This is a genomic window from Nocardia sp. NPDC127526, from assembly GCF_042672265.1.
Lineage (GTDB): Bacteria > Actinomycetota > Actinomycetes > Mycobacteriales > Mycobacteriaceae > Nocardia.
In genome coordinates, this window is sequence record NZ_JBHXVO010000042.1 from 1 (window position 1) to 49266 (window position 49266).

General features: G+C 65.0%; 45 protein-coding genes, 1 rRNA gene and 1 pseudogene. 26 read left to right on the forward strand and 21 right to left on the reverse strand.

Features of this window, described 5'->3' with window-relative positions; all coding sequences use genetic code 11:
• Positions 1–85 (forward strand): 5S ribosomal RNA (gene rrf / locus ACFVIV_RS36295); the annotation flags it as partial.
• Positions 86–130: 45 nt separating this feature from the next.
• Here rrf and ACFVIV_RS36300 read toward each other — a convergent pair.
• Positions 131–1315, reverse strand: coding sequence for an McrC family protein (locus ACFVIV_RS36300; protein WP_379204402.1), 1185 nt, complete (start codon positions 1313–1315; stop codon positions 131–133).
• Positions 1316–1317: 2 nt separating this feature from the next.
• Positions 1318–3378 (reverse strand): AAA family ATPase, encoded by a 2061-nt coding sequence (locus ACFVIV_RS36305; protein WP_379204404.1) that lies wholly within the window; start codon positions 3376–3378, stop codon positions 1318–1320.
• 444 nt (positions 3379–3822) lie between these two features.
• Between ACFVIV_RS36305 and ACFVIV_RS36310 the strand changes: the two genes are divergently transcribed.
• The gene (locus ACFVIV_RS36310; protein ID WP_379204406.1) at positions 3823–5712 is read left to right on the forward strand and encodes a DNA/RNA helicase domain-containing protein; all 1890 of its coding nucleotides are present in this window, start codon (positions 3823–3825) and stop codon (positions 5710–5712) included.
• A 25-nt stretch (positions 5713–5737) separates the two neighbouring features.
• On the opposite strand, the gene ACFVIV_RS36315 is transcribed toward ACFVIV_RS36310, so the two are convergent.
• Complete coding sequence (locus ACFVIV_RS36315) at positions 5738–6091, reverse strand: nucleotide pyrophosphohydrolase (protein ID WP_379204408.1); 354 nt, start codon at positions 6089–6091, stop codon at positions 5738–5740.
• A 291-nt stretch (positions 6092–6382) separates the two neighbouring features.
• On the reverse strand, positions 6383–6571 hold the full coding sequence (locus tag ACFVIV_RS36320) for a hypothetical protein (RefSeq protein ID WP_379204409.1): 189 nt from the start codon (positions 6569–6571) through the stop codon (positions 6383–6385).
• A gap of 410 nt (positions 6572–6981) precedes the next feature.
• Between ACFVIV_RS36320 and ACFVIV_RS36325 the strand changes: the two genes are divergently transcribed.
• Positions 6982–7884: a helix-turn-helix domain-containing protein gene (locus ACFVIV_RS36325; RefSeq protein ID WP_379204411.1), complete on the forward strand. Its 903-nt coding sequence runs from the start codon at positions 6982–6984 to the stop codon at positions 7882–7884.
• Entirely contained in the window at positions 7881–8087 is a 207-nt protein-coding gene (locus ACFVIV_RS36330) for a DUF397 domain-containing protein (RefSeq protein WP_379204413.1), read from the forward strand. Before ACFVIV_RS36325 ends, ACFVIV_RS36330 begins: the two co-directional genes overlap by 4 nt.
• 12 nt (positions 8088–8099) lie before the next feature.
• On the opposite strand, the gene ACFVIV_RS36335 is transcribed toward ACFVIV_RS36330, so the two are convergent.
• Positions 8100–9017 (reverse strand): phosphotransferase family protein, encoded by a 918-nt coding sequence (locus ACFVIV_RS36335; RefSeq protein ID WP_379204415.1) that lies wholly within the window; start codon positions 9015–9017, stop codon positions 8100–8102.
• Entirely contained in the window at positions 8969–11551 is a 2583-nt protein-coding gene (locus tag ACFVIV_RS36340; protein ID WP_379204416.1) for an AAA family ATPase, read from the reverse strand. The genes ACFVIV_RS36335 and ACFVIV_RS36340 overlap by 49 nt, the downstream gene beginning before the upstream one ends.
• Positions 11552–11755: 204 nt before the next feature.
• Here ACFVIV_RS36340 and ACFVIV_RS36345 point away from each other — a divergent pair, with 204 nt between their 5' ends.
• From ACFVIV_RS36345 to ACFVIV_RS36360, 4 genes are all read left to right on the forward strand, one after another.
• Complete coding sequence (locus ACFVIV_RS36345; RefSeq protein WP_379204418.1) at positions 11756–13729, forward strand: UvrD-helicase domain-containing protein; 1974 nt, start codon at positions 11756–11758, stop codon at positions 13727–13729.
• A gap of 4 nt (positions 13730–13733) precedes the next feature.
• Positions 13734–15107: a hypothetical protein gene (locus ACFVIV_RS36350; protein WP_379204420.1), complete on the forward strand. Its 1374-nt coding sequence runs from the start codon at positions 13734–13736 to the stop codon at positions 15105–15107.
• Between the two features lie 224 nt (positions 15108–15331).
• On the forward strand, positions 15332–15880 hold the full coding sequence (locus ACFVIV_RS36355; protein ID WP_379204422.1) for a hypothetical protein: 549 nt from the start codon (positions 15332–15334) through the stop codon (positions 15878–15880).
• Positions 15881–15882: 2 nt separating this feature from the next.
• Positions 15883–16854 carry an exonuclease domain-containing protein gene (locus tag ACFVIV_RS36360; protein ID WP_379204423.1) on the forward strand — a complete coding sequence of 324 codons (972 nt, stop codon included), beginning with the start codon at positions 15883–15885 and terminating at the stop codon, positions 16852–16854.
• On the opposite strand, the gene ACFVIV_RS36365 is transcribed toward ACFVIV_RS36360, so the two are convergent.
• The 4 genes from ACFVIV_RS36365 to ACFVIV_RS36380 form a co-directional block, all read right to left on the reverse strand.
• Positions 16851–17153 carry a hypothetical protein gene (locus ACFVIV_RS36365; protein WP_379204425.1) on the reverse strand — a complete coding sequence of 101 codons (303 nt, stop codon included), beginning with the start codon at positions 17151–17153 and terminating at the stop codon, positions 16851–16853. The two genes, ACFVIV_RS36360 and ACFVIV_RS36365, sit on opposite strands and share 4 nt — an antisense overlap.
• Positions 17154–17540: 387 nt before the next feature.
• Entirely contained in the window at positions 17541–18200 is a 660-nt protein-coding gene (locus ACFVIV_RS36370; RefSeq protein ID WP_379204427.1) for a hypothetical protein, read from the reverse strand.
• On the reverse strand, positions 18197–19609 hold the full coding sequence (locus ACFVIV_RS36375) for a hypothetical protein (protein WP_379204429.1): 1413 nt from the start codon (positions 19607–19609) through the stop codon (positions 18197–18199). Before ACFVIV_RS36375 ends, ACFVIV_RS36370 begins: the two co-directional genes overlap by 4 nt.
• Before the next feature lie 194 nt (positions 19610–19803).
• Positions 19804–20091: a hypothetical protein gene (locus tag ACFVIV_RS36380; RefSeq protein WP_379204431.1), complete on the reverse strand. Its 288-nt coding sequence runs from the start codon at positions 20089–20091 to the stop codon at positions 19804–19806.
• A 188-nt stretch (positions 20092–20279) separates the two neighbouring features.
• Here ACFVIV_RS36380 and gcvT point away from each other — a divergent pair, with 188 nt between their 5' ends.
• Entirely contained in the window at positions 20280–21380 is a 1101-nt protein-coding gene (gene gcvT / locus ACFVIV_RS36385; RefSeq protein ID WP_379204433.1) for a glycine cleavage system aminomethyltransferase GcvT, read from the forward strand.
• Positions 21381–21483: 103 nt separating this feature from the next.
• Here the strand turns inward: gcvT and ACFVIV_RS36390 are convergent, their stop codons facing one another.
• The gene (locus ACFVIV_RS36390) at positions 21484–21933 is read right to left on the reverse strand and encodes a MarR family winged helix-turn-helix transcriptional regulator (RefSeq protein WP_379204434.1); all 450 of its coding nucleotides are present in this window, start codon (positions 21931–21933) and stop codon (positions 21484–21486) included.
• 29 nt (positions 21934–21962) lie between these two features.
• Here ACFVIV_RS36390 and ACFVIV_RS36395 point away from each other — a divergent pair, with 29 nt between their 5' ends.
• Positions 21963–22493 (forward strand): cupin domain-containing protein, encoded by a 531-nt coding sequence (locus ACFVIV_RS36395; RefSeq protein WP_379204436.1) that lies wholly within the window; start codon positions 21963–21965, stop codon positions 22491–22493.
• Between the two features lie 310 nt (positions 22494–22803).
• Positions 22804–23904, forward strand: a complete 1101-nt coding sequence (locus ACFVIV_RS36400; RefSeq protein ID WP_379204438.1) for a branched-chain amino acid aminotransferase — start codon at positions 22804–22806, stop codon at positions 23902–23904.
• A 256-nt stretch (positions 23905–24160) separates the two neighbouring features.
• On the opposite strand, the gene ACFVIV_RS36405 is transcribed toward ACFVIV_RS36400, so the two are convergent.
• The 4 genes from ACFVIV_RS36405 to erpA form a co-directional block, all read right to left on the reverse strand.
• Complete coding sequence (locus tag ACFVIV_RS36405) at positions 24161–24874, reverse strand: MBL fold metallo-hydrolase (RefSeq protein WP_379204440.1); 714 nt, start codon at positions 24872–24874, stop codon at positions 24161–24163.
• A 185-nt stretch (positions 24875–25059) separates the two neighbouring features.
• Positions 25060–26271 (reverse strand): homoserine O-succinyltransferase, encoded by a 1212-nt coding sequence (locus ACFVIV_RS36410; protein WP_379204441.1) that lies wholly within the window; start codon positions 26269–26271, stop codon positions 25060–25062.
• A 522-nt stretch (positions 26272–26793) separates the two neighbouring features.
• Positions 26794–27768: a carbohydrate kinase family protein gene (locus ACFVIV_RS36415; protein WP_379204443.1), complete on the reverse strand. Its 975-nt coding sequence runs from the start codon at positions 27766–27768 to the stop codon at positions 26794–26796.
• A 273-nt stretch (positions 27769–28041) separates the two neighbouring features.
• Positions 28042–28392, reverse strand: a complete 351-nt coding sequence (gene erpA, locus ACFVIV_RS36420) for an iron-sulfur cluster insertion protein ErpA (protein WP_379204445.1) — start codon at positions 28390–28392, stop codon at positions 28042–28044.
• 209 nt (positions 28393–28601) lie between these two features.
• Between erpA and ACFVIV_RS36425 the strand changes: the two genes are divergently transcribed.
• Positions 28602–29255, forward strand: a complete 654-nt coding sequence (locus ACFVIV_RS36425) for a DUF3043 domain-containing protein (protein ID WP_379204481.1) — start codon at positions 28602–28604, stop codon at positions 29253–29255.
• A 147-nt stretch (positions 29256–29402) separates the two neighbouring features.
• Here the strand turns inward: ACFVIV_RS36425 and ACFVIV_RS36430 are convergent, their stop codons facing one another.
• Both ACFVIV_RS36430 and ACFVIV_RS36435 read right to left on the reverse strand, forming a co-directional pair.
• Positions 29403–29849, reverse strand: a complete 447-nt coding sequence (locus ACFVIV_RS36430) for an SgcJ/EcaC family oxidoreductase (RefSeq protein ID WP_379204447.1) — start codon at positions 29847–29849, stop codon at positions 29403–29405.
• Between the two features lie 64 nt (positions 29850–29913).
• Positions 29914–30195: a hypothetical protein gene (locus ACFVIV_RS36435; RefSeq protein ID WP_379204449.1), complete on the reverse strand. Its 282-nt coding sequence runs from the start codon at positions 30193–30195 to the stop codon at positions 29914–29916.
• A 203-nt stretch (positions 30196–30398) separates the two neighbouring features.
• Between ACFVIV_RS36435 and ACFVIV_RS36440 the strand changes: the two genes are divergently transcribed.
• From ACFVIV_RS36440 to ACFVIV_RS36455, 4 genes are all read left to right on the forward strand, one after another.
• Entirely contained in the window at positions 30399–31376 is a 978-nt protein-coding gene (locus ACFVIV_RS36440; protein ID WP_379204451.1) for a helix-turn-helix domain-containing protein, read from the forward strand.
• Positions 31377–31608: 232 nt separating this feature from the next.
• Positions 31609–32226: a LysE family translocator gene (locus ACFVIV_RS36445; protein ID WP_379204453.1), complete on the forward strand. Its 618-nt coding sequence runs from the start codon at positions 31609–31611 to the stop codon at positions 32224–32226.
• A 54-nt stretch (positions 32227–32280) separates the two neighbouring features.
• Positions 32281–34158: a nicotinate-nucleotide--dimethylbenzimidazole phosphoribosyltransferase gene (gene cobT / locus ACFVIV_RS36450; protein ID WP_379204455.1), complete on the forward strand. Its 1878-nt coding sequence runs from the start codon at positions 32281–32283 to the stop codon at positions 34156–34158.
• A 99-nt stretch (positions 34159–34257) separates the two neighbouring features.
• A complete protein-coding gene (locus ACFVIV_RS36455) occupies positions 34258–35004 on the forward strand; it encodes an adenosylcobinamide-GDP ribazoletransferase (protein WP_379204457.1) in 747 nt (248 codons plus the stop codon).
• Positions 35005–35032: 28 nt separating this feature from the next.
• On the opposite strand, the gene ACFVIV_RS36460 is transcribed toward ACFVIV_RS36455, so the two are convergent.
• Entirely contained in the window at positions 35033–35236 is a 204-nt protein-coding gene (locus ACFVIV_RS36460; protein ID WP_379204459.1) for a hypothetical protein, read from the reverse strand.
• Positions 35237–35454: 218 nt separating this feature from the next.
• Between ACFVIV_RS36460 and erm the strand changes: the two genes are divergently transcribed.
• The 3 genes from erm (at position 35455) to ACFVIV_RS36475 (ending at position 38220) form a co-directional block, all read left to right on the forward strand.
• Positions 35455–36297 (forward strand): ErmE/ErmH/ErmO/ErmR family 23S rRNA (adenine(2058)-N(6))-methyltransferase, encoded by an 843-nt coding sequence (erm, locus tag ACFVIV_RS36465; RefSeq protein ID WP_379204460.1) that lies wholly within the window; start codon positions 35455–35457, stop codon positions 36295–36297.
• A 160-nt stretch (positions 36298–36457) separates the two neighbouring features.
• Entirely contained in the window at positions 36458–37252 is a 795-nt protein-coding gene (locus ACFVIV_RS36470; RefSeq protein ID WP_379204462.1) for a DUF4239 domain-containing protein, read from the forward strand.
• Positions 37253–37311: 59 nt separating this feature from the next.
• Complete coding sequence (locus ACFVIV_RS36475) at positions 37312–38220, forward strand: hypothetical protein (RefSeq protein WP_379204464.1); 909 nt, start codon at positions 37312–37314, stop codon at positions 38218–38220.
• A gap of 7 nt (positions 38221–38227) precedes the next feature.
• Here ACFVIV_RS36475 and ACFVIV_RS36480 read toward each other — a convergent pair whose 3' ends face one another.
• Positions 38228–39091: a MetQ/NlpA family ABC transporter substrate-binding protein gene (locus ACFVIV_RS36480; protein WP_379204466.1), complete on the reverse strand. Its 864-nt coding sequence runs from the start codon at positions 39089–39091 to the stop codon at positions 38228–38230.
• Positions 39092–39220: 129 nt separating this feature from the next.
• Between ACFVIV_RS36480 and ACFVIV_RS36485 the strand changes: the two genes are divergently transcribed.
• The 4 genes and pseudogenes from ACFVIV_RS36485 (at position 39221) to ACFVIV_RS36500 (ending at position 43320) form a co-directional block, all read left to right on the forward strand.
• A complete protein-coding gene (locus ACFVIV_RS36485) occupies positions 39221–40096 on the forward strand; it encodes a MetQ/NlpA family ABC transporter substrate-binding protein (RefSeq protein ID WP_379204468.1) in 876 nt (291 codons plus the stop codon).
• Positions 40093–41100 (forward strand): annotated as a pseudogene (locus ACFVIV_RS36490) (methionine ABC transporter ATP-binding protein); the annotation flags it as partial. The gene ACFVIV_RS36485 and the pseudogene ACFVIV_RS36490, both read left to right, overlap by 4 nt.
• 182 nt (positions 41101–41282) lie before the next feature.
• On the forward strand, positions 41283–41960 hold the full coding sequence (locus ACFVIV_RS36495; RefSeq protein WP_379204470.1) for a methionine ABC transporter permease: 678 nt from the start codon (positions 41283–41285) through the stop codon (positions 41958–41960).
• Positions 41961–42231: 271 nt separating this feature from the next.
• The gene (locus ACFVIV_RS36500) at positions 42232–43320 is read left to right on the forward strand and encodes a DMT family transporter (RefSeq protein ID WP_379204472.1); all 1089 of its coding nucleotides are present in this window, start codon (positions 42232–42234) and stop codon (positions 43318–43320) included.
• Here ACFVIV_RS36500 and ACFVIV_RS36505 read toward each other — a convergent pair.
• The gene (locus ACFVIV_RS36505) at positions 43295–44740 is read right to left on the reverse strand and encodes an amino acid permease (protein WP_379204473.1); all 1446 of its coding nucleotides are present in this window, start codon (positions 44738–44740) and stop codon (positions 43295–43297) included. The genes ACFVIV_RS36500 and ACFVIV_RS36505 overlap by 26 nt on opposite strands.
• Before the next feature lie 180 nt (positions 44741–44920).
• On the opposite strand from ACFVIV_RS36505, the gene ACFVIV_RS36510 reads away from it, so the two are divergent.
• Positions 44921–45310 carry an ankyrin repeat domain-containing protein gene (locus tag ACFVIV_RS36510; RefSeq protein ID WP_379204475.1) on the forward strand — a complete coding sequence of 130 codons (390 nt, stop codon included), beginning with the start codon at positions 44921–44923 and terminating at the stop codon, positions 45308–45310.
• 74 nt (positions 45311–45384) lie between these two features.
• Here ACFVIV_RS36510 and asnB read toward each other — a convergent pair whose 3' ends face one another.
• Complete coding sequence (asnB, locus tag ACFVIV_RS36515) at positions 45385–47352, reverse strand: asparagine synthase (glutamine-hydrolyzing) (protein ID WP_379204477.1); 1968 nt, start codon at positions 47350–47352, stop codon at positions 45385–45387.
• A gap of 437 nt (positions 47353–47789) precedes the next feature.
• On the opposite strand from asnB, the gene ACFVIV_RS36520 reads away from it, so the two are divergent.
• Together ACFVIV_RS36520 and ACFVIV_RS36525 are read left to right on the forward strand one after the other, a co-directional pair.
• Positions 47790–48788, forward strand: a complete 999-nt coding sequence (locus ACFVIV_RS36520; protein WP_379204479.1) for a cytochrome c oxidase subunit II — start codon at positions 47790–47792, stop codon at positions 48786–48788.
• Between the two features lie 13 nt (positions 48789–48801).
• On the forward strand, positions 48802–49218 hold the full coding sequence (locus ACFVIV_RS36525) for a cytochrome c oxidase subunit 4 (protein WP_379204480.1): 417 nt from the start codon (positions 48802–48804) through the stop codon (positions 49216–49218).
• Positions 49219–49266 lie beyond the last annotated feature (48 nt).

Genomic DNA, 49266 nt, shown 5'->3' on the forward strand with positions numbered 1-49266 from the left:
TCCCATTCCGAACCCGGAAGCTAAGGCCACCTGCGCCGATGGTACTGCACTCGACAGGGTGTGGGAGAGTAGGACACCGCCGGAACATCATTCGCGAAACCCCCGACCAAACAGTCGGGGGTTTTTGCGTCTAGGGAGCTGATTTCGCGATGCTCTCGGCAAGAGTCGCGCAGTCCTGCAACAGATCGTCGGGACTCTGGTCCAGATCCAGCGAATGGCAGATGATCTCTATCCCACTTCCTGAGATGAAGAACTGTCTCCCGATTGAATGGCCCTTTGCATAGACTAGGTGCCCCTGCGGAAGTCCGAGCCGGCTGCAATATGCCAATACCTGATAGAAGTGATCCGGCGTCCCGCCTCCGCGCTTCAACTCGGCTGAATACTTCGCATCGACGACGGCTTTGTAGGAATCGTTCGGAAATTGCCAAACTGCATCCGGCTCCAGCTTGAGGACTCCTCCACGGTCCAAAAACAGCTTCTTGGGTTTCGATACCCAGCCTCCGTAGTGCAACTGAAGGTGCCGGCCGATGGTTCTGCGAACGAAATTCTCAAAAACGTCCTCCATGTCGACAATGAAGCCATTGCACGCGACTGTGTGGTCCTTTGTGCTCTGGTCGACTGAAGTCTGTCGCAGAACCAGTTCCGCCAGCTCTAGTGCGGTTCGGTATCGCATATTCAGCCGAGTCATCTTAGGTAGCGGCACACATTTGGGTGTGACGCCTCTTAATCTAGCTTGCAAAGATCGGAGCTCTTTGCGGCACGAAGGGTCAATTCCCGGAACATGGAGCATGCGAATGAGTGCAGAAAGTAATATCTGGTTCTCGGGGATGTCCGGTGTGCGGTCTCCGTAGCGAATCTGCAACGGTGTCTGCATCCCGTGCCCGCGGTATAGTTGATCTGTTTCGCGCAGCCGTCCCCGTAATACGGTGGATTCCGCATCACGGTCCTTATACCCACGGAGAACCCCCGGTTTGAGTGCTTTATGGATATGTCGACACAGCGGGTGAGCAAATGCTGGGACAAGCCCAATATTCTCGGCAAGAAGAACGTCATCGTCGAGCCATCGTTCACCTAATCCATGGGTGTATCCGAGCATGAACAGCACCCGTCTGATCGGGTATTTGGGTGCGACATGCACATCGCGACCGTGTATATGGGCTGAACCGACCTTATTGTTTCCCTTGACGCGGTACAACCCATTGCGCTGAAAGCGGGCGGATGCCAGTTTAGATTGGTTCAGTGCATCGGCGAAGTCGGGTGACAGCCGGTAGTCGGCTCCGGGTCCCGTTTCCGCAATCATGATGGGCTCGGGCATTGTCACTGTGGCTCCTGTATCGCCCGTCGTAGTTCTGCAAGCCCGTATCTCCTGTCCACATCGATACTGGTATCGATGTGGAGTTCGCGCAGTAGCGGCAAAATGTCGGACCGCCAGACGATGTCCATACCGGATTCCTGATCCATGTACAGGTCCGGATGCATCAAATAGGAGGGCCCGATCACTTGATCCTCGCCCTCGGGTAGGTCCGACGCTAGTCGGCGGTTGAGTTCCTCCAGCACTCTTGGCATGTCCGAAGAAGTGCCGTGCTCCGTTAACCAGCGATCGAGCAGTCCGAGGGTGGGTTCCTTACTCGGGTGTAGCTCGACAAATGCAAATCGACGCCGCATAGCTTGGTCCGGCAGTGAAATCGAACGGTCTGTTGTATTCATTGTGCCGATTATGAATAGATTCTCCGGCAATCTGAAGGGTAGGTGGGGTGAATATTGGAGATTGATGGGCTGATCTCTGTACTCTAAGAGAAAATAGAGTTCACCGAATACTTTGTCGATTTGAGCCCGATTGATCTCGTCGATTATCAGAATATAAGGTGTCTCGGGGTCATCTTGCGCATACTCGACAAAGTTTCTAAGTGGTCCTGCGGTTAGCGTGAAAGATATCGTACCGTTCGATTGATCAGACTGCGGCCGAAATCCCTCTATGAAATCCTCATAGGAGAAGGACGGATGAAACTGGATCAGTTTCACTGCATGAAATTCTGTCAGGTGACGGGCGAGATTTAGTGCAAGATAGGTTTTGCCAGTACCGGGCGGTCCGTAGAATATGAGCTGCTTCCGTCGAGTTAGCAGTAACTCGATCTCGCGCAGCCACAATATGTTATCGCAGTGTATCGCCTTCGCAAAGGCTTCGTTGACGTGTGTAAATCGCGGGCTGTTCAGGACCGCGGGTTTCTGTGCATCAACACCCGGTGAAACTAGCTCGATGAGACGGTGGTAAACAGCTGTCATATCCCGTAGGTAATCCTGCGTATGAAGCAACACTGCGACTTCTGCTGGTAGTTCTGGAAGTTGCACCGGCCGGTCGATATTTGTCCAGGACACGGGACGCCGGATGGCGGTCGATCCGTACGCGTCACGCGTAAATACAGGTTTTCCAGTCACGAAGCCGAAGTAGACCTCGTTGCGTCTGATCGCTACGATCAGATCGTCTACGCGCATTTGCAGAAGAAACCGATCCAATTCCGCGAGACGCTGTTCCTTGAAGGCATATGACTTGTGTGCGTAGCTAGATCGTACAATGCCTTGCAACTGTTCCTTCGACACGCCGTCGACTATCGGCTGGGCGCTTGTGACTGAAATCCAGCCCTCGCGCAGCCATCCGTCGACGCCTGTGCCTCGTATCATCCACGCGTGCGGCGTATCGCGCGCATCTGCGTTTTCGTTGTGCGTTGTCGTCTCCGTGGCATCCTCCGGAGTCGAGGTCGCCGCGTCGAGTTGTTCTCTGGTGGGATCGAGTAGGAGGGTTGCCTGCCTTGCATCGGGGCCGATTGGTGGCCTGACCACGCTCGGCGCCAAAAGTGAAGGGAGGGGCTGATTGAGTTCTACTCCGCACAGTGTCGCAAGTTTGTGCGCGGCCTGATCTTCCGCGAGCGTGAAGCCTTGCACAACGGCTCGTTCGCCCCACCCCATGATCGGCTGGACCATCGATATAGGCACATCGATATCTTGGAAGTCGGCGACGGCATACATGAGCTCCCAAGTCTGTCCATCTTGCCGACCCCACAACCGCTCCGCGAGCTTCTCGTTGGAGAACAAGACCGCGATCCGGCCAGCGGCGTACAACCGATGTTGACCGTAGAAGGCGACGCCGTCGCCTTCCTGCAATCTCGCGTAGCGCGCCCTATTGACGGCGCCAGTTCCCGGTTTGACTCCCCACAGCTGAGCTCGGCCACCAGGGAACCGTCCGGTCAAGTTCTCGAGTGCCGCTTGGTCCAACACATCGTGGTGTTCGGCAAACGATACCGGGGTGACGATAGTGTCCCGGTAGTGCTGCGCCACGCTCTTCGTTGCAAGACTTGCTGGTTGCAAGGCAAAGACAGCCATCACCCCTCCGAACCATCGCGCATCCAGACGCGAAAGAAACAAGACGGTCTGCAGAGTATCGCCTGGCGAACCCGCGCGTCGACTCACTGTTGTTGTGTATGAACGAGTTTCGAGCACCAGATGGTCATCGCCCAGGTTGCGTTCTTGCGGCGTTCGGGTAGCACCTGCGTGTGGCGAGGACGGGGCGTTGCCTGTGTCCAAGTCCTGACAGGAGTACAGAATACCAACTAGTCGTTCTCTTGTGGATTGCTGGAGGAAACTCGTGATAGCCGCTGAATCCTCATTCGACGCGGACTAACTGCGAAGTTCGGTGGCGGTGGCCGCTTCCGCTCGCTGTCAGGTCACCAAGCTAATGTGATAACTGCGGCCCGCCGGGCACCGAAAACCACTTCGTTGCTGCCCCCAACCGCATGCCGATTTCGCATGCCTAGTGGGGAAGACTGAGTGGCTCTCATCCGTGGAAGTGCCCGTTATCTGCTGGTCGAGGCGCAGGCTGGTCGTCTGCACCAGCTGCTGAGCGAGCAGGCTCGGCATCAGTGGGAACATCAGGTAGGGGTCGGCGAGGTGCTTTCGTGGATGCGCAGCCTGCCGCCGCTCTTGACGGAGCTCGTAGATGCGGGACTCGGAGACGTCGAGGTGCTGCTCGAACACAAGCTGCAGCACAGCCCGAAGCGGGTGGACGTCATCCTGCGCGGTGAGCATCCACGCACCAGCGAACCCAGCTACGTCCTCGTCGAGTTGAAGCAGTGGTCGAAAGCGGAACTTCTTGCCGCTGATCTGGTTTCGGTGGCCGCCTATGCGGAGCCGGTGCTGCATCCGGTCGAGCAGGTGCGTGCCTACTGCCAGTACCTGGTGGACTCCACTCCATCTCTGGCTGAGTGGCCGCAGGCCGTGCACGGTCTCGCGTATCTGCACAACGCGAAGTCTGCAGACATTCCGTCGCTCATGCAGTATCGGCCTGACCGGTTTGGTCGCTTGTTCACAGAGGATTACAAGTCCGATTTGGTCGACCATCTCCGTGCCCTGCTCGATGTGAACGGCGGACGTGATCATGCGCGCGACTCCGCAGACGAGTTCCTGCGCCTCGAACACGGACCGAGCAAGCCGCTACTTCAGTTGGCTGCGGAGGAAATCCAGGACCGTGAGCAGTTCGTACTGCTCGACGAGCAGCGGGTTGCCTACAAGCTGGTCGAGCGAGCCGTCGCCACGGCACGTGCGGCGCGGACACAAACCGTCGTGGTGGTGCTTGGCGGACCGGGGTCTGGCAAGAGCGTGATCGCGCTGAGCTTGTTGGGTGAACTCTCCAGGCAGGGGCGAAAAGTCCACCATGCCACCGGGTCCAGTGCATTCACGAACACGATGCGCAAGGTCGCCGGTAGTCGGAACACTCGCGTTAAGACCATGTTCAAGTACTTCAACAACTACGTCGGTTCCGAGCCGCGTGAGCTTGATGTACTGATCTGCGATGAGGCGCACCGCGTCCGGGAAACCAGCGTGAACCACTGGACCGGGAAGGAAAAGCGTGCGCTGGCTCGCCGGCAGATCGACGAGCTGATCGACGTCGCGTGGGTGCCGGTATTCCTGCTCGACGAGAACCAGATCGTGCGTCCCGGCGAGATGGGGTCACTCGACGAGATCACGGCCGCGGCGAACGCGACAGGGTGCAAAGTCGAGGTGGTCCGGCTGGACGGTCAATTCCGTTGTGGCGGTTCGGATGCATTCGACGAATGGGTACGGCGCCTGCTCGGCCTCGATCCGCAGCCCCCGATCAGCTGGAGCCGGTTGACGGCCGGTACCGACGACGACTTCCGCGTCGCGGCCGCCGCGAGTCCGGCCGCTATGGAGGCATGGGTACTGTACCAGCGGGAACAGCACGGCGGGACAGCACGATTGGCTGCCGGCTACTGTTGGCCGTGGAGTGATCCCGTAGGGGCTGCTGGCTCCAAGCATCTCGTTGACGATGTGGTGATCGACAACTGGAAACGCCCCTGGAACGCCAAGCCCGAGAAACGGGTGCCTGACGCGCCAGAGTCTTACTACTGGGCGTCCGATGACCGCGGGTTCAGGCAAGTCGGTTGCATCTACACCGCTCAAGGCTTCGAATACGACTGGTCGGGAGTCATTTTTGGTCCCGACTTCGTGCGACGAGGGGACCGCTGGGTAGCGCGCCGCGAGTGCTCCCATGACCCCGCTGTCAAGAAAGCAGAGGAGGCGCACTTCGGTGCGCTCATTCGCAACACCTACAAGGTGTTGCTTACTCGCGGTATGGAAGGCACTTGCGTTTACTCGACCGACCCGGAAACCCAAGAGTTTCTGGAGAAGATGACTCGGTAGCAACCGTGGCACGGGTGGCGGGCAACTACCCGAGCTCGGAGTACTTCACCGCTCGGCCCCGAGCAAGGTCGGCCGGGTAACGCTGTTCGTTCAACTTCAGCTTCGCCTGCACCGCCGCGGCGAGATTGATGTCCAGCACGGAAGCGAGACGCATGAGATAGATCAGGACGTCGGCGACTTCCTCCTCGACCCGAACGCGGCCTTGCGTGTCGTCGCCGAGTTCCATGCTCTGTTCAGGCGTCAGCCATTGGAAGATCTCAGCCAACTCGCCCACCTCGCCCGTGAGAGCCATCACGAGGTTCTTCGGAGTGTGGAAGCGCTCCCAGTCCCGTCGTGCGGAGAACTCCGATACCAGGTTCTGCAGCTCTTCGATGGTCATGGGAACTGTCTACCAGCAGCCACGGGAACGATGGAGAGCCCAGGCTGTCAAGTGGCGAACGATCCTGCGGTTTCGGCGACTCGGCCGCGATCCTCCCGTTCGAGACGTGCTCGGATCTCGGCGACGCCGTACCCAGGGCCAAACTGCCGGGCGTGGCTGCCGTGACGGATTGTGGTCACCATCCAGCCGAGGAACGTGCCTATTCCCGTCCCGAGTATGAGGTATGTGAATTCTCCGATCATCTGTCCTGCCTTACCGTTGGGGGAGTGGTGCTCGAGAGCGTGCATTTCGCTACCGCTGGGGTGACCAGATATTCCAAGTTGTGCTGCCCCGTTTCAAATACGGCACCAGGTCGGTGAAGTAGCGCTTCGCCTCGCAATCGTCTGGGCAATTCTGGTGTGGTTCCAAAGCATGTTGTGCCACTTCGAGATTCAGGATTGGGTGGTCGGGGACGCGATGGAAGTAGGAGGCGTCGTTCATGATTCAGCTCCCCATGTGGGGAGCATCGGCGGGTACGAGCCTCCCGGCGGCGATCAGCATCCACTTGGCCTGTGCCTTCGCCGCGCAGATTGACGCCGGACATTGCCTGTGATCTTGCATGATTCGATGGGCGCGCGACGGTGTGAACGTCGCTTCGGGTACGGCGTCGTGGTTGGTCAACGGAAGATCGATCATCTTGGGCGCCTCCGATGAGTTCGATGTTTGCTAGGTGGATATGCCCTAGTAGACGTCGTGGATCGGCATCTTGGTCGAAGATTTGGCTCGTCCAAAGAGATTCGTCCGTTCTGCCACGAAGGCGTCCATTACGCGCGGACAATGGGACCCAGCTGATCGTGTAGCGCGATCCACCAGCGGACTCATGTGCCATCCAAAATTCGGGAGCAAAGCTAATGAGTGCGAAGAACCCGACGACCATTCCGCGAAGGCAGCTCGGTCGGCAGCTGCGGGAGATGAGGCAAGGGGCGGGGCTGTCCATTGCTGATGCGGCCAGGTTGATCGAGCGTGGGGCTGGAACGCTGCAGCGCTTGGAGAAGGGGGAGAATCCTCGAATCAGGCTGCTGGATATCGAAGCGCTGTGCAGGTTGTACGACGCGTCGGCGGAGAAGGTGGAGGCGCTGAAGGCTCTTGCGAGGGAGGGCGATGAGCGTGCGCGGCCGGTTGACGAGCGGGTGTGGTGGCATCGGTTCGACGATCTGATTCCGGACGACTTCGAGACTTACATGAGCTTGGAAGCCGCAGCGGCGCAAGTGATCATGTACCAGCCGGATGTTGTGCCTGGGATCATCCAGACGGCTGACTACGCTCGTGCTCTGGAGCGGGTGTTCTTCGATTCCGACTCGCCGATGGACCTGGAGCAGCGCATACAGGTGAGAATGCAGCGGCAGACCGCGATCACTCGGCGCTTGGCCCCTGTCGACGTGGATCTGCTCGTCGACGAGTCCGTGATTCGACGGGTGGCGGGCAACGGGAAGGTGATGGCTGCGCAACTCCGCAAGCTTGCGGATACCCCGCCCAATGTTCGAGTCCGCGTTCTACCTTTCAATGCAGGGTTTCCACTCGGTTGTGCGCCGGGTCCGTTCGTGATGCTGCGATTTCCAATCGATTCCAATACGAAGGAGCCGGTGGAGCCGACCACTGTATACGTGGAGTCGTACGGTTCGCGGCTCTACTATGACCGCACGGACATCGTGGATCGTTACGTCGCCGCGCACGAGCAGTTGGGGTGCGTAGCGTTGAGTGAAACAGATAGCAAGTACCTGCTCAGGCAGGTGGCGAAGGAGTTCGAGGCGTGAGCGATTTCGACGAGGCGCGCTGGTTCAAGAGCAGCAGGAGCCAAGGTGGTGAGGCGTGCGTGGAAGCCGCTCACCTCAACGGTGGCAGGGTAGGTGTGCGGGACTCGAAGCTGGGATCTTCGAGTCCCGTACTGGTTTTCGACGGCCCTGCTTGGGACCGGTTCACAAGTGCAGTGCAGGCCAGCCGGTTTGACCAGCCCTAGACGGTCACTTCGTCAGCGATAGGCACGCAGGGCCGCTTCGACAAACTCCGGCTCGAAGCTGCAATCTTGTCTCCAAACTTCATGAGCCCAGCGGAGTTTGGTGACAAGGTTCAGCACCAGCGCGTGTTCCTGCTCTCGGGTCGCGCTTCCTTCCGCGAGCACTTTGGCGTATCGGACCGAGTCGACGATGACGGACTTGATCCGTTCGTGGTTCAGGTAGGTCTGTAAGTCGGATTCCCAACGGCCGGTTGCGGCTTCGGGTTCGGCCGCCGCCCACAGCGTGAGGAAGGTGGCGCGCTCGTTCGGTAGGTAGCCCATTTTGTGTAGATGCGTGGCCACGTCATACACCGGGTCGCCGTACAGTGCCAGCTCCCAGTCGAGGAAGACGACCTGCTGGGAATCGCGGATGATCATGTTCTTGCGGTGAACGTCCGCGTGCACGAGGCGGAAGGAACGGGATTCGAGTGTGCGCCAGGCTGTTGTGACGGCAGCGAAGGGATCGTCGGGTACGCCGAGCCTTCGGTAGAGAGGGCCGAATTGCTCCCGGTTGTCGCGGAATACCCGCTGCGTCACAGCCGAGAGCTGACTGGCGAATAAGAAGGGATCGTCGGAGGGCGGTTGGGGTGTGGCGGGCAGCAATTCGATCGGAATCCGGCGCAGTTCGGCGAAAAGCTGTGCGACGTCTCGCGGTACGCATTGGGGTACCGCGTGTCCGCGTGGTGCGATGTGGTCCAGGAGGTCGCCCTGAACGTGGTCTTGGATCTGATACGCCGGATCGGTGGAGTCCCACCGCACGCGGGGTGCCGCGGAGACGAATGGTTCGATGGTTCGCAGGACTTTCACCTCGGGCCACAGGCGCAGGTCCATCATGTCGGCGCCGTTCACGGGGATCCGGACGTTGATCGGGCCGGAGGAAGTCTCGATTCGCACGTTGTGGTTGTAATACCCTGCCGCGGAGTCGGATCGGGAGATGGCCTCCCGGTAGTAGGAGTCGGGATCGAGGCCCAGGACGTTCGCCAGGATTCGCTGGGCCGAGTGGTCGAGGTCGTGGTCCGGCGTGGGCGGTTGGATTCGGTGAACGCCCGCGCTGCGGCCAGTGATACCGCGGGGTCCGACCAGCCGAAGAACGCCAGTACGGTGCGGGCGAGGAGGACGAGCGTCGGGTAGACGTTGGTGGCTTCGAGTTCCGTTACGGCCCAACGTGAGCCGGCGATTGCTTCGGTTCGGCGGCCTCGGCGGGCGTGGACACCGGCTCGGAACAGTTCGGCCCTGGCGCGGCCGGAGCGGTAGCCGGCTCGTTCCAAGGTTTCGCAGGCGTCGGCGAAGGCTCGTTCGGCGGCATCGAGATCGCCGAGGGCGAGTTGCGCGACGCCAAGTGCGGTGTGGGCTTTGCCGAGTTCGTGGAGGGCGCCGAGCTCGCGCTGGATGGCAATGGCTGTGGCAGCGGCGGCGATGGCTTGGGCCGGCTCGATGAGGGCGAGTAGTTCGGCGCGATTGGTTGCGATGTTCGCTTGTCCGACAACACTTCCCGCCGTCTCATAGTGGCTGTCGGCCTCTGCGAGATAGCGGGCGGCCGCATCGGTGTCGAAGGCCATGCGGTAGGTGAGATGCCGCAGTCTTGCGATGTCGCCGAGGAATTCGTGATCGTCGGGGTCTGCGAGGTCGACGAGCTGGTCACACAGGTCGATGGCCTGCGCGAATCGGCCTTGGCACATGTGCAGGTCGGCGGCCCACAAGCCGGCGTCGAGCCGGACTCGGCCGGCTCCCCGTGACCACAATGCGCTGTACATGGCCAGTGCTTCGTCGGTGCGGCCCAGGATGCGTCGTGCATTGGCGGCCGCGAGCGTCAGTCGTTCGGCGACGGGGCCTGTGCGGTCGGTTGCGATCGTCGTGGTGAGTTCATCGGCCTGCTTGGCATCGCCGAGCAGGATCGCGCCTTCGGCTTCCAAACACTGTGTCAGCTCGCGCAATTCGGGTGCGTCCGGCCGTGTCGAGCCTTCTTCCAGTAGATACTGGTTGAGGTCGATCAGGACGGCGTCGATGCCTTGCTTGCCTCCGGCTGCCGCGATGCGGTCCACATAGTCGAGTAGCGCGACAGCGGTCAGCGTCCCGGCGCGCAGGCCGTGGTAGCCGGCCTCGCGCAGCGCGGCTACCCGGTCCGAACCCGAGTTCGCTCGGTCCCGCCACAGACTGTGCAGCACATCATGAAGCGTAGCTGCCACCTCGGTGTCCAGGCGGCGGCGCAACGCGGCCACCATGAGCTGATGCAGCTGGAAGCGGCCGGACAAGCCATCCTCGTCCGCGGTGTAGACGAACGAATAGCTGATCAGGGACTTCCACGCGGGAATGTGTGCGGGTAGTCCGAAAGCGGTTGCTACGGAGGTGAATATCTCGTAGTCGAACACCCGTGGGAGTCCGAGAAGCTCCAGTGTTCGTATCTCGTCGGGTGCAACGTGCTGGAGAAATCTCTCCAGAATGGCCTCCGGCGAGACAGGATCGTGCGTGGGTATCGTGCTGGTTCGGCTGCGGGCGTCGATCGCAAGGTGCAGGTAGAAGGGCACCCCTGCGCTCGCCGCGGCGATGGCGTCGCGCTCATCGGGGTCATGTACGCCGGACGCATCGAGAAGCCGGTGCCGATCGGCCATCGACAGGTCGTCGATTCGAACCGTCTCGATCCGGTCTCCCCATTCAGGATCGTGTCGTTCCCAGCCGAGAGGCTCTCTGCTCGCGATCACCACCAGGCCCTTGTCGAGCTGGGCTACTACATCCCTGAGCCAGGCGTCGGACACCGCCGCGCGCCCCATTCGATCCACGCCGCCGGCCAAAGCCTCGTAGGCGTCGAGGAACGCAACATAGGGTGCTCGCCCGGCTGTGCCTTCGGCGAGGTCGGCTGCGAACAGGTAGGAGACCGCTGCTTCCAGCTGGGACAGCGTCAGTTTGTCGAGCTCTTGGAGCACTTGGTCCTGGCGAATACGGTACGACCGTGTGACCTTGCGGGCGCCCAGCTCGACCAGGCGGGCGGCTGTGCCGAACACTGGGATGCCGGTCGCCTCGTTGAGGATCTCGGAGAGCACCTCGCTGTTCTCCGCGAATGCCATCGATTCGAAGCTCACTCGCAGGTGGGGGTGCAGGCGCTGCCACAGGACGGCATAGGCGATGTCGAAGCGGTGGAACTTGATTTTCCGCGACCCGAACTGGGACCGCAGTACCGCTAATGCCTCGATTGGCTGGCGATGACTGGGGACTTGGAAGTCGACCAGCGCGGTGGGGTGCTTCGGGGCGGCCCTGGTACGCAACTCGGCAAGCAATCGAGATTTGCCGATGCCGCCGACTCCGATGAGAAGCATGACTTTTGGAGTATTTTGAGCATCGGTCAGCAACTCATCGAATCTGGCGAGCGCTGTTTCACGATTTACGAATGGGCGGCCGGTTGCACCCGGTTGATAGCGTGCGATCAGCGCCATAGAGCCTTCCCCCTCGCCACGAGCACATGGCCATTGTCTCCCATGATCAGGTCGAAAGGGAGAGGTTTCTATCGCCTCTCAGCAGGCATTTTGTGGCTAACAAACCGACCGACCGGAACTTGTTACTCGCAATGGGATTGCGTCACCCTATTTGTTACGCCGCTCGCTCGGGCGGTCGTCGTCGCAATGGATGGGGGTGGCGCGGTGGCACGTACAAAAGGTCATGACAGCGAGCTTCGTCGGGTTCGTGCGGAGGAAGCGCTTTCCGCGGTCGGAACCATGCCCGCACGGCAACGTAATGTGCTGTCCGGGCTGCTTGCCGAAGGGCGTCGTGGTTGGCACCTACTAGTCCGGAATCGGCGATCGGCGTTACGGCAATCAATCGATGCGTATCTGATTGGCTCGGGTGGTGTATTCGGCCTCGTCTTTGCCGACGAGCTGCCGGACGAGGCTGCGTCGCACGCACTTCGTGAGAGTGCTGAGCACATGTTCGCCGATCTTCCGGTCGGGAATCACCGCAATGTATTCGTGCCCGAGACGGTTGAGCTGGTAATGGTTGTCGCTCCGCACAGCCGGCTGCGAGGTGACGGCAGGTATCGGGTCGTGAGCGAGCTCGACTATCGGTCGCTCTTCTCGGTCGGAGCTCGGCTGGATCGGGGTGTCGCAACTCGAATAGCCGAAGTGATCGCGGGACGAACTCGCGACTACACGCTGCTATCGCTGGACCGTCGGCCTGCTCCGGTCCCGTCCAACGAGGCGGGCCTTGTCGGCGTCGACGACCTGCTGGCGGACGAGCGGCAACGGGCACTCGGCAAGCCGTTCCCCACCTGGATGGCTTTCCTCGATCCGACTCAAAGAGCGCTTGTAACAAAGAATTACAACGGATCGGCACGGATCGCTGGACCGGCCGGCACCGGTAAAACCGTAGTGGCGCTACACCGGATGGCCCATCGGGCGCGCCGCACCACCGGAAAGCTGCTCTTCACAACGTTCGTCCGGAATCTGCCGCCCTGCCAGGAGCAAGCCTTCGCGCAACTGGCACCGGGCACAGAAGACAGAGTCGAATTCAAGAACTTGCACATGTGGGTGGGGGAGCTGCTGGCCAAACGCGACCGTCCCGCCAAGATGGATCTCAAGCGTGCCGACAATGCCTTCAACCTCGCATGGTCCCGCGTAGGTAGCCGCGGCCTGCTAGCGGACATCGAGAGCGACAACCGGTATTGGCGCGAGGAGATCGACCGGTACATCAAAGGCCGTGGGATACACGACTTCTGGGAGTACGCGGAGCTGCGGAGGAGAGGGCGCAGCGGTGTCCTGCGGAAGCCTGGGCGCGAAGCGGTGTGGAAGCTCTTCTGCGAATACGAGACGATTCGCCTCGACTGGGGATTCCTCGACGCCAACGACCTCATTGCAGTCGCACTTGCCGATCTGGAGGAGGTGCCGCTCGACGAGAAGTACGACATGGTCGTCGTGGACGAGGTGCAGGACATGAGCGTGCTGGGCCTGCGCCTCGCACATGCGCTGGTCGGCGACGTGCCGAACGGCCTGCTCTTGGTGGGTGACAGCCAGCAACAGGTGTATGCGGGCGGCTGGACGCTGTCGGACGCGGGTATTCCGATCGTCGGTCGCGGTGAGATTCTCCGGGTCAACTACCGCAACTGTGAGGCGATTCTGGCGCTCGCGGCTTCCCTGGAAGGCAAGCGGATCGTCGATGATCTGGACGGTGAGGAGGGGGTCGCGCTCAGCCGCTCCGAGGTGGCGCTGCCCGGTGGGATCGCCGAAACATGGAGTGGCCGAGATGAAGAAGTCGAGGATCAGATCCGTATTCAGCTCGGAAAGGTTGCGAGCCTTGGTATCCCGTTGTCGGAGACTGCGTTGATCACCCGGACGAACCAGGAGGCCGATCGCTTCCGTGCGGCCCTGCGCCGGTGGGGGATCGAGTTCCGGAACCTCGAGGACTACATCGGTGTCGACGAGGACATGATCAAGATCGGAACGGTATACCGCGCCAAGGGTTTGGACTTCCGAGCAGTGCTGCTCCCGTGGTTCGCGAAGACCGCTGCGGAGGAGGGACTCTCGGATTCGGCCCGCGATCGCGAGGACCTTGCCGTCAATCAGCGATTCGTCGCTATCACCAGAGCTCGAGAGTACGTCTGGCTGGGGATCGTGGAGGGATGACGAGATGGCCGATCTCGAGATTCTCATCGGGCAGGTGTGGAGCCCGGATGTGCGGTCACTGGCCGAGGAAGCGTGGCGGTGCTACAACGCCGGCGCCATTCGAGCATGCATCGCGACCACCTGGACGGCTGTCACCGCGGACATAATCACCAAGATTGTGCAGCTCGCTGACGGCGGAGATCGACAGGCGGTTGTCTTCCGAACGAGTCTGGCCTCCGCCCAGGCCAAGGGCCTGACGCAGGAGGGCGTTCGGGCCATGCAGCAGATCGAGAACGGTTTACTCGGCAAGGCAACCGAATTCGAGCTCATCGATTCGATCGGACTGCGGGAGCTGCAACGCATACGGGAGGATCGCAACCTTTGCGTGCACCCGTCGTTGCGGACGTTGGATGATGTCTATGAGCCTCGCGCGGAGATCGCACGAGGCCATCTGGCAGTGGCTCTGACGACCCTGCTGACTCACCCGCCCGTCCAGGGGCGAAAGGTGCTGGACGAGTTCAGCACTTACGTCTGCGACCCCTTCTTCATCGCCAGCGCGCCACATATCCAGGCAATGTTCTACGACCGAGTCCGATCGGCGGCGCGACGAAACATCGTCACATTCGCCGCGAAGCATGCTCTGCTCGAACTCGACCCAACCGCGCAGATGCCGGCTGTCGAACACGCCGATCGTATGGCCGAGACACTCGAAGCTCTCGCTCAACGCGACCGTGAGTTGGTGCGCACAGAGGTCGAGAAGCTGGTGAACCGGTTTCAGACGCTGGACGGCGCGACGCAGTTGCGCGCAATGATCCGGCTCGGTGTGCACGATTACTTCTGGGACGCAATGGATCAGGCTTTGGTCCTCCGATTGGAGGGATTGCTGTATTCCCGGATCCCTGAGAACGACCGGGAACCCCTGCCCAGCGATGCCGCGGCGGCGATCGGCGTGGTGCGCAGCCGGTTCGCGCGGGAAAAGCTACCGGGGCTCGAGACGCGATTCACCCTACTGCCCTGGACGGATCGGATGGCTGTGTTGATGTCGGCCGTTCCGGATCCGTACTTCGTCCCGGCGGTTCTACAACTTGTGGCAGAGGCCGGAAACTTCAGAGCGGGAGAACAGGCCGGCACCCTCCTGCTACGGCATGCCGCCTTCCTTGGTGGTAGCGATCTTGCCGCTGCCATGGACGCCTGGTGCAAGAACACGCAGTGCCGCCAAGCGATGGAGATGCCGGGCTCGGCGGTGCATCTGTTTCATGCCACTGCGCATCTGGGTAAGACGAGGGCGACAGCGTTCTCCGAGTTCCTTACCGGCGTCCATGAGCACGAAGGCGAGAACAGCTACTACAGCTATGTGGACCTGCAAAAGGCGATGGTTGACGCTGGTTACCTCGAGTAGGAGAAGGCTACGTCGATCCTTGGAAAGGAAAGCCATCTAGGACTGGTCGGATGGTTTCGTATCTGTCGCACGCGGCCGCTCGGGAAACGAGACTAGTAAGTCTAATCATGGTTCAGCAGTAGAGATTTCGCTACGGACCTGTTAGCGCCGACTAACGTGGAAGTCTGTCGGTGCGATGGTCTACCGTTGCTCGTTGCACACCGTCCGCTATCGAACGGAGCTTGATGAGCACCCCCGCAGCGACTGTTCTCTCACTGGTGGTCGTGCTGAACGAGGTCGGCGGCCGCCTTGTCGTCTGGCATGTGAATGTCGGACAGGCTATGGGCCTTTCGCGGTTGTCCGGCGCGTGGGTGCTCGAACGTGACGAATCGGAGGCGATCACCACGCTCATCACCGGGCATCGGATTGTGCGCTGCGATGGTGAAACCACAGTGCCGGAGGGGATCTCGGCCTCGGGCATCGTCGATGTCGACGCGACCGTGCGCACTCTGCAAGCTGAGGTTGCCGAGATCGACGAGTTGTTCACCGCTCACCAGTCCACGGTCGCGAACAAGCTGATTCGCCCGCAATGGCCGGAGTTTGTGCACCCGTCCGACGCGAGGCAGCCGATACACGACGTTGACGACGAAGTTCGCCCGGCACTGCTCTTGGCGCGTGGCATTGCGGATTTGGCCGACGCTTGGTCCTCCCTTGAATCCTTGCGTCTTGCGCGGCCCTTCCTTGTCGACCACGGCGGTCTCGTCGCACGCCCCCTGCCTCTGACGGTTCGGTGACCATGGCGGGCCTGTCGTTCGCCGCCATTGATGTCGAGACCGCGAACTCCGCCCGCGGCAGCATTTGCGCAGTCGGTGTCACGGTGGTTCGTGAGGGCGTGCGCTTGGAGACTCATTCCTGGCTGTGTCGCCCACCCGCAGCTGTGGACTTCTTTGCGCGCCGCAATGTTCGCATACACGGCATTTCCTCTGCCGCGGTCGCGGACGAACCCGGCTTCGCGCAGCGCTGGCCGGAGATCCGGAGTGTGGTCGCTGGCCTCCCGCTGGTCGCACACAATGCGGGATTCGACAGCGGTGCCATCCGAGAAGCGTGCACCCACAGCGGAATCGAAGTACCCGCCTGGGAATTCAGCTGCAGCTTGTATATCTCGCGGCGGCATCTCGACCTCGAGAGCTATCGTCTTCCGAACGTCGCAGACGCCCTTGGCATCGAGTTGATCGCCCACCACAACGCCGCCGCTGACGCTGCCGCGGCCGCCGACATCGTGCTGGCTCTCGCAGCCCGAGCCGGGGTGAATTCCCTGGCCGAGCTCGAGCAATCAGGTGTAGACCGGCCCTACCGCGCATACCGGCCGAACCGCCGCCCACGCCGATCCTTCTTCCCCCGTGAGGAATTGATCGCCCCCGAGGTCACCGGTTCGGACCCGACTCACCCGCTCTACAACCAAACTGTTGTCTTCACAGGCGAACTCGCCTCCCTTACTCGCCAGGAAGCCTGGAACGTCATTGCATCTCACGGTGCTACCCCTGCGAAAAACGTCACCCGCCGTACCACATGCCTGGTAGTCGGTGACGGCTTCACCGGCCAGGATCCCACCGCCTTCACCACCACCAAGGCCCGTCGCGCCGCCGAACTCCGAACCCGGGGCCAGCGGATCGAAATACTCGATGAACAGCGCTTCCTCGCGTACCTCGACCGAACAGCGACGGCTCAGCCCGCAGCAGCCCTCGTTGCTGCGCCCGACTACATCTAGCGACCGACGGTTGATACCAGAACGCCGACCGTGACGAGGGTTGCCAGCGCCCCGGCAATCGAGATAGCGATGCCGGTTCCTGCTTGACGTGCTCGCCCGCCAATTGCCCAAAGGACGACCACGACAAGGAGTTCGACCGCATACAGGAACGGGCCGAGGAACACGAAGAACAAGAAGAACAGATGGAGCGTGATCGGTACGACCACGTTCACGAATCCGCCGACGGCTGCCCACGTGAACGATTGCCGTCCGAACCAGGGCCCTCGCCCGAGCCGGCTCATCTCACCTTCGGTGGGCATCACCATGTGATCCCGACGCCGCCGAGTGCGAGCAGATAGAACATGACGCCCGCAGTCCACACTCCGCTGGTCGCGGCCATTGCCCAAGCCAGGGCGCGCCACGTTCCGCTGGTTCGCCAGAGTAGGACCGCTGCCAACGCCGCACTGATTGCCGCAGTAAGCACGAACGGACGAAGTGGCAGCCAGTGTTCATCCACGCCGATCGATGCCGCGATTCTCCAGAAGACGAGCGTTTCCAGGAGCAACAGCTCCGGGACACTCCACGTCGATGCGACCCAGAATCGCTGCTCATCCGTGAATCGTGCTGTCTTCGAGGGCTTCTCGGTGCACGGAGGCATCGGTTCGAAGCTGGCCCACGTTGGCTCGGGCATCGCGTTGTCGGCCTTGCTACTTCGAGAAGCCGGTTGCTCGGATGGTTTGCTGGACCTCGGGTGTGTAGTACTCGGGCTCCAAGTAGATGTCGTATTTCAGCAGAGGCTTCCCGCGCTTCAGGTATGCCTCGACGCTGATGACGAGACCGCTTCGACCGACACCCATGGATACGACCTGCTGATAATCGGACTCGCCTTGGCTGTTTTCCTCCCACATGTCGACGCCCTTGGCACTGAGCCCCCAACGAGTGATGTCGTCGCGCAATTCCGCCAGGCACTCCTGCGGAGTTTCGAACGATCGCCAGTAGACGATGCCGGCGTAGGGTTTGTCGGCGCTCGGAGAGAGGAACATGATCGTGCTCGTCTCAACTGTCTCGGCTTGATCCGGACCCAGGAGTTCGAGGCTGATCATGGGCTGGTCGGCGCCGCCGATGATCGGACCGCGGTCCTGGCCTTCGAGACCGACTGCTGCCTTGGTGAGTTCATGGTTGCGCAAGTCGAATCGTGCGTGACGGGTTCTCTTGATCTGTGCGACCCCGGCATCGGTCAGTTGTGAGAACTCCGAGCTCGGCGGCATCGGCTCCTCCTTGCTGGAAGGGGTGGAACACGCAGTGGCGGTGAGGAAAAGCATCGCCACAGCGGCTATCGAGCGGGTGAGGGTGGCGGAAAAGGTCATGGGCGGTATCCCCAATGCCAATTGAAGTGGGTCAAGATTTCGTCCCATCGGTTCGCCAGTCGCTGGTCGTCCATCCGAGTCCCGAAGTCGGAGGCGATGATTTCGCGCGCTCGAGCCGGATCCTCGGTCAGCAGTCGCTGGTATGCCGGAAGGGTGTCCTGCTCGATCAGCGCCCATCTCTGGTCGCGGTAGGAGATGTTTCCGTCCGGGAATGGGGTCACGACTTCCCCAGGGATCGGGCCGGGCAGGTCGATCGTCCGGGGAAACTCATCGGGGAACGTGTGGGCTCCGGGTATCGACGGAGCACCGACGGTCGTCATGCCCCAGGTTACGAATCCGCCGGTATTCGGGCGTTCACGCATTACGTCGTAGTCATCGGCGATGATCTGCCACTGTTCACGCCACAGCAGATCCTTGTTGCCCAGCGCGATCAGCGCCGAATCGTCTCGGACGTATCCGTCGTGAATATTCTGCCAAGCCTTCTCCGCACGGGGATCCAGTAATCCGGCGTCCGACATCCGTTCGATTTCGGCCATGCCGCCCGTGAGGTAGGCCTCGTGCATGGCAGCCTGATCGTTGAAGATGTTCTTCTGCATCCCGAGCAGAGTGGTTTCGTAGAAGCGGATCTCCTCGGCGGTGAGATGACCGAGCGGATTCTCGCCCGGAGTCGGCCAATTCGCCTCGCGAGCAGCGTCTTTCAGTATATCAAGATCGAAGAACCCACCCGCGAACGATGGGCCGATCATGTTCGCCATGCCGGCCCATTGGAGCTCGGGGTGGTCCAGGAACAGGCGGCCATAGTACTGATAGACCTTGACGATGGTGTCCTTGTTGGCCTCCGCGCCCAATTCCGGCCGCCATGTGGCCGGGTCGATTCCGGCCTGCTCCAACGCCTCTCGTTGCCAGTAATGCTGGAGGAACGTCTTGTAGAACTTCTTGGTCGGATCGAGCTTGCCGGGATCTACGGCGCTGTCGAGCAGCGTCTTGGCGGCATCGGGATGATGCTCGACCCATTCCCGGAATCGCGGGTCATTGATCAACGCTTGGACTTCGGCGGCGGACATCTGTGCTGTGGTGGATGGTGGTGTGTACTCGCGCCCCGAGGCCGCATCGTCTTTCAACGCGCGGATCTCGTCGGTCTTGGCGTCCAGCAAGACGGACACCGCTCGGTCCACATCGGTCAACTGCCGGAGCGCGCCGGAGATCTGCGCGATGTGATAGTTGCGTCGTTCCTCGTCCTTGCCGTCCGGGATTGGTCCGACCTGCCAGTCGTCGCCGACAGTGAAGCCGTCGCCGATCGCTGTATCGACTGCGCCGATCGCGTGATCGCGCACGGACCGCAGCTGGCCTGCCGCGCTCTCGAGTGCATTCGCCAGGTCCCGAACCGCGCCCACGATGCGCATGCCCATCCGGTGCTCGCGTTCGATTCGCTGATACGCCTGGGTTCCGGCCGCGCCGGTCCAGCCGCCCGCGGCGATCTGGTCGGCTTCGCGCCAGGCCGCGTCCAGGGTCTGCACCATGTGGTCGGCGCCTTTGGCGAGGATCGCGGCGCGATCCGACAGCGATTCCGGGCGCCAGCGGCGTACCGCGCTGACCGTGTACGTCATCGCCGCCCCATTTTGGCCAGCTGTTCGGCCCATCGCTGGTCGGTGACCTGATAGGTGTAGTTGGCGCCGCGTGTCAGCCTTCCGAGGCTGTCGAAGTGATAGGCGACTTCCAGATACGCCTCGTAGACGTCGGTGCCCATATCGCGCAGAGCCGCCTCGGACAGCGACCCTGGCATTTCGCCTTCCAAGTCGGCGATGCCTTCCCTGGGCACGGTCTTGATCTCGCGGGAGGTCTCCAGCCATGCTTTTTCCAGCCGGTGCAGGAGTTCGATATCGACGTACATCGTGGAATCTCCCTCCCCGGATGTGCGGTCAGCTAACTTTCCGCAGACTCTATCGCAGATCACGGCCTTGATAGCTGTCTGCCATCACTATCGACGCAGGTCAGGTCGTGAAGGTTCCGCTTGGTTCGGGCTGTCGAATCCGGTCGGGCGAATCACGCGCAACCGGGGCGACCGATAAGCTCCCTGGGGTGACCGACGAGAAGCTGCTGCAAGGCCCTATCCACGCTGTCCATGTCGAGCTCGGTGCTACCTTCGCCCCTTTCGGTGGGTGGGAGATGCCTGTTTCCTATGCGGGGACGGTGGGTGAGCACACGGCCGTGCGGACCACGGTGGGTGTGTTCGATGTGAGTCACCTCGGCAAGGCCACCGTGAAGGGGGTCGGTGCGGCGGAGTTCGTGAACTCGGCGTTGACCAATGATTTGAATCGGATTCGGCCGGGGAAGGCGCAGTACACGTTGTGCTGCACGCCCGAGGGTGGGGTGATCGATGATTTGATCGCCTACTACGTGAGCGATGACGAGGTCTTCCTGGTGCCGAATGCGGCGAATACCGCGACCGTGGTGGCGGAGCTGCAGAAGGTGGCGCCGGAGGGGGTGACCGTCACCGACGAGCATCGGAGTTATGCGGTGTTCGCGGTGCAGGGGCCGAAGTCGGCGGAAGTGCTTGCGGCGCTGGGGTTGCCGACGGATATGGAGTACATGGCTTACGCCGATGCCGAGTGGGAGGGGCGGCCGGTTCGGGTGTGCCGCACCGGGTATACGGGTGAGCACGGGTATGAGTTGCTGCCGCGGTGGGAGGATGCGGAGGCTGTGTTCCGGGCGCTGGTGACGCAGGTGCAGGCGGCCGGTGGGCAGCCGGCGGGGCTGGGGGCGCGCGATACGCTGCGCACCGAGATGGGGTATCCGCTGCACGGACATGAACTGTCCGTGGATATTTCGCCGGTGCAGGCGCGCTGTGGGTGGGCGGTCGGTTGGAAGAAGGCGGAGTTCTGGGGGAAGGATGCGCTGGAGAAGGAGAAGGCGGAGGGGCCGCGGCGGCTGCTGCTCGGGCTGAAGGCCAAGGATCGCGGCGTGTTGCGGCAGGGGCAGGCCGTGCTGCGGGGGGACGAGCAGGTTGGTGAAACCACTTCCGGGACTTTCTCGCCCACGCTCAAGATCGGTATCGCACTGGCGCTGATCGATACCGCTTCCGGGATCGCGCCCGGTGACGAGGTGGAGGTCGATGTGCGCGGTCGTCGCCTGCGTTGCGAGGTCGTGCGGCCGCCGTTCGTGGAGGCGCGCACGGCCTGACGGTTCGACTGGCGTTCACGTGGTTGGCTGAAAACCGGTCTGAGCGGACACTAATCGGCCCCGAATGGCGGTTTACCGCCTGCGGTGGGCTGTTGGTGTCCGCTCAGGCCGTATCTGCAATCCGTTGCGCGAGCGCGAGCTGCGACCTGCTGAGCAAGCGCCGCAATTCCGCAACCCCGTCCTCGCCCAGTTCCGCTCGCAAACCGTCCTCGATGGCCGTGATGCGCCGACCGGCGAAAGCCAGTGCCGCGCGCCCGGATTCAGTGGCGATCACCAGTCGGGCGCGCCGATCCTCCGCGTCGACGCGGCGTTCGACGTAACCGCATTTCTCCAGGTGAGTCACCAACTCGCCCATGGACTGCTGAGTCATGCCGGCGGATTCGGCCAGTGCCGTGACGCGCGACCCGTTGGGGTCCAGGTGCCGGAATACCGCGTAGTGGGCTGGTCGGAGACTCTCGTCGAGCTCCCCGCGTAGCTCGCGGTTCAGCTCCTGCTCGAACGCGTGGGTCACCTGCACGAGCAGTTTCAGAAGGCTGGGATCGGCTGTTGACACGATATGAAGGTTACCTTTATATCTGGGATATGGAAACTCTCACCTTCCGCAATGGTCATCAGGTGACGCTGGTCGAGCGGGGCTCCGATGACCGCGGGCCGTATCTGCGGTTGCGGCACCTCCTGCCCGAACCCGGCCGGCAGGCCGGACCGCACTGGCATCCGGTGCTGACTGAGCGGTGGACGGTGCGGCAAGGGCGGCTGCGATTCCGGATCGATGGGTCGGAAATCGTTGCCGAGGAAGGTGATTCGCATTTCGCGCCAGCGGGCACGGTGCACCGGTTCGCGAGCGAATTGCCCGACACCGTCATCGATCACGAAATCCGCCCGCCGCTGCGGCACTGGGAGATGTTCCAGCTCTGGCAGGCCCTCGACGCCGCCGGTCGCACTACCCGCGGAGGTACACCGCGCAATCCGCTCGCCCTCGCGCTGCTGTGGGACTACCAGGATGGTTACCTCGCCGGCATCCCTGCCCCGCTGCAGCGCATGGTGCTCGGCCGACTGGCCGATCTGGCTCGCCGCCTCGGCTATGAGAAACGCTGGCTACCGAGCCGGGTATGAGCCGCGCACGACCAGTCGCCCTCGGTCAGCTGCGCTGGCGAGCATGAGTGGCCTGCGACCGGCGGCCTGCCCTGCCGGCGATCGTGAGTGGCCTGCGACCAGCGGCCCGCCCGCACACCTGATCGGCGGCCATCCGGTTCGCCTTCTTCGCCCGTCTGGCCGCCTGCCAGGCAGGTTGCGATATCCGGGAGCGGGCTGCCCGGGTTTCCTGGTCTCTCCTGCCAGAAAACCGCACCGATGTGCGAATCACCCCGCGAAAGTGGGGTGGGCGGCAAGGGCGTGTCGAGCCGGGCGAATTAGACTCCCGAACATGACAGTTGCCGCCCAGTTCATGCGCACCCCGCACCCCGCACCCGTCCCCGTGGACCGGCGGCAGGAGATTCTCGCGGAGCCCGGGTTCGGGCGGTTCTTCACCGATCACATGGTGTCGATCGACTACATCGACGGCGAGTGGATCAACCCGCGCGTCGAGCCGTACGGCCCGCTGTCCATGGACCCCGCGACCATGGTCTTCCACTACGGCCAGGCCATCTTCGAGGGTCTCAAGGCCTATCGCCAAGCCGACGGCAGCATCGCCACCTTCCGCGTCGACGCCAACGCCGCCCGCTTCCGCCGCTCGGCCGCCCGCATGGCCATGGCCGAGCTCCCGGACGAGCTGTTCATCGAATCCATCCGCCAGCTGCTCGAGGCGGACGCGGACTGGGTCCCGCAGGCCGGCGGCGAGGAATCGCTCTACCTGCGCCCGTTCATGTTCTCCACCGAGTCCGGCCTCGGCGTGAAGCCCGCCAACGCCTACAAGTACCTGCTGCTCGGTTCCCCCGCCGGCGCCTACTTCTCCGGCGGCCTCAAGCCCGTCCGCGTCTGGCTCTCCACCGAATACGTCCGCGCAGCCCCCGGCGGCACCGGCGAAGCCAAGGTGGCCGGCAACTACGCCGCCTCCCTCCTCGCCCAGCAGCAAGCCGCCGAAAAGGGTTGCGACCAGGTCGTCTGGCTCGACGCCTGCGACCACGCCTACGTCGAGGAAATGGGCACCAACAACCTGTTCTTCGTCTTCGGCAGCGGCTCCGACGCCCGCCTGGTCACCCCCGAACTATCGGGCTCCCTCCTCCCCGGCATCACCCGCGACTCTTTGATCACCCTCGCCGCCGACGCCGGCTACCCCGTCGAAGAGCGCAAGATCTCCGTCGAAGAGTGGCGCAAGGGCGTCGAATCCGGTGAAATCACCGAGGTTTTCGGCTGCGGCACCGCCGCCGTCGTCATCCCGGTCGGCTCCGTCAACTCCGCCGAAGGCGAATTCACCATCGGCGGCGGCGAACCCGGCGAAGTCACCATGGCCCTCCGCGAAACCCTCACCGGCATCCAACGCGGCACCTTCGCCGACACCCACAACTGGATGCGCACCCTCGCCTGAGCGACGAAACAGCGAAAAAGCGCCCGCCCCGAATGAATTCGGGGCGGGCGTATCGCATTAAGGGAGTGGGGCGGCTCGATCCGCGGGCGAGCGAGCCGCCTGGCCATGGGGAGCGAGCCGCGCGAGCCCAGCCGCCATCGCACACTGGTGAAGGGTCCGTTTGAACGGGCGAGCTCGCATCGAGGGCGAGGGGTGCCCATCCGTCCACGTCCGAGGAGCAGGCTGCCGTTGGTCGGCGCCTACGATCGGTGAAGGCTCAGCTCGGCATGAACATGCGCCATTGGTCGAGGGTTTGGGGGCGCATGACGTAGTTGTGGTCGCGGATGTGGGAGAGGGTGGCGCTGGGTTCATCGGAGTACCAGTGGCCGGGGTAGACGACGGGGTCGCCCTTCAGGTCGGCCAGGTAGCGGAGGCTGCGGAACATGGCGTCGGAGTCGCCGCCGGGGAAGTCGGTGCGGCCGCAGCCGTCTACGAAGAGGGTGTCGCCTGCGATCAGGCGGTTTTCGAATAGGAAGCACTGGGAGCCGGGGGTGTGGCCGGGGGTGTGGAGGAGTTCTATTTCGAAGGTGCCGACTGCGACCTTGTCGCCGTGGGAGTGGCCGGTCAGTTCGCTGGGGGCGATGCCGGTGACGTTGGCTACCCAGGGGAGTTCCTCGGCGTTGACGTGGACTGCCACGTCGGTTTTCTCGAGGAGTTCCTTGACGCCGCGGAGGGTGAAGCCGAGCATGGTGCCGCCGACGTGGTCGGGGTGGTGGTGGGTGGCCAGGACGCCGGTCAGGCGCATGCCGTCGGCTTCGGCGAGGTCGACGAGTTGGGCGGCCTCGTAGGCCGGGTCCACGACCACGCATTCGCCGTTTTCGCGATCGCCGATCAGGTAGGCGAAGTTGCGCATCTGCGTGGCGATGGGATCGCCGACGGCCCAGTCGCGGCCGGAGAGCAACTGGCGGAAATACAAACGGTCCGAGGCCATGGTGCACAGCCTATTGCGCATTGGCCACTACACCACACTCGGATCCATGCGAAACGCGTGCAGGGCCGTGACGCCCGCGCTCTTGGACTGGACGAGTGATCACCGGGAACTGGTGGCGGCATCGGCCGAGAGGCCACCGCCACCAGTTCCCGGTCGGCGCTGTTTCAGATGTGTACGACGGGCGATCAGGCGGCTAGGAGCTCGTCGGGGTTGCGCTGCTCGTGGATTGCCTGGAGCCAGTTGGCGAAGAACTGGCGGGAATGGGCGGACCAGTCCTGGGCGGCGTCGGCGTAGCTGGATGGCAGGGGGAAGTTGTCGAGGAGGGCCGGGTCGCGTTGGGTGCGAACGAGTTCGGCGTGCCGGACCAGCCGGGCGTGGGTGGCGGCGGGGAAGTAGCCGACGGGGATCTGCGGGAAGGGGCGGGTGGGGTCGGCGAGCCAGCGGCGGAGGTCGCGGCGGTATTCGCGGGCCATGGTGTCGGCGAAGTACTCCGGGTGGCCCTGGAGGAAGACGTGGCGGAGACCGTCGGGAGAGGTCGCCAGGTTCCACTGGGCCTCGGGGGAGTCCAGCAGGATGGGGACGCCCGCGCTGCGGAGGTCTGCGGAAGTCATTTCGTTCCAGCGGGAATGAGGGACCAGGATCGGCCCGGACATGCCCGCGGTGAGGCGTGCGCCCGCATCGGTGGGGTCGAATGCGTTGAGCGGGTGCACCGTTTCGCTGTCAGCGAGAACACTGTCGGCCAGGGTCAGTGGCGGCTCGGTGACGGCCCGCGCGCCGACGCGGCCGGATTCCACCGCGTGCGCGAAGAGCCCGTGGCGACGGTGGGGAAGGCGACGGCGCTCCAAGCCGTACAGGAGATGCAGTGCCGCGTGGGCGGACTGACAGGAGAAGAGCAATGAGGTCGCGGCCGAGCACTCCTGGAGGATGCGGGCGACGATGCGCACACTCGGTTCGGTGCCGATGGTCGTGCCGAGTGGTTCACTGCCACTGATGATCAGGGCGTCCATGGCGGCCAGAGCCTGCCAATCGACGGCGTCGAGGGGGCCCGCCGGATCGATCCCGAAGACCGTCGCTTCGACGGCGGCGAGGACCGACGCGTCGGCCCGCGCCGACGCCTCGGGGTCGGTGCGGACCGCCACCTCGGGTTCGGCGTAAAGAGCTGCCTCGGGGTTGGCGAGAACCCTCGCCTGGGGGTCGGCGACAGCCCTCATCTCGGGGCCGGCGAGAGCCTTCACCTCAGGGATGGCGAAAGCTGTTGTCTCCATGCCGGATACGAGGCCGGTCGGGGGATCGGTGCGGGCTTCCGAGCCCGCGACCGCGGCCAGGAACACCCGCCGCGTCATGCTGTCCGGCGACATCGAGATCAAGTCGACGAGGCCGACTCGTACCACCATCATCAGGTCCTTCGAAACGAGCTGTCATACAAAGCGCGGTCCGGGACCGCAGTGATCACCCTGGCGGCACGAGGTTCCGACCGTTGATCACGCGGTCAGTGTGACGGACGAAAAAGTCGGCCAGGTTACGAAATCAGCGCGCCGAATCGACAACTTTCGGCGAGAAGATTGCAGGTCAGATGCCCAGCGGGCGAAATCTCGGCGGCCCCGCTGACCCGGTGCTCGGCGTGGGGCATCGCCACCGGTGCGTCGCCACTCCGCGGCTCTCGCCCGCCTGCTCGACCCCATCGCACGCACCGCCAGCGGGCGCCTGCGCGGCAAGGCCGCGCAGACGAGGCGTTGTGTACAAGGCCGCGCAGACGAGGCGTTGCGTACAGGGCTGCGCAAACGAGGCGTTGCGTACAAGGCCGCGTCGCGCTGGGTACTGCTCAGCGCGACGCGGATTTGCAGGTTGTTCCAGCCGAACCGGCGCGGCATGACCGGGCCGGTGCGGGGCTGATTCAGCTGTGGGGCAATGGAATCGGCTCAGGCGCGCAGGATCGACTCGATTTCGGCCGCTGCTTCGGGGCCGTAGGCGGCGCGCAGGCGTTTGAGGGCGACGTCGTGGTCGAGGGTCCATTCCTGGGTGCCGACGGTTTCCAGGATGAGGACGGCGATGAGCGAACCGAGCTGGGCGGAGCGTTCCAGGGACAGGCCGGCGGTGTGGCCGGTGAGGAAGCCGGCGCGGAAGCCGTCGCCGACGCCGGTGGGGTCGACCTTGGCGGTGTCGGGGACGACGTCGACGTGCAGTTCGGTGCCGTCGCGGTCGACGATCTTGGCGCCCTTGGCGCCCAGGGTGGTGACGCGAATGCCGACGCGCTCACCGATTTCCGCCTCGGTGAGGCCGGTCTTCTGCAGCAGCAGGCCCCATTCGTACTCATTGGTGAACAGGTAGGCGGCGCCGTCGATGAGTGAGAGCGCCTGCTCGCTGTCCAGGCGCGCCAGCTGCTGGGAGGGGTCGGCGGCGAAGGGGATGCCCGCGGCGCGGCTCTGCTCGGTGTGCAGCACCATGGCGTCCGGATCGTTCGCGCCGACCAGGACCAGCGACAGGTCGCGTCCCTGCGCCAGGTCGCCGATGGAGATATCGCGCGCCTCGCTCATGGCGCCGGGGTAGAAGGAGGCGATCTGCGCCATGGTCTCATCGGTCGTGCACACGAACCGCGCGGTGTGCGCGGTGGTGGAGACCCGCACCGCCGAGCAGTCGACGCCGTTGTCCTCCAGCCAGCTGCGGTATTCGCCGAAATCGGGGCCGACCGCGCCGACCAGCAGCGGGCGCCGGCCGAGCAGGCCCATGGCGTAGGCGATATTGCCCGCCACGCCGCCGCGCCGGATGACCAGGTCGTCGACGAGGAAACTGAGCGAGACGTGCTGCAGCTGATCAGCCAGCAGCGCATCGGAGAACTTGCCGGGGAAGCGCATCAGGTGGTCGGTCGCAATGGAAGCGGACACGGCGATGGTCACGAGCGTCGATCCTTCGATGACGTGCGCTGCACACACCTGTATGCGGAACGGCAGACGCGGGGCCGGTGGACGGGGGAGATGCGACCGCAGTGCCCGTTATGGGCAGAGATCGCACCTAAAAAATACACTGTCCGAGACGAGATGAACCCCACTCTGTCGACGACGCCGTCACCCGTTTCCGAGGCGTTCGGTGGCAGCGCGCCCGAGAGTCGGGCCCGGGCACACAACAGCGCGGAACCTCCGCAAGGGATGTTCCGCGCTGGTGGCGCTATCTCAGTTGAAGCTGTCGCCGCAGGCGCAGGAGCCGGTGGCGTTCGGGTTGTCGATGGTGAAACCCTGCTTCTCGATGGTGTCGACGAAGTCGATCGACGCGCCCTGCACGTAGGGGGCGGACATGCGGTCGACAATGAGCTTGACGCCGCCGAATTCGACGGTCAGGTCACCATCGAGGTTGCGGTCGTCGAAGAAGAGCTGGTAGCGCAGGCCGGCGCAGCCACCCGGCTGCACGGCGATGCGCAGGGCCAGGTCGTCACGGCCTTCCTGATCCAGCAGCGCCTTCGCCTTCGAGGCGGCAGCGTCGGTCAGAGTCACACCGTGAGTGGTGGTCTCGTTCTGCACAGTCATGAACTCTCCTAAAGGACCAATAGTCAACCCGTGAGAGACGCACGGCTCGCTGGCTGTCAACGCCACTTCGCTCGTGGCTATTCCCAATCCTACGCGGCGGCGTTTGCGCCGCCAGGGGCAGGGATTGGGGGTCGCCGGGGAGTAGCGCGGACAACAATCGGACGGACCAGGTTTTTCAGGCGGACGTGTCATCGAATAGCCTGGTCGGCGTGAAGTTCCTGCGCCGTGGCGAGTCCACCCCCACCTCCGACACCTCCACCGCCGATTCCGGTGGTGCGGCGACGGTCGCGGAGCGGCCGGTCACCGCCGGAAAGGGGCGTCCGACCCCGAAGCGCCGCGAGGCCGAAGGCCGCCGTCGCGGGCCGATCGCGCCCGCGCCGAAAACCTCCAAGGAGGCCCGGGCGCGTCGCAAGGCGCTGCGCGGGAGCAAGGAGGAGCGCAAGGCCGCCTCGGCCCAGCGCCGCGCCGATGTGCAGGATCGCCGGGCGCGCATGCTCGCCGGCGAGGAGCAGTACCTGCTGCCGCGCGACAAGGGGCCGGTGAAGGGTTACGTGCGCGACATCGTGGACGCGCGCCGCAACCTGCTCGGGCTGTTCATGCCGCTCGCGCTGGTGCTCATCGTCAGCATGATCCTGACGCCCGCGTTGCAGGCCATCGTCACCCTCGGCATGCTGATCATGATGCTGTTCATGATCATCGAGGGCATCATCCTCGGCCGCATCGTGAACAACCGCGTCCGCGAACGCTTCCCGGACGCCACCGATTCGAGCTTCTCGCTCGGCTGGTACGCCTTCGTCCGCGCCTCGCAGGTCCGCCGCATGCGCGCCCCGAAGCCGCGCGTCAGCCCGGGCGACAGCGTTTAATTTGGATCGCGGCTCCTTCCGGGGGCGCCGCCCTGGAAAACGTGCGATGGCCCGCAGCATCTAGCTGCGGGCCATCATCGCGTTCGGGGCTGTGGCTGGGCGCGGGAGCGCATCGAACATTCGCCGGTCGTCCGGCGACGCCTTGCGCTACTTCTGCGGGATGAGGGTGTTCTGGCGGGCGGCGGTCCACCAGCGGCCGTCCTGCTTGGTGAGGACGTAGAGGGCGATCATGGCCGGGTCCTGGTCGATGAGGTCGCCGTCGGGGGTCGTGGCGCGGGCGACCTTGTGGGCGATGGCCACGTCGGGGCGCAGGAAGGTGATGTCCAGGACGTCGTAGCGGGCGTATTCGTCCTTCAGGAAGCCTGCGAGGCCGGCTTGGTTGGCCGCGAGCAGGGCTTCGCGGCCGACCATCAGGGTGCCCATGGCGTTGACCACCGCGGCGTTGGCGGTGAAGTCGGCGGTCATGAGCTCGGCGTCGTTGGTGTTGTAGGCGGTTTCGACATTGGTGATGATCTGCTCGATGGCGCGGATGTCGTCGTCGTGGTCCACGGTGGTGTCCACGACGGTCGGCGCCTGGGTGCTCGCTGTGCTCATGAAACGATCTTGAATCCTCAACAACGGTTCAGGTCAAGCTGTTTGGGTGTGCGGCGGATCATGCTCAGCCGCGCTTGCCGAACAGGTAGTCGAGTTCTTCGGTGCTCGAGCGCATCGAGGCGATGGCGCGCAGTTCTCCGGTGGCGCGGTCGTAATCGCGGTCGAAGACGTTGGTGGATCCGGCCAGGTTCCAGCGGATGCTGTCGTGATGGAAGGGGATGGCCCGTCCGGCCGCGGCCAGCAGGGCGACGAATCGGGTGAACACGGTGGTGGTTTCGGTCTCTGCGGTGGTGTTGTTCTCGGTGCTGCCGCGTACGAGGGACGCGGGGGCGGTGATGGTGGTCATGATCAGGCCTCGCCTTCATTGGATTCGGTTGTGCCCCAGGCCATGGTGGCGTAGGTGAGATAGCCGAGGGCGCTCATGAATGTCCCGGCGGTGACGATTGCGGTAATGCCTTGCATGGCAGTAAGTTTTCTCTAGAACAGTTCCTGCCAACAGTGGCTGTTCTGACATTGATCGCAAAGATTCAGCCAGGTATGGTGAGACCTATGTTGTCGAAGGTCGCCGTCGTGTTGAACGACCGCCTCGCCATGTTCGAGTTCGGCGTCGTCTGTGAGGTTTTCGGTCTGGACCGGACCCGGGACGGACTGCCCGGTTTCGACTTCCGGGTGTGCGGGGCCGAGCCGGGAAAGCCGCTGAACAGCACATCTCCCGGGATCACGCTCACCCCGGAATACGGTTTGGAAGAGCTGCGGGACGCGGATCTGGTGGCGATCCCGGCATTTCCGTTCGCCGGGGACAAGACATTCGACGATCGCGTCATCGACGCCGTGCGGGATGCGTCGCAGCGCGGGGCGACGGTGCTCACCGTGTGCTCCGGGGCCTTCCTCGCCGGTGAAGCCGGGCTGCTGGACGGGCGCAAGTGCACCACGCACTGGCGCTATGTCGAGCAACTGGCGCAACGGTATCCGCTGGCCACCGTCGATCCGGATGTGCTGTTCGTCGACGAGGGCAACCTCATCACCAGCGCCGGCACCGCCGCCGGCATCGACGCCTGCCTGCACCTGGTGCGGCGCGAACTCGGCAGCGCCGCCGCCAATGGCATCGCCCGCCGCATGGTGGTGCCCCCGCAACGCGACGGCGGCCAGCGGCAGTTCATCGAGCGCCCCGTCGTCGAATGCAGCTCCGACAGCCTCAGCGAAACCCTGCACTGGATGGGCGAAAACCTCGAACTCCCGCACACGGTCGAATCACTCGCCGCCCGCACGGCCATGTCCACCCGCACCTTCGCCCGCCGCTTCGCCGCCGAAACCGGCACCACCCCCGTGAAATGGCTGACCGGCCAGCGCATCCTGCTCGCCAAGCACCTCCTCGAAGACACCGACATCGACCTGGAATCCCTGGCCCACCGCTGCGGTTTCGGCTCCGGAGCCCTGCTGCGCCACCACTTCCAGCGCCTGGTAGGAATCGCCCCGGTCGAATACCGCCGCAGATTCGGCGCGCGCGTGCCAACCCCCGCCCTCTGATCGACCGCGCGCGCCGGCCCCGAGCACGCGATCCCCACGACCGCAGTCTGAAACGACATCGACCGGGAACTGGTGGCGGCGCCTTCTCGCGCGATGCCGCCACCAGTTCCCGGTGATCGCATGATCAGATTCGTATCGGCGCGTTCGCAGGAGCGGGACGGTCGATGGGCTTGGCGCCAGCCGGTGAAATCGAGGGTGTTGCCGGGGGCTTCGGCCGGTTAGCGTGTGGGAGATGAGCATTGAGTTTCTGCTGACGACGCTCGTCATTGTGGCGACGCCGGGCACGGGGGTGCTGTTCACGCTGGCTGCGGGGTTGTCGCGGGGGGTGCGGGCCAGTGTGGTGGCGGCGTTCGGGTGCACGCTCGGGGTGGTGCCGCATATGGTGGCGGCGATTACCGGGTTGGCGGCGCTGTTGAACGCGAGTGCGGTCGCGTTTCAGACGTTGAAGTATCTGGGTGTCGCGTATCTGGTGTATATGGCGTGGATGACATTGCGGGACAAGGGGGCTCTCGCGGTGCCGGAGGAGAGTGCGGGGGCGGCGCCGTCGGCCGGGCGGGTGATCCTGTCGGCCGTGCTGCTGAACGTGCTGAATCCGAAGCTGACGATCTTCTTCTTCGCCTTCCTGCCGCAGTTCGTGCCCACCGGGTCGACCAATGCCACCATGCGGATGCTGGAGTTGAGCGCGCTGTTCGGGCTGGCCACGTTCGTCGTGTTCGCGGTGTACGGGGTGTGTGCGGCGGCCGTGCGCAACCACGTCATCTCGCGGCCCGCGGTGGTGAATTGGGTGCGGCGGGTGTTCGGCGCGTCGTTCCTGGCGCTGGCCGGGCGGCTCGCGGTGCAGAACCAGTAGCGGGAGGCCGTGCCTAGGCGGCGGGGCGACGGGCGCGGTTGATACCGTTCTGGCGTGTCGCACACTGCTCAGACAACCGATCGGCCACTGCGGACGCTGGTGCTCGGCGGGGCCCGCTCCGGGAAATCGGCCTACGCGGAACAGTTGCTCGCCGCCGAGACGGTGCGATACGTCGCCACCGCGGTTCCCGACCCGGCCGACACCGATTTCGCCGAACGCATTGCGGCGCACCGGGCCCGGCGGCCCGCGACCTGGACCGTCGTCGAAGGCGACCCGGTCGCGGCCCTGTCCGCCCCGGCCCCCGCCACCCTGATCGACGACCTCGGCACCTGGCTGACCGCCCGCATGGACGCCCACGCCGCCTGGGAATCCCCCCGCGGCACCCTGGCCCCCGACTTCGACGCCCTCGTCGACGCCGTCGCCGGCTACCAGCACCGCCTGGTCATCGTCAGCCCGGAAACCGGCCTCGGCGTCATCCCGGCCACCCAGTCCGGCCGCCTCTTCCGCGACGAACTCGGCACCCTCAACCAGCGCCTCGCGCAGGTGTGCGACGAGGTCTACCTGATCGTCGCCGGCCAAGCGATCCAGGTGAAGCCGGACCACGCCACCGCCTCGGCCGCCGCCCTCTCCAATGCGGCCGTCGCCGGGGGCATCGCCGCCTCGGCCTCCCAGTCCGGCGACTCGTGGGCTGGGACCGCGACACCCGCCACAGACGTACACGCGACGTCGGCTGCCGGCGGTGCGGTGGCCGGTTCGGGCGGCAGGACTGTTGATGCCGCGTCTGCCACTGCGGGTGCTGCTGTTGGCGCTGCGGCATCGGGTGGTGGGGGCAATGGCGGTGGTGCGCTGGAGTTTTCGAAGAAGGCTTTGGAGAAGGTGGAGTTCGGGCCGGTGGGTGGGCCGGATGCCGGGGTGCGGGGGGCCGCGCAGGAGCGGCAGTTGCAGTTGACGAAGCCTGCTGGGGCGTTGGGGCGGTTGGAGGCGTTGGGGAATTGGGTGGCCGCCTGTCAGGGGGTGTGTCCGCCTAGGCAGTTCGAGCGGGCTCGGGTGGTGGTGTTCGCGGGGGATCACGGGGTGGCGCGGCATGGGGTGTCGGCGTATCCCAGTGAGGTGACTGCACAGATGGTTGCCAACTTCTTGAACGGAGGGGCGGCCGTGAATGTGCTGGCGCGGTTGGCGGATGCCACCGTGCGGGTGGAAGACCTTGCGGTGGACGGGGATACGGCACCGGAGATCTCGAAGTACAAGGTGCGGCGGGCCTGCGGATCCATTGATCGCGAGGACGCGCTCACCGAGGACGAGGTGCAGGCCGCGCTTGCGGCGGGAGCTGCTATCTCGGATGAGGAAATCGATTCCGGCGCAGACCTTCTCATTGCCGGGGATATGGGCATCGGCAACACCACGCCGGCGACGGTGCTGATCGCCGCCATTACCGACACCGAACCGGTTGTCGCCGTGGGCCGTGGCACCGGCGTGGACGACGCCGGTTGGATCCGCAAGACGGCTGCCATCCGCGACGCCATGTGGCGTGCTCGGCCCCTGGTGTACGACCCGGTTGCCTTGCTGCGCACCGCATCCGGCGCTGATATCGCCGCCATGGCGGGCTTCCTGGCTCGTGCCGCCGCCCGCCGTACCCCGGTGATCCTCGACGGTGTGGTGGTGACCGCCGCCGCCCTGGTGGCCGACCGCCTATCGCCCGGCGCGCGCGCCTGGTGGGTCGCGGGCCATCTCTCCAGCGAGCCGTCCCACAAGATCGCCTTGGACCGCCTCCAGTTGGAACCCCTGCTGGACATGCAGATGCGCCTCGGCGAAGGCTCCGGCGCCCTCACCGCACTCCCGATCCTCCGCGCCGCGGTCTCCGCCCTCGCCGAGATGGCGACCTTCGCCGAAGCGGGAGTGAGCACCGCCGCCACCGAAGACGCTGGTGTCTGACACCGCACCGCTGACCATTGGCCCGAGGCACCTCGCACCCGGGGCCCGGCCAGGGCGATCCGAGCCCCTGGCCGGACCCGGGAGTGGTTGGGGGCGTGCATGAATGGGCTGCGGTTGGCGGTTTCGTGGTTGACGGTTTTGCCTGTCCGGGGACCGGAGGAGATTGACCGGGCGGCGGCGGGGCGGGCTATCGGGTGGGCGCCTGTGGTGGGCGTGCTGCTCGGAGCGGGGGCCGCGGGGGTCATGTGGGTTGTTGGGGCGCTGGGGGGTTCGTGGTTGCTGGCCGGGTTCCTTGCTGTGGCGGGGCTGGCGTTGATCACGCGGGGGATGCATATCGACGGGTTGGCGGACACTTTCGATGGGCTGGGAAGTTATGGGCCGCCGGAGCGGGCTCGGGAGATCATGAAGAGTGGTGGGGTGGGGCCGTTCGGGGTGGCGGCGCTGGTGTTCTGCATTGGGATTCAGGCTGTTTCGTTTGCGGCGCTGGCGGGGGACGGGCAGTGGCCGGCGGTGGTGCTGGCCGTCGCGGTGGGGCGGATCGCGGTGGTGCTGGCCTGCGGGCGGGGGGTGCGGGCGGCTCCGGGGGCGGGGTTCGGGGCGTTGGTGGCGGACAGCCAAGGGGTGGGGGTGCGGGTGTGGTGGGGTGGAATCGCCTTGGGAGCGGCGATTTTCGCTGCCGGCGAGTGGTGGTGGGGGCCGATTGCCGTCACCGTGGCGCTCGTGGTGTCGATGGTGCTGGTGCGCCATTGCGTTCGCCGGTTCGGCGGGCTGAACGGGGATGTGCTCGGGGCGGCGCTCGAACTCGCCGTCACCGTCGGCGCGGTGGTGCTGACCTTCGGGGTCTGATCGCAATTCGCCGGGCGGCGCGCGGCGATCAGGGGTGCCGGGGCGGGGCCAGGTACGCGGTGGCGGAGGTGATGAAATCCGTGAGGCGGGCGGTGGGGCAGCGGGCGGGGTCGAGGAGGGACAGGCGGACCAGTTGTTCGCCGGCCGCGAGCAGGGTGCCGGCGAGCAGGTCGGGATCGAGGGTGCCGGGGAGGTCGGCGGGGGCGGGTGGAGCGGGCGGGCACGGGTTCACGGCAGGGCACCCCGGGGCGGGGAGCGGACGAGGTAAATGGTTTGCGTTGCCAGGGTGGGGGTTTCTAGGGTGGCGGTCATGTCATGTTGTTGCTTCATGCGGCTGCGTTCTGCTCGGGCTCTGGCCCGCTAGCAGGCGCAGGTACGTAGACGCGTCTGCAGGCGCGCCCAGGGCCCTTCGAGACCTGTTCATCTCGAAGACCCGGAAGGGCAACTGCAGTGGCGAAGAATCTTTCATCTCACAAATCCGGATACGGGAACTTTTCGCATACCCGGGGAAAGGTCGGGGGCGGCGGAGGGAGAACTCCGCGGGACCGGGCCAGGCGGGAACTCTCGCAGAATTTCCTGGTGGATCGGCATGCGGTCGAATTGATCGTGAAGGCCGCGGATCCGAATGGGCTGGTGCTCGAACCCGGAGCGGGCGAAGGCGCGATCACGCGCGCCTTGGCCGAGCGCGGGGCACGGGTGACGGCCTATGAGATCGACCCGCTGTTGGCGGGAAAACTCTCGGCGCGGACTCGGGGAATCGCTGGAATACGGGTGGTACGAGGCGATTTCACGAAGTCCAGGGCGCCGCGGGAACCGTTCGCGGTGGTGGGCAATATTCCGTTCTCGGTGACCGCCGGGATCGTGGAGTGGTGCTTGAACGCGCCGACGCTCACCTCGGCGACGCTGCTCACGCAACTCGAGTACGCGCGCAAGCGGACCGGTGATTACGGGCGGTGGAGTCTGGTGACCGTCGCGAACTGGCCGTGGTTCGACTGGGAGTTGTGCGGGCGGATCGGCCGCGAGAGCTTCCGGCCGGTGCCGGCGGTGGATTCGGCGATCCTGCGCATCCGGCGGCGGCCCGAACCGCTGGTCGGGGATCGGCGGGCCTTCCGGGAACTGGTGGAACTCGGCTTCACCGGTGTGGGCGGGTCGGTCCGGGCCTCGCTGCGCACGCGCTATCAGGGCGTGGACCGGGCGCTGGCGGCAGCGGGCATCGCCCCGGACACGGTGGTCGGATACGTGCACCCGGATCAGTGGGTGGCCGTGTACCACTCGCTGCACGACGACGCGTAATCGCAAGGCGCCGTGCCGATTCGAATGCGAATCGGCACGGCCCGCCGCATTCGCCGCGATCGGCCGCCGGTAGCAGATTGTTTGCGGGTCATCCGGATTGCCTGCGGCGGCGAATATCTCATGATCGAATTCGCCCCTCGTCCAGGAGACGGAGTCATCCATGGCGTTGCAGCTTGGTGTACTCGTGCTGTTCGCGGTCGTAGCGGTGGTCGTATTCCTCGTCGGCGACCGGTTCCGGCCGGTGTCCTGGCAGCGCGAGGACGATGAGGGCGCGCACGGCATGGTGCTGGACATGGTCAATATGTTCTTCGCGGCCATTGTCGCCTTCGTGGTGGTGATTCTGTGGCAGCAGTACGACACTGCCACCGCGCACACCGTGGCCGAGGGCAAGGCGCTGGTCGTCGCCTATGAGACGGCGGGTGATCTGCCGGATGCCGATCGCGCCCGGGTGCAGGGGCTGGTGCGCGAGTACACCGAGCAGGTGGTGACCGTGGAATGGGTTGCCATGCGGGATCAGAAGAGCCTGAGCGAGGGCACCCAGCAGACCTTCGACGACCTGCGGGCGGCGGTGGCGGCGGTGCAGTCCGCCGATCCGGCGGTGCTGGACGCGCAGCAGGAGATCGACGAATCGCTCGATGCGGTGGCCGAGGCCAGGTACGACCGGGCGCTCGACGCCGGGTACAGCCTGCCCGTATTCCTTTACATCGCACTGTGGTTCGGCACCGTCATGCTGCTGGCGGGCGGAGTGTTCTCCGGGGTGATGGTCACCAGGCGCAGCGTGGTGATGACCGCCATGTTCGGATTCGTGGTCGGGGCGATCGTGCTGACCATCTACAAGCTGGACCGGCCGTTCGCGGGCTGGAATATGGTGTCGCGGGAGGCCTATGAGCTCGCCCTGGCGCGATTCCAGCAGATCGCGTCCGCCGAATCCGCTTCGAATGCGCTGCCGCGCTGAGGCATCCACCGCCGACGACAAGGCATCCGGAGATGACGATGGCACGCGGAGGTCCGGTAGTGCGCAGGGCCACACGAGGATTCGCGACCGTACCGCTGGCTGCGGCGCTGCTGGCCGGGCAAGCCGGGCCGGCGCTGGCCGAATCCGGGATACCGGGCATCGGTGAAATCATCAGCGGGAGCGCGGGTTCACCCATTGATTCCGTTGAGTTCGTCGACGCGCCCTCGGGAAGCTCGCTGGGCTTGGGCAGCGGTAGCGCGTTGTCGGGAAGTTCGGGCGGCACCGGTGCGGGGGCGTCCACCGGCAGCAGCGTCGGGCTCGGCGAGGGCGCGGGTCTCGGCCTGTCCGCCGGGTCCGCGGCGGGTCCGGCGGAAACCGCTGCGGCGGAATCGATCTCCCCGGCCGATCCGATAGTCCCGGCGGAGCCGATCGCCGCGCCGAGCACCCTCGGCGAAACCTTCGGCTTGGACAACGGCAGCGTGCTGACCGCTTGCGCGGGCAGCGCGATAGTCGGCGGTTCGGCCATACTCGCGGGCTTGGTCACCGGCAGCGGGTTCGGCTCCGGCTTGATCGGGCCCGGATTCGTCCCGGGCTCCAGCGGATTGGTCGGTCCCGGTTCGTCGGGGGCGGGCAGCGTGGTCGCGGGCAGTGCGGTGACCGGCAGCGCACTGCTCACCTGCCTGCTCCTGGTCCCGGTCAGCCCGCCCGAATTCACCGAACCGCTGGAGATCCCGGCGCCGGTGCCCGCTCCCGTTCCGGCTCCCACGCCGGTGCCCGTGCAAGAGCCCATCGACGTGCCCGAGCCGCAGATCGTGCCGCCCGCCCCCGTCGTCCCAGCGCCCTATCAGGCTCGGGAAGTCCTCGAACCGGTTGTGGAGCCGACGGATTGGACCACATTGCAAATGATGACGGTCCTGCTGATCGCGATCATCGCGGCCGCCCGCGTCAAGGTCGTTCGCGGGCGGTAGCGACAGGCTACTTGCGGAACTTGTTCTCCAGCTCGGTGAGAGTCGCTTGCAGATCGGCTGGGTCGTTGTACTTGAAGATGCCCTGGTAGTCGGCTTCGGCCTGGATGGCGGCCTCGACCTCCGGGTCGTGGTAGATCTTCGTCAGCTGCAAGTAGGTCGGGTTGTCCTTGTCGACGGCGCGCGCGGCGAAGATATTGATGTACTGCTTCAACTCGGGCCGATTCGGATCATCGGTGTAGATGATCTCGTTCTTGGTCAGCCCGGCCGGTCCGGCGAAGGTGTCGTCCACGAAGGCGGCGTCGACGCTGTCGAGGGACTGCGCCGTCAAGGTCGGATCGATGGTCTTCAACCGCACTGTGGACACGGCCGTATCGACATCCTCGAGTTTCGAATCCCAGGTCGCACCGTTCTTCAGCACGATGAGCCCGGCCGCGGCCAGCCCGAGCAGCGGTCGCACCTGATTCGCGGGATTGTTGCTCAACGTGATCTCACCGCCCTGCGGGATCTCGCTCACCGACTTGTGCTTCTTCGAGTACAGCGTCAGCGGGAAGATCTCCGTCGCCCCGATCGGCACCAGCGTGTCATTGTTTCGCGCGTTGTAATTGGCCAGGTAGCGGACGTGCTGGAACTTGTTGAGGTCGACCTGCCCCTGCTTCAGCGCCGGGTTCGGCTGGTTGTAATCGCTGAAGTTGACGAACTCGACGGTGATGCCCGCCTCGGACGCCTTCTTCTTGAACACCTCCCAGTGCGGCAGTGCGAGATCGTTCACACCGATGCGCACCACGTCGGCGCGGTGTTCCTTGCCACAGGCGGCGGTCATCGCCAGCGCGAACAGGAGCGGAATCGCCAGGTAACGGCGCAGTTTTCGCATTTCAGCCAAGCTAGGCGCGGACTCGGCCGCGGCGCGAGGGTTTGGATCGTCCGGATCGCAACCATAGCCAGCGGGTAACCGGGGCGATTGCATTGCCGGGTTCAGTTTCAACGATTTGCGGGAGCACGAGTGAAATTCAATCGGGTACTGGCGATCCCGGTCCTGGTAGCGGCGGTAGCGGGCCTCACCCTCACGGCCTGCGGCAGCAGCGACGACAGCTCGGGCACCGTGGTGCGCATCGGGACCACGGAGACCGACCGGCAGTGGGACGTCTTCGAGGAGAAGGCCAAGGAGCACGGGATCACGCTGAAGATCACCCGCTTCTCGGACTACTCGCAGCCCAACACTGCGCTTTCGCAGAAGCAGGTCGACGTCAACTTGTTCCAGCATCTGCAGTTCCTGGGGCAGTACAACGTCGCCAATAACGACACCCTGACGCCGATCGGCGCGACCCAGGTGGTGCCGCTGGGTCTGTACTCGCAGAAGCACAAGTCGGTGGCCGATATCCCGGCCGGCGGTGAGATCGCCATTCCCAACGATCCGACCAATCAGGCGCGGGCGCTGTTCGTGCTGCAGTCGGCCGGACTGCTGAAGCTGTCCGGCGATGTCCGCCAGCCCACCCCCGCAGATATCGACAAGGCCGCCTCCAAGGTGAAGGTGACCCCGGTCGACGCCACCCAGACCGCGCTGTCGCTGGCCTCGGTGGACGGCTCGATCGTGAACAACACCTTCCTGGAGAAGTCCGGCATCGACCCGAAATCCGCGCTGTTCAAGGATGATCCGAAGAGCCCGGGCGCGGAGCCGTACATCAACGCCTTCGTGACGCGCGCCGAGGACAAGACCAACCCGACCTACCTGAAGCTGGTCGAGATCTGGCACGGCGCCGAGGTACAGCAGGCGGTCCAGGAGACCTCCAAGGGCACCGCGGTCGAGGTCAAGCGCGACGGGCCGGACCTGGAGCAGGTGCTGGCCCGGGTGCAGCAGACCATCCGCGAGAAGAAGTGAGCGAGCAGGACACCCAGGTCGCGGCGGTCGAATTCCGGTCGGTCACCAAGGAATTCCAGGTCGGCAAGCAGACGCACACCGCGCTGCGCGAGATCGACCTGCGCATCGAACCCGGTGAGATCTTCGGCGTGATCGGCTATTCCGGGGCGGGCAAGAGCACGCTGGTGCGGTTGATCAATGCCCTGGAGAAGCCGACCAGCGGCACCGTGCTCATCTCCGGCGACCCCATCACCGGGGTCCCGGAGTCCCGGGTGCGGCAGCTGCGCCGCGATATCGGCATGGTGTTCCAGCAGTTCAACCTGTTCCGCTCGCGCACCGCGGCCGGGAATATCGAGTACCCGCTCAAGGTCGCGGGCTGGAAGCGCGCCGAGCGCAAGGCCCGGGTCGCGGAACTGCTGGAGTTCGTGGGACTTTCGGACAAGGCCCGCAGCTACCCGGACCAGCTTTCCGGCGGTCAGAAGCAGCGGGTCGGCATAGCCCGCGCCCTGGCCACCTCACCGTCGTTGCTGCTGGCGGACGAGGCGACCTCGGCCTTGGACCCGGAGACCACCCAGGAGGTCCTGCGCCTGCTGCGGAAGGTCAATCGCGAACTCGGCGTCACCATCATCGTGATCACCCACGAAATGGACGTCATCCGCGCCGTCGCCGACCGGGTGGCGGTGCTGGCCGAGGGCCGAATCGTCGAACTGGCACCCACATTCGACGTCTTCGCCGCACCGCAGGCCGCACCCACCCGCTCCTTCGTGGAAACGGTGCTGCACAATCGCCCGAACGCCGAGGAACTGAAGCTGCTGGGCGACAAGCACACCGGCCGCCTGGTCACCGTCGACATCGACGATGACCGCGGTATCGGCGACGCGCTGCTCGTGGCCGCGCAGGCCGGTGTCCGCGTGGAGGTCGTCTACGGCGGCGTGAGCTCGTTGCAGGACAAGACCTTCGGCAGTATCACCCTCGCCCTGGACGGGCCGGAGGACGCGGTGGCACGGGTCGCCGACGAGCTGACGCGGGGCGGCGCCGCCGCGGCGGCAGGACCCGGCGACGATCCGGCGCCGGAGGCCGTTCCCTCGCGCCCCGGTGATCCGGAGACCCATGTGTGCCGACAGACTGCCGGCCGAACAGCTGGCGGCGGACCGGACGACGCGGCCGGGCCGGTGGCCGATCTGGCGGTGTCTGAGCGGAGGAGCTCATGAATCTCGCTGTCGTACAGACGGATTGGGACAAGTTGCGGCCGGTGCTCGGTGAGGCCGTTGGGACGACGATCTATCTGGTGCTGCTGACCTTCGTGGTCGGCGGGGTGATCGGATTGACGCTGGGCACGCTGCTGTACACCACCCGCAAGGGCGGGCTGCTGGCCAACGCGCCGGTCAATGTGGTGCTCAATGTGCTGGTGAACGTGGTGCGGCCGATCCCGTTCATCATCCTGCTGGCGGCTCTCGGGCCGATCACCCTCGAAGTGGTCGGGACGACGATCGGCACCGAGGCGGCGGCCTTCGTCATGATCGTGGCCGCATCGTTCGGCATCGCCCGGATCGTCGAGCAGAACCTGGTGACCGTGGATCCGGGAGTGATCGAGGCGGCGCGGGCCATGGGCGCGGGGCCGCTGCGAATCATTCTGACGCTGCTCATCCCGGAAGCGCTGGGCCCGCTGGTGCTCGGCTACACGTTCGTGGTCATCGCCATTGTCGACATGTCCGCGATGGCGGGCACCGTGGGCGGCGGCGGCCTCGGAGATTTCGCGCTGGTGTACGGCTATCAGCGGTTCGATTGGGAGGTCACGCTGGTCGCGACCCTGATCATCATCGTGGGTGTGCAGGGGATCCAATTCCTCGGCAACTGGCTGGCCAGGAAGGTATTGCGCCGCTGAGCCGCCCGAAGCGGCAGGGCTTCGGAGAACCACGCGCGGAGACGAACGGCCGCACCCGGGACAGGGTGCGGCTGTTCTCGCCGGCGGCGAACCGCTAGCATCGTCGCGTGGGCACTTACTGGCACGCTGTGACGCCGCCCCCGGTCGCCTGACCGGGCGCACCAGCGGCATTCTCGCTTCCCGCCTCCGCCGATCCTGAACGGCCAGGGCTGATTCAGCGTGCGCCCGTTCCGAATACGCCGATCACGTACTCGAGAACGGAAGTTTCTTCGTGTCCGAACACGTCACCAAGTCCGCAGGCGCGGTAGCGGCCGCCACCACGTCCAAGCGGCTACGCGAAAGAAGTCCTCGTCATTCCGGCGCGTTTCTGGCCGGAATCCACCGCGCCGGCGGAGATCCCGGCCAAAAGCATGCCGGGATGACGGGTGGGGCTGTTGCTCATGCGCTCGAGAAGGCGGCTGTTACCGATACCGGCTCGCGGCAGCCGGGTTCGTTGCGCGGCCCGCTGGCGATTCTCGGCGCCGCTGTGCTGTGGGGGAGTACCGGCACCGCGAGTTCCCTCGCGCCGGCGGGAGCGCCGGCGGCGGCGATCGGTTCCGCGGGGCTGGTGGTCGGCGGCCTATTGCTGTTTCTCACTACCTGGCGGACCAGGACGACCTATACCTGGGCGCAGTGGCGATTGCTGATCGCCGGGGCGGTGGCGGTCGCGGCGTACCCGGTCACCTTCTATCCGGCGGTGGCGCGCACCGGAGTTGCGGTCGCCACCGTCGTAGCCCTGTGCAGCGCACCGGTTTTCACCGGGCTGGTCGCCTGGATGACCGGGCGTTCGCGGCCGACGGCCAACTGGGTGTGCGCCACCGCCGCGGCCGTCGTGGGTTGTGTCGCACTGGTACTCGGCCCGGACCTGACCGGTGAGCCCACCGCCGTGGACCTGCTCGGTATCGGGCTCGCGCTGTGCGGCGGCCTGGCCTACGTCGTGTATTCGCTCATCGGCGGTGAGCTCATTGCCGAGGGCAAGCCGTCCGGCTCGGTCATGGGCCTGATGTTCGGCATGGCCGGGCTGCTGGCGCTGCCGGTGGTGCTGGTCTCGGGCGTCGAGTGGCTCGGCAGTCTGCGTGGGGCGGCGGTGGCCCTGCATCTGGCGGTGTTCACCACGTTCCTGGCCTACCGGTTGTTCGGGTACGGCCTGCGGCACGCCACCGTCGCCACCGCCACCACGCTGACCCTGGCCGAGCCCGCGGTGGCGGCGGTGCTCGCCGTCGCGGTGCTCGGGGAACGGCTGCCCGCCGTGTCCTGGGGCGGGCTGGCCGTGCTCGCCGGGGGTCTGGCGTTGCTTACTGCGCGATCGGGCCGCCGCTAGGCGCGACGGGGCCTGGCTGTTGCAGCTTGGAGTGGAACCGGGAGTAGCCGAAGTACACGATCAGGCCGAGCACCAGCCAGGCCGCGAAGCGCACCCAGGTCGCGGCCTGCAGCGACAGCATCAGCCATACCGAGAAGACCACGCCGATGATCGGAATGACCGGCATGAGCGGAATCCGGAAGGTGCGCGGCACCTCCGGACGCGTGTAGCGGAACACCAGCACCGCCACGCACACCACCACGAAGGCGCTGAGAATGCCGATATTGGTCAGCTCCGCAACGGTATTGATGGGCAGCAGTCCGGCCAGCACGGCCGAGGCCACGCCCACGATCCAGGTGACCCGGGTCGGAACCTTGCGCACCGGATGGGTTTTCGCGAACCACTCCGGCAGCAGCCCGTCCCGGCTCATGGAATACCAGACGCGCGTCACGCCGAGCATGAAGGTGAGCACCACGGTGATGATGCCGACAATCGCGCCCACCGCAATGATATTCGCGATGCCCGGCATCCCGACCGCCTCGAAGGCGCTGGAGAACCCGCTCTTGGGATTGATCTCGGTGTACTTCTGCATGCCCGTGAGCACCAGTGTCGCAAGGACATACAGCACCATGGCGATGGCCAGCGAGTAGATGATCGCCTTGGGCAGATGCTTCTTGCCGTCCACCGACTCCTCGGCCGCGGTGCTCATGGCGTCGTAGCCGAACACGGCGAAGAACACCGTGGCCGCACCGGTCATGACCGCGCCGGTGCCGTACGGGAAGTACGGCGAGTAGTTGGCGCTGTCGATGTGGAAGACGCCCAGCACGATGATCAGCACCACCAGCGCCACCTTGATGCCCACGGTCACCATCTCGAACCGCCCGACGCTGCGGATGCCGCGCGTCAGCACCCAGGCCGAACCCAGGCAGAACAGCACCGCGAACACGTCCACCACATTCCCGTCACCGGTGCCGGGCGCGCCGAGCATCCACTGCGGCAAGGTGATTCCGATCTGATCCAGCAGGAATCCGAAGTACCCGGACACGCCGATGGCCACCACCGCCGCCACCGCGATGTACTCCAGCAGCAGATCCCACCCGATGAACCACCCGACGATCTCGCCCAGCGACACATACCCATAGGTGTAGGCCGAGCCGGCCTTGGGCACCATGCCCGCGAACTCCGCGTAACACAGCGCCGCCGCCGCACTGGCGATGCCGGCGACCAGGAACGACAGCAGCACCGCCGGCCCGGTCGTCTGATTCGCCACGCTCCCCGCGAGCGCGAAGATGCCCGCGCCGATGATTCCGCCCACGCCGATGGCCGTCAACTGCCACAAACCCAGGCGTTTGGCCAGCCGTTCATCCGGCCGGACGTCCTCCTCCACCTCGGTGATCGGCTTGCGCCGTAACATCTGGCCGCGTACCTCTGCCAGCGTCATCGCTGTTCTCCCGTCCGCCGCGCCCGGCAGCCGAGGCCGAGGCGCAGGCCACAGTGTCGATCTATGCCGGTAATCCGACCACGCCCGCCGATCGGCTCGCGGAGTTTTGTGCATCTCGAGCGGTTTTGTAAATAAAGTTCGCGCGTATCGTCCCTCGACAGACCCTGGTAGGAATGAACCGTGGACGCTGACGACGACAAGGTCATCGAACTGGCAACCAAGGTCTTCGACCTGGCCCGCCAAGGCGACGCCGACCAACTAGCCGCCTACCTGGACGAGGGTGTCCCCCCGAACCTCACCAATGGCCGCGGCGACACCCTCCTCATGCTCGCGGCCTACTACGGCCACGAGCCCGCCGTGGCCACCCTGCTCCAGCACGGCGCGGACCCCAACCTGCTCAATGCCGCCGGGCAGACCCCGCTCTCGGGCGCGGTCTTCAAGGGTGAACCCGGCATTCTGCGCACCCTGCTGGCGGCGGGCGCCGACCCGGACGCGGGTTCGCCCTCGGCCCGGGAGACCGCCACCATGTTCGATGTGACCGAGGCGCTGAAGATCTTCGACGAGAAGTGATCCGGCTCGGATAGACGCAGTACGGCCCCCGCGCTCGTGAGCGCGGGGGCCGTACTGTTCCGAAAACCCTTGGGTTACAGGTTGACCGGGTAGACCGGCTCCTGGATCTCCGGCTTGATGCGGTGCTCGACGAAGATGCCGTGCCAGATCATGAAGCACAGCAGCGTCCACAGGCGACGGCTGTGGTCCACCGGCCCGGTGCGATGCGCCTCCAGCATGGCGGAGATCGCCGCCTTGTCGAGGAGATGATCGGTGCCGGATTCGGCGATCTGGGTGCGGGCCCAGTCGTAGAGCTCCGGACCGCGCAGCCAATGCCGCAGCGGGACCGGGAAACCGAGCTTGGCGCGGTGCAGCACATGCGGCGGGACAATGCCCTCCAGGGCCTGGCGCAGCGCGTATTTGGTGGTTTCCTTGGTGATCTTCTGGTCGTAGGGCAGCTGCTCGGCGACCTTGAAGACCTCCGGATCCAGGAACGGCACGCGCAGTTCCAGGGAGTTGGCCATGGTCATCTTGTCGGCCTTGACCAGGATGTCGCCGCGCAGCCAGGTGAACAGGTCCAGATGCTGCATGCGCGCCACCGGATCCCAGTGATTGCCCTGCATGCCGTAGATGCGGCCGGTCACATCCTGATGGGTCCACTCGGGGCGGAATTCCCGCAGCACCGAACGCAATTGGGCGTCATTGAAGCTGCGGGCATTGCCGTAGTAGCGCTCCTCCAGGGTGAGCGAGCCGCGGTTGAGCAGGCTCTTGCCGCGGGTGCCCTCCGGAATCCGCTCCGACAGCTTCCCGGCCAGCTTGCGCAGGCCCTTCGGCAGATACTCGAACGGCTTGAGCGACAACGGCTCCCGGTAGATGGTGTAGCCGCCGAACAGCTCGTCGGCGCCCTCGCCGGAGAGCACCACCTTGACGTGCTTGCGGGCCTCCTTGGCCACGAAGTACAGCGGCACCAGCGCCGGGTCGGCGACGGGATCGTCGAGGTACCAGATGATCTCGGGAATCGAGGCCGCGTACTCCTCGGGGCCGACCACGCGCACGATGTGCCGCGCGCCGATGGCGGCCGCGCTCTCGGCGGCCACGTCGACCTCGGAATAGCCCGCACGCTCGAAGCCGGTGGTGAAGGTGATCAGGTTCGGGTTGTGCCGCATGGCCAGCGCCGCGGTGGCGGTGGAATCGATGCCGCCGGACAGGAACGCGCCGACGGTCACATCCGCGCGCATGTGCTTGGCGACCGAGTCCTCCAGGGCCTCGGCGATTTCCCGGTATCGCTTGTCCGCGGTGCCCGGCGCGAACGGCGACACCCGGAACTGCGGGTTGAAATACCGGGTGATCTGCGGCGCCTGCCCCGGCTCGATCCAGGCGTAGCAGCCCGACTCCAGCCGCCGGATGTCCTTGTGCAGCGTCTCCGGCTCCGGCACGTACTGCAGCACCGTGTAGTGCTCCAGCGCACGCGGATCCAGCCCGTCGGACAGGCCCAGCTCGGGCAGCAGCTCCAGCAGGCTCTTCTTCTCCGAGGAGAACGCGGTGCCGCCCGGACCGGTCGCCGTGAACAGCGGCTTGATGCCGAACGGGTCGCGCGCGATGAACAGCTTGTTCAGCTCGGTGTCCCAGATCGCGAAGGCGAACATGCCGCGCAACCGGCTCGCTGCCTTGGCGCCCCAGTAGTGGAAGGCCGCGACAATGGTCTCCGAGTCGCCCTCGGTCGCGAACATGGGCTCGTCGCCGAATTCCGCGCCGTGCTCGGCCCGCAGCTCCTCGCGCAGCTCCAGGTAGTTGTAGATCTCACCGTTGAAGGTGAGCGCATAACGCTCCCGATTCTCCGGCGGACCCCAGCGCAGCGGCTGATGGGAATGCTCGATATCGATGATCGACAGGCGGTTGAAGCCGAAGATCATGCGCTCGTCGTGCCAGGTCCCCTTCTCATCGGGGCCGCGGTGCCGCTGGCAGTGCAGGGCCTCGTAGACCTGTGCCGCGGTGGTCTCGACCGTCCGCCCATCCTTGCTTGTAGCCGTGTCAGCTGTCAGAAATCCGAGCAGACCACACACTGCGGGGAGAACCTCGTTTCCGGAGTCGGGGGATGGCGGTCCGGCCCGCGGTGAGCGGCCGGGCGCGTGGAACGCGAAACCTTCTGTCCGAGTATGCCGCACGCGCGCGGATCGTGCGCGAGAGCCCGTATCCACGGCTTATGGAGTTTCCGGAGTGTCGAATGCGACCCGATCACAACGCGACGCCCGGTTTGGTCTACGCTCCGTAGTACTTGGGAAACTCTCAGGGTTGATGACGCGTTCGCACGCGGTCGATCCGAGGGCCCAGAAGAGCTGAAATTGGGTCGTCCGGCGGAAGGGAGTCCGGGCGGCGCCGAGTCGGAGAGACGACCAGGAAGGCGTTGAGCGTGGCGCACAAGGCGAGCGAAGCGATAGGGGCACGACCCGCCCAGGGTCGGCGGGGCCGCATCCTTCGGCGGGCCGGGCTGGCGGTGTCCATGGGGATCACCGCGATGCTCGTCTCCGGCTGCTCGATCGACAACCCGTGGCTGCGGTTCGGCTGGCCCTCGGGCATCACGCCGCAGGCCACCCGGATGCGTGAGCTGTGGACCTGGTCCGTGGTCGCCGCGCTGGCGATGGGCGTGCTGGTGTGGGGCCTGACCTTCTGGACCGTGGCCTTCCACCGCAAGAAGCCCAACTCGCCGGAATTCCCCCGGCAGACCGGCTACAACGTGCCGCTCGAGCTGACCTACACGGCCGTGCCGTTCGTCATCATCGCGGTGCTGTTCTACTTCACCGTGGTCGTGCAGAACTACGTGCACGAGAAGGTGGAGAACCCGAACGTCGTGGTCGACGTGACCGCCTTCCAGTGGAACTGGAAGTTCGGCTACCAGAAGGTCGATATGACCGGCTGGAAGTACGACGGTGTCGACCAGACCCGCCAGGGCATGAACACCGACTTGCGCGAGGAGTACAAGGAGCGCAAGAACGAGGAGGGCCACCCGCAGCCCGGCCCGAACAACGGCCTGCCGGCCAATGACATCTCGTACCTGAACTACGACAAGGTCGAGACCGTCGGCACCTCCAACGAGATCCCGGTGCTGGTCATCCCGACCGGCCAGATCGTCGAGTTCCAGCTCGCCGCCGCGGACGTCATCCACTCCTTCTGGGTGCCGGAGTTCCTGTTCAAGCGGGACGTCATGCCCAACCCCAAGGAGAACAACTCCGACAACGTCTTCCAGGTCGGCCCGATCGACAAGACCGGCGCGTTCGTCGGCCGTTGCGCCGAAATGTGCGGCACCTTCCACTCCATGATGAACTTCGAGGTCCGGGTCGTTTCCCCGGAGAAGTTCCGCACGTACCTGGAGGCTCGCGAGGCCGGCAAGACCAACGCCCAGGCGCTGGAGGCCATCAACGAGTCGCCGGTGGCCACCTCCACCAAGCCCTTCAACACCGACCGCACCGGCCGTGGGGTCGAAGCGTCGTACGCCAAGTGAGGACTGAACTGACATGAAGGTCGAAGCTCGCATCTTCGAACTGATCACGGTCTTCTTCGTGATCGTGGCTGTGGTCTACGGCTACTTCACCGCCCAGTCGCGCACCGGCGTCGAGTGGGCGGGCACCACCGCCATCGTGCTGTCGGCGGGTCTGTCGCTGATCGTGGCGACCTACTTCCGCTTCGTGGCGCGCCGCCTCGACCTCCGCCCGGAGGACTACGAGGAGGCGGAGATCGTCGACGGCGCCGGCGACCTGGGCTTCTTCTCGCCCGGTTCGTTCTGGCCCATCACGCTGGCGGCCGCGGGCTCCGTGACCGCGCTCGGCTTAGCGTTCTTCGAGCCGTGGCTGATCGGCGTCGGCGTCATCTGCATCCTGATCGCCGCCGGCGGTCTGGTGTTCGAGTACCACCTCGGACCCGAGAAGCACTGAGCTGCACAGCAGAGCGCCCCATCCGAATTCGGATGGTGCGCTTTGCTG

What these genes read in the sequence shown, in the direction of transcription:
- ACFVIV_RS36315 (WP_379204408.1), bottom strand. Translation starts at nt 6,091, where the DNA reads ATGACCATCGAAGAGCTGCAGAACCTGGTATCGGAGTTCTCCGCACGA.
- ACFVIV_RS36520 (WP_379204479.1), top strand. Translation starts at nt 47,790, where the DNA reads ATGGGGATCACCGCGATGCTCGTCTCCGGCTGCTCGATCGACAACCCG.
- ACFVIV_RS36320 (WP_379204409.1), bottom strand. Translation starts at nt 6,571, where the DNA reads ATGAACGACGCCTCCTACTTCCATCGCGTCCCCGACCACCCAATCCTG.
- ACFVIV_RS36405 (WP_379204440.1), bottom strand. Translation starts at nt 24,874, where the DNA reads ATGGCCTCGGACCGTTTGTATTTCCGCCAGTTGCTCTCCGGCCGCGAC.
- ACFVIV_RS36525 (WP_379204480.1), top strand. Translation starts at nt 48,802, where the DNA reads ATGAAGGTCGAAGCTCGCATCTTCGAACTGATCACGGTCTTCTTCGTG.
- ACFVIV_RS36370 (WP_379204427.1), bottom strand. Translation starts at nt 18,200, where the DNA reads ATGACCTTTTCCGCCACCCTCACCCGCTCGATAGCCGCTGTGGCGATG.
- ACFVIV_RS36480 (WP_379204466.1), bottom strand. Translation starts at nt 39,091, where the DNA reads ATGCGAAAACTGCGCCGTTACCTGGCGATTCCGCTCCTGTTCGCGCTG.
- ACFVIV_RS36430 (WP_379204447.1), bottom strand. Translation starts at nt 29,849, where the DNA reads ATGAGCACAGCGAGCACCCAGGCGCCGACCGTCGTGGACACCACCGTG.
- ACFVIV_RS36350 (WP_379204420.1), top strand. Translation starts at nt 13,734, where the DNA reads ATGGCCGATCTCGAGATTCTCATCGGGCAGGTGTGGAGCCCGGATGTG.
- ACFVIV_RS36400 (WP_379204438.1), top strand. Translation starts at nt 22,804, where the DNA reads ATGACAGTTGCCGCCCAGTTCATGCGCACCCCGCACCCCGCACCCGTC.
- ACFVIV_RS36300 (WP_379204402.1), bottom strand. Translation starts at nt 1,315, where the DNA reads ATGCCCGAGCCCATCATGATTGCGGAAACGGGACCCGGAGCCGACTAC.
- ACFVIV_RS36470 (WP_379204462.1), top strand. Translation starts at nt 36,458, where the DNA reads ATGGCGTTGCAGCTTGGTGTACTCGTGCTGTTCGCGGTCGTAGCGGTG.
- ACFVIV_RS36305 (WP_379204404.1), bottom strand. Translation starts at nt 3,378, where the DNA reads ATGGCTGTCTTTGCCTTGCAACCAGCAAGTCTTGCAACGAAGAGCGTG.
- ACFVIV_RS36380 (WP_379204431.1), bottom strand. Translation starts at nt 20,091, where the DNA reads ATGTACGTCGATATCGAACTCCTGCACCGGCTGGAAAAAGCATGGCTG.
- ACFVIV_RS36375 (WP_379204429.1), bottom strand. Translation starts at nt 19,609, where the DNA reads ATGGGCATGCGCATCGTGGGCGCGGTTCGGGACCTGGCGAATGCACTC.
- ACFVIV_RS36340 (WP_379204416.1), bottom strand. Translation starts at nt 11,551, where the DNA reads ATGGCGCTGATCGCACGCTATCAACCGGGTGCAACCGGCCGCCCATTC.
- ACFVIV_RS36325 (WP_379204411.1), top strand. Translation starts at nt 6,982, where the DNA reads ATGAGTGCGAAGAACCCGACGACCATTCCGCGAAGGCAGCTCGGTCGG.
- ACFVIV_RS36445 (WP_379204453.1), top strand. Translation starts at nt 31,609, where the DNA reads ATGAGCATTGAGTTTCTGCTGACGACGCTCGTCATTGTGGCGACGCCG.
- ACFVIV_RS36410 (WP_379204441.1), bottom strand. Translation starts at nt 26,271, where the DNA reads ATGATGGTGGTACGAGTCGGCCTCGTCGACTTGATCTCGATGTCGCCG.
- ACFVIV_RS36360 (WP_379204423.1), top strand. Translation starts at nt 15,883, where the DNA reads ATGGCGGGCCTGTCGTTCGCCGCCATTGATGTCGAGACCGCGAACTCC.
- ACFVIV_RS36495 (WP_379204470.1), top strand. Translation starts at nt 41,283, where the DNA reads ATGAATCTCGCTGTCGTACAGACGGATTGGGACAAGTTGCGGCCGGTG.
- ACFVIV_RS36455 (WP_379204457.1), top strand. Translation starts at nt 34,258, where the DNA reads ATGAATGGGCTGCGGTTGGCGGTTTCGTGGTTGACGGTTTTGCCTGTC.
- ACFVIV_RS36355 (WP_379204422.1), top strand. Translation starts at nt 15,332, where the DNA reads ATGAGCACCCCCGCAGCGACTGTTCTCTCACTGGTGGTCGTGCTGAAC.
- ACFVIV_RS36440 (WP_379204451.1), top strand. Translation starts at nt 30,399, where the DNA reads ATGTTGTCGAAGGTCGCCGTCGTGTTGAACGACCGCCTCGCCATGTTC.
- ACFVIV_RS36395 (WP_379204436.1), top strand. Translation starts at nt 21,963, where the DNA reads ATGGAAACTCTCACCTTCCGCAATGGTCATCAGGTGACGCTGGTCGAG.
- ACFVIV_RS36365 (WP_379204425.1), bottom strand. Translation starts at nt 17,153, where the DNA reads ATGCCCACCGAAGGTGAGATGAGCCGGCTCGGGCGAGGGCCCTGGTTC.
- erpA (WP_379204445.1), bottom strand. Translation starts at nt 28,392, where the DNA reads ATGACTGTGCAGAACGAGACCACCACTCACGGTGTGACTCTGACCGAC.
- ACFVIV_RS36435 (WP_379204449.1), bottom strand. Translation starts at nt 30,195, where the DNA reads ATGACCACCATCACCGCCCCCGCGTCCCTCGTACGCGGCAGCACCGAG.
- ACFVIV_RS36505 (WP_379204473.1), bottom strand. Translation starts at nt 44,740, where the DNA reads ATGACGCTGGCAGAGGTACGCGGCCAGATGTTACGGCGCAAGCCGATC.